A 57671-nucleotide genomic window follows, 5' to 3' on the forward strand; every position below is an offset into this window, starting at 1 on the left:
ATTTGTCTCTCCCCATGTAATGACTTGTGAACCAATCTTAACTGGAGAAGTATTCATGCCTCCACCAAATCCTCCTCCAATTTCCTCACCATTTATCTCAGTCATATAAGCATGGTAAGAAGTAAAATATTGAAAGGATGTTGTACCCATATTATAAGTCGCATTTGGACCAAGGCTAACACAGCCTACAAGACTGAATATCAAACCAAATATTAGTAATAATCTATTCGACCATTGTGTTTTATTCATCATAAAATTTATTAACTCGCATTTGCTACAAGTTGGACCATCACTTCATCCATAGATATTTTTTTATCTTTTAAGCGTTCTAGTTTTTGATTTAACCCTTTATCTGTTAAAAAGTTTTCTTTATAAATCAATTTTAAACAAATAAAATTTAAAATATCTCGTGTACCAAATAAGTTATACGCTCTAGCCTCAGGAATGGATTTAATAACAAATTGATATAATTCATTATCTGTCATATGACTAATAAGGAATTCATTATTGAGTTTTAAATAATAAATAAGATTATCAGGAAAAGTTGCCTCAACCATCATTTCTTCTTGTTCAACAGTAAAAGTTAAAGGAACTTGCACATAAGGTAATTGTTCAACCCGTTCATTTATCCCCCAAATTACTTGAAGCTTGCCTAACCTATCCCAATACCACCAACTTTGAATAGGAGTAAGTAAGTCTTTAATCTGCTGAGTATTGAATACAGGCCCATCGACATACAAAGTTTTATTTTCTTTATGGCCAACCAAGGTAGCTAAGATTACAGGGTCCCAAAATGCCAAAAACATTTCGAGTCCACCTTCAAATTTCACTTCTAAAAATTTTCTTAAATGCTCAAACAAATAATTGAAGGACAAAGGGCTTACTATAATTGTCATGCGAGCCGTGCCTGCAATATTTTGTTGTATCCATTGCCATTCTTGTGATGAAAAATCTTGAGGGAGTTGAAGTAAATGGGGAGATACCGCTTTTGCCTCCTCACCACTAGCTTCTAACAAAAGGCATTTTTGACGTAGATGCTCAAATTTCTTCAAGAAACTATCATCTTGTGCAGCATCTGCAAGTGCAAAAACGTTTAATCCAACTTCTGCAAAAGAGTGTGGCTCAAATGTTTTAAAAAATGTCTGAAGCGGTAGTTTAGCAGTCATTTATCGACCATCCCCTTTGTTTATAAATGCACCCCTCTGCGCTGCTCGTCTCGCCAAACATTCCCAGCATACATTATTTGGAAAAATCGGTAAGGTTGGGGTTTCACTTGCTCCTGTTGTAAAGAGATGTTGACCAGCTTTAGCCGTAAATTTTTGCGGGGTAATTATTGTTACCCCTGATGCATCAATTCTTAATGCACTCTCTTTAGCCCTTAATACAATTTCATTAGGACTATTGATTTCAACTTTGCCTTCTGATGAAGTAATTTTGACATCTAATCTTGCAGAAGCGTCGAGTACATTGTCTTGGGCCTGAATATCAAACTTGCCTTTAGCAGCATAAATTTTTAAGTCTTCTTGACCTGCAAATAAACTTACTTTTTTCTTCGCATTTAAAATTAGATTTTCATCTGTACTTGTATTAATAGATTTTCCGCTACCAAGCGTAATGCTTTCGGATGCCTGAATATGGATATCTTTGCCTGAAGTTAGGCCAATACTTTCAGGAGCAGCTAAAAGCATGAGTGCATCTTTCATGGCTTTTAAATCTTTCCATTGAGATTCTATTTTTTTGATATAGAACTCAACATTTTGAAGCATATCTGCTGCCTCTGCTTGCTGTTTACCTGCATATTCAGATAAAGCTTTCATACGCTCCAAGCCCTCGGAAAGATTTTCAATCGCTTCCTTTGCTTCGAGTTGTGTTTTTTGAGCACCCGGTTGAATGAAAGTTGAAACATATAGTCCTTTACTACGAATCGCGCCAGATAAATCAGACCTTAATTCAAATCCCTGACCTCTTCCATCACTTTCAGCCTGCTCTTTAGGGTGACTTAAGTTACCTAAATTTAATTGACTTGCCCCATGACTACTATGAAGCTGAGTACTAATTTGCCCAGTCGTATCATCAAACCGAAGTTGGTTAAAACCAGACCCACTTACTTCTTTAGTACGAATACCACTTAACTTTTTAGTATCCGGTAGCTGGCCTTTAATATCAAATTTGGTAGGTGACCGTTGCCCTTCATGGACTCGCCCTGTAACAAATGGACGATCAATATTTCCATCAAAAAAGTCAATTACAACGATTTCACCCACTCGTGGCAAAAAGCGTGCACCGTATCCTTCCCCTGCCCATGGCGTTAATACATCTACCCAAGCCGAGTCAGTATCATTGTCATTGCTTCCTGCACCTCCATCATGTTGATGGTCATCGGTACGGGTGAATAAAAAACGAACCTTGATACGCCCCCATTCATCTACATGAATTTCTTCTCCATCTAAACCCACTACTTTGGCCCGTTGCACATGGGCCGAGGGACGATGTATTAATGGGTCAAACTCTGGAACAATATCGATATAGCGGCGTACAACCATGAGTTCATTGGCTTGACGTTCTTGCGCTCGATCATGGCTGACTTGCCAATGGCTCAAACTTAATAGTTGTTCAACTTGATCACGTATATCTTTTGGTAAATTGTTCTGGTTATAAAACCGCTTACTTAAAATCAAAAATTCTTTATCAGAACTTTCATGATTTCTTTCAAGTTCAGGATGTTCATTTAACTTGAACCAATAACCAACTTGAGCATCTCGTACGCTGCTTCGAGCAATAAAATACTTTGCCTGCAAAGCTTGATATTGATTTAATTGTTTATTTAGTTTTTCAATCTGACTATTGCTTGAAGTGGTTGCCTGATCTTCTCCGTTTAAGTCCGTAATCCAAGCAGGTGCAATTGTCCATGCCTGTTCAAGACTTAAACTTTCATTATCACGTTGTGAACTATGCTGATGTGCGCTTAAAACACTACCACTTGCATCTTCTTGACTTAAGTTATCTGCTTGCCAACGTTGAAGATGGATTGCCGTGGGCTGCAGCTGTCTTTGTGCAATAAAACTGGTAATACTGTCATTTTGTTCAGTTGCATCGCTTCTATGATAGCGAATAGCTCGACGCTCTAAGACTTTATATTCATTATTATGATCAATAAGGCGTAGTTTTTGAGGCTCAATCGTCTGGCTATTACTCAAGACCATAGACTCTGATTCATCAATTAACCAGTTGATACCCTCTTCCCGCATGAGACGGGTTAAATACGCATAATCACTTTCATTCGACTGCATAGAAAAAGGTCGAATATCATAATTCTTAGTTAAGCCACTGCTATCTAGTTGTAAACTTGTGGCAAATAAAGAACTTTTGTTTTGCCATTCTTTAAAAATAATCTCAATAATTTCTACTGCACTTTTATTCATAAACACCCGACTATTACGTCGTTTGTGCCATAAACTTGTCGCATCTTGCATAGTCAGTTTATATAAACAAAGTGCGCCATCACTTTGCCCTTGACTCGCCCCTGTGATAATTCCTGTAGTTCTAAATAATTTACCTGAATCTGTTACTTGTTCTACGGCAACTTGGGATCCAATAAATTGTTTTAAAGAAATATAAGGGTTTATTGATAAGCAAATAAGCTCAGCAGAAAGCCCTTCATTTATAGAATGAAAGCCATCAATACGTTGTAAAAAAACCTGATTATTTATTTCAGAATTAGTAAAATAAATATGTAGAGCCCGTTTTTGTGAAGCAAAACCAATCTTGTCTAAGAAATCAAAAATATTATTCAACATTGTTATTTTAACCACGAATTGACTTAATTATGTTAACAAACAGATACAATAAGCTCAAACAAAGAAACATGTTAAATTTCAATAAATTTAATTAAAATCAAACAATTAAATATAATAATATTTTTGTATTAAAAAGTTATCTTAAAATAAGCTTTTGCTTAATTGAATAAATGTAATTTCATAATATTTATCGATTTTAATTAAAAATAAAATAATCTTAAATTTTTATTTAAAAATATTTATTAAATTCTGAAACTTATCTCCAAAAATTATTTAGTCATTTTATCACCAAATCAATTTGACCTCTAAAACTGTTCTAACTATGATGAAGCCGCAAGTTTCGCCAATATTTTGCACAAACGGCTGTTGTGCTGAGTGATTGATAAAGAAAACAACAATGACGAGAAGGAATATGTCTCTTTATAATTTTTCAGTTTTTTTGGGTGGATTATTATTTGTATCAATTGCCTCTGCTGGCTATAAAAGTAATGCACACCGAGACTTTTATTTAAAATGCGTAGCCGCTGGACATAGTCGCGCGACCTGTCTGTGTATTTATCACCGTTTAGAACGCCAATATTCCCCAAAACTCATGCATAAGCTTGGAAAGTTAAGTCTACAAAGCCCAGAAGTGCCGCGTGATTTTGTAAAAACGATGCTTCGAACGATGCAACAGTGCCAGTCATAAAGTTACAAGTTTTTTTAAAGCAAATCAGCAAGATTTCTAATTTCCTCCATCACCGCCTTACACGCAGGCGTTAAATAGCCATGCTTAGAAATAGACAAAGAAATATAACGCTTTAGCGCGGGATTAATAATTTTTGCGGCTTGAATTGAGGTGTATTGGCTGGCCTTCTTTAACGCTTGCGGCCCCAGCATGGTATACATGCGAGACTCGGAAACCAAATGGGTTTGCAAACTAATCGAGTCGGCTTCAAACACAATATTCAACTCTACCCCATTTTCATAAGCCATATGGTCTAAAAAATTACGCCAGTTACTTGGTCTGCAAAAGGTGACCAGCGGTAACTGACTTACCTCTTTAAACTCGACTTCACTAGCCTGAGTGAGCACATCGCCTTCGCAGCCGACCAAATAGGTATCGGCTTCGGTAAGGTACACATCGCCCTGTTTAGGTGTCGGGTTAAACCGATAGAGAATGGCTAAATCGACGCTACCATCTTCAAGCCATTTTTCTAAATGTACACCTTGCCCTTCACGGACTGACAGTTTAATTAGGGGATATTTCTCTTGAAGCACTTTATACAGAGTCGATAACAAGGGATGTGCAGTAGACGGCAAACTGGCAATACGAACCGTCCCGATCGGGGTATCGGTCGAGTGCAAAATTTCATTATTGAGTTGATCGGTTACGTTTAGCCATGAACGAATTTTAGGAAGTAAATGCTGGCCTAAATCGGTCAGCTCGACACCACGTCCAGTTCGGTTAAATAAACGACCACCACATTGCGCCTCAAGCTCGTTCATTTGCCGACTGATTTGCGGTTGGTTGGTGTTATGAAGCATGGCGACTTTGCTTAAGCTACCCAGCTCCACCGCGTCTAAAAATATTTTCCATAATTCATAATTCATCGATTCTTCCTAAATCGTAAATAGGCAGCATTTTGAGCCATACATTTTCAGTATAACTGAAATTCAAGAATTGGTAATTCCTACATAGCTCACCTATTTCTATACTCCAATCATGTTCTCTACAACACGATTTAAGTCAGATTAAGAACCAGAGAATATTTAATTACACTGTATAGGAAGTACGATTATGAGTTTAGATTTACGTGGATTAACCCCAGCACCTGTGACTCCTTTTACCCGTGACGGACAAGTAGACCATAATGCAATTCAACGTTTAGGTTCCTGGTTAGGCAGTATTGATGGTGTGAAAGGCTTGGTTGTTCTTGGGCATGCAGGTGAAGGAACATTCTTGTCGCAAAAAGAACAAATGCAGGTCATCGAAAGCTTTGTTAAATCGGTAGATGACAAAATTCCGGTAATCGCAGGGATTACACTCGAAGGTACTTCGGTTGCAGCAGAAGAAGCAAAACGTGCAGTCAGCGCGGGTGCTTCGGCAGGTTTGATTTACCCTTCACACGGCTGGTTGCGTTTTGGCTATCAAAAAGGCGCACCACAAGACCGCTATAAAGCAATTTATGAAGAAAGTGGTTTGCCATCTATTTTATTCCAATATCCAGATGCAACGAAGGCCACTTACGACCTAGAGACTCTACTCGATATTTCTGCACAGCCAGGCGTATTTGCCATGAAAAATGGTGTGCGTAATATGCGCCGCTGGGATGTCGAAATTCCGATTATTCGCCGTGAACGTCCAGACTTACAGGTGTTGACGTGCCACGATGAATATTTGCTTCACACCATGTTTGATGTAGACGGTGCTTTGGTTGGCTACGGCAACATTGCCCCTGAACTTTTAATTGAAATGATTAAAGCAGGTAAAGCTAAAGATTATGCTAAAGCACGTGCGATTCACGATCAATTATTACCAGTGACTCGCAATGTTTATCACCGCGGTTCACACATGGAAGGTACGGTCGCGCTTAAACATGCATTGGTTGCTCGCGGAATTTTGGACCATGCCACTGTGCGTTCGCCACTGCTTCCACTGGCAGATGGTGTTGAGCAAGAAATTCATGATGCAATGCGTCAAGCCGGAATTGGCAAGGTCGATTTAACCCAAGCCGTTGCTTAAATTCTATTCGGGCTAGCATGTACGCTAGCCTTTTTTTCCTGTACGCTGCCTGAGGCCAAACATCGGGCATGTCTCTTAAAAACAATAATAAAAAGCATGCAAACTGTGGTGAACAGGTAGTGCGAAATAGAACAACAAAACTACGAGGAATGTAGTAATAAGGAGATAGAAGATGACAAATCTAGCGGATGTAGAACAAATTAGTCATCATCAAAAAAATGCGGAAATTATTGCAAGACTCGAACGGCTACCCGTCACTGGTCGGTTGCAATTTATGCGAATTACCATTGGTATCGCGACCTTTTTTGACGCTTATACTGTTCTAGCAATTGCCTTTGCTTTACCCCAACTCATTACCGAATGGCACCTGACGCCTGCCTACGTCGGCGCGATCATTGCTGCGGGCTATGTCGGGCAACTGGTCGGTGCAATCTTCTTTGGTTCTCTTGCCGAAAAAGTCGGTCGTTTAAAAGTGCTGTCTTTTACCATTTTACTGTTTGTGGCAATGGACATTTCTTGTCTGTTTGCTTGGAGCGGAATGTCGCTGTTAATTTTCCGTTTCTTACAAGGTGTTGGCACAGGTGGTGAAGTGCCTGTTGCAAGTGCCTATATTAATGAGTTTATTGGTGCAGAAAAGCGCGGTAAGTTTTTCTTGCTCTATGAAGTTTTGTTCCCGCTCGGTCTTATGTTTGCAGGCATGGCGGCATTTTTCCTCATGCCAATTTACGGCTGGAAAGTCATGTTTATTGTGGGCCTAATTCCATCTTTACTGGTCATTCCTTTACGGTTTTTCTTGCCTGAGTCACCGCGTTGGCTTGCTTCAAAAGGTCGTTTTAAAGAAGCCGATCAAGTCGTCAAAAGCTTTGAAGACGGTGCTATTAAAAGCGGTAAAACTTTGTCTGAACCAGTGGTTAAAGAAATTAACCCACAAGGCATGGCAAAAACCGACTGGCGTGAGCTGTTCCGTGGTATTTACCGCAAACGAACCTTTACCCTATGGGGCATGTGGTTTTGCGTGTACATGGTGAACAATGCCATGGTGACTTGGCTGCCATCTCTTTACAAACAACACTTTGGCCTATCGCTTCAAACCAGTTTGGGTTACGGCTGGATTACTTCGGGCGTAGGTGTGATTGCTTCAATTATCTGTGCCTTAATGATTGATAAAGTCGGCCGCCGTCCTTGGTACAGTGCAGCGTTTTTCTTGGCAATCATTCCACTCATGAGCCTCTCGGTTTTAGGTGCAAAATCGGCGATGGAGGTTGTAATTTTCGCAACGATTAGCTATGCCATTTTGCAGACTATTTCATTCTCTTTATACCTTTACGCTGCTGAACTTTACCCAACTCGCCTACGTGCGATGGGCATCGGGTTTAGTACCGCTTGGCTCCGCGCCGGCTCTGCAATTGGACCGGTTATGGTCGGCCTCGTGGTTGGTGGTTACGGCATTCAATATGTGTTTAGTGTGCTGGCCGTTGTGGCGCTGATTGGTGGCTTAGTGACCTTCTTGTTTGCCATTGAAACCAAAGGCCAAGTGCTCGAAAAACTCTCTCCTTAATTCATCCATTTCATAAAAAAGCTTGCCTAACCCAGCGTTAGGCAAAGGGCTTATTCATGCTTAAAAAAGGAATTTAAAATGAATAAATATTTGCTATGGGGCTGTATTGGTTTAGGCAGTGTGAGCAACGCTTATGCAGAGCTTCCTCAAGAATTTGGCAAGTTAGAATTAAAACTTAACACCCGCTACTGGAACGATGAAGGCACTGCCCACCCCACGCTTGCTAACCCTTCGCCTTCGTCGAGTGAATATGAACAAAGTGCTTTAGGGCTTGAGTTAAATTATCAGTCACCTTACTTGTGGGACTGGCTTGGGGTGGATAGCTCACTCTATGCAGTCACCAAGTTATTTGACTCTGGCAAGCCTAGCGCTCAGCTTTTAGAGGTCGAAAATAACGGCAAGCTCGACCAAAACTTTGCAACTTTAGGGCAGCTCTATATCAAGGCAAAACTCGGCGATAAAGGGGAAATTAAATTAGGCCGTCAGTTGCAAGACTCGCTGCTACTTAAAAGCACCAATAACCGCGCGGTGCCCGACACTTTTTCGGGTGCGAGTGGGCAGTTTCAACTGAATGATCAGCTACAGACTTACATAGCTTACTATGACCGCTGGAAACCGCGCAGCATGGACTCTTTTGAAAAACTGGTGACTGAAAATGACGAGCGCATTGATTATGTCGGTTTGCTTGGCACCAAATATCAGTACAAAAACTGGAGCCTGAATGCCGAATATTTAAATAGCAAAGATTATTTAAAAAAGTATGGGGCGATTGCTCAATATAAATTGCCGATGCATGGCCTTATGTGGACATTCAACACAGGTGCTTTTTTCTCGCATGACGATGGCAAGCTATTTAAATGTGGTGCCGAGTCCGAGCTGGACTGTATCAAAGGCCAAGACATTAACAACCGTGGAAATGGTTATTTTGTCGATGTAAATGTCGCCAAAAATAACATCGAAGGTGGCATTGCCGTTTCAAAGTTTGATGGTTTTTGGATTGAAGATAACTTTGCCGTGCACTCGGCCCGCAACTCGGTTTTAACGCAAGACCACGGCACCAACCCATTTCCGACCTCTGCGACCATTGGCCCTGATTTTACCAATAACGATGAAACTGTGGTTGCCCTGCGCTTGAAATATAATTGGAAAGACTACGTGAAAGGTTTAAAAACCGAAGCGAAGTATATTTATGGCTTTGGCGCTCACCAAAGTAACATCAGCAGTGATATTGAGGGTAAAGAGCGTTACTTTGACTTTACTGTGAGTTATGCCTTGCCGTGGGTGAAAAACTTAGATGTGCGTTATTCATTTTTACATTATGAGTCGAAGTTTGAAAATGCAAACCTAGGTGAAAAAATAAATGGCATGTCTCGGAAAGATTGGGACCAACACCGTGTATTTATTAATTACCGTTATACATTTTAAGCGCAGGCTAAACGTTTAGGTTGCAAAATCATGATTATTACTATGTAAAAACACTGGTCATAATCATGATTTTTAAATAAAAATATTACGCTACCGCACTTTGATTAAATGCTTCAACAACGCCAAATATCTTGTCAGCATCCCTATCAGCAAAAACACCATCAATACCTTCATAGTGAATCTGATTGAATGGAGGTTCATAAAGTTGAGATGCTTCTAAAGTTCCACGCATAGTTAAATGGTCAATAATCATCCCTACAAAACGGATTTGTTTTTCGTTATATGTAGTGCCATGTAAATAATTTGAAAATGCCTCTTGTACTGCCTGCCGATCTAAACCCACTAGAGAACGGATAAAGAGAGTTAAAGACTTTTCTGTACCAAAACACTTTTCAAATTTTTCTTTACTCTCGACTTCTTGCGCTTCAAAGACAAAACGCTCTAACTCAATTAAGTCAGTCGGAGTTAATGCTAGGCCACGTTTTAATTTTGCGATAGTAATATGGTTTTCATTTGCCTTAATAAAATTTTCAACGCGCTTACGATATTGTGCAAGATTGACACCGCTAGAAACGACAGGAATATCAATTTCTACTGCATTACCAATTTCATCATCTAGCATGGAATAAACAATGGTAGAGGTGGATTTTTCTATCAGTTTTACCAAGCCACGAATACGTTTACGCATCGATTCAAGCATTGGAAGTGTAATATCTTTCCAATATTCAGCAGTTTGAATTTCTTGAATTAAAGTGATTTGTGCAGCAACAACAGGAATATTTTCTTTAGTCTCTAGCTTAGATGCGACTTCGATCACTTTATTAGCATACGTTTGAATTGCTTTATTGTTCTTTGCTAATACTGCAAGTTCAAGGTTATAACACAACATATCAAATAACTTTGCTTCTAAGGTTTCAGCCTCAAGCTCATTTGGTAATTTTGAAATATGCTCGCGTAATATGCCCATAGATAGATCATCTAAATTATTCCAAGCATCATCATTTTTGAAATGTTCAACATATTCGAGTTCAGACCGCACAATGAAATTCTCATTGTTCATCGATCTCACTTCTGTCTGTAAGCTTTGACGAATATCTTGCTGTACGCTTTTTAGTTCTTCAGTATCAAAATCTTTGGTATTCAATAAACTTAGAATATTTAATCGTGCTTTAAATAATCGCTGTCCCAATGGTTCAGTCGTAGAAACTGGAGCACCTTCAGGGTTTTCATTAAAATATTCAAAGTTTGAGCAATAATCGAAAATATAAAATTCTTTTTTATCTTGTTCTGGTGCAAATAGCTCTTTACACAGTCGTGTACCTCGCCCAATCATTTGCATAAATTTGACTTTAGAACGTACCGCTTTAAAGAACACCAGATTAACCACTTCAGGTACATCAATACCTGTATCAAGCATATCCACAGATATAGCTATTTGCGGGTCTGGTAGGTCTTTTTTACTAAAACCATCAATTAAACTTTGCGCGTACTTAGTTGCGTGAGTAATTACACGTGCAAATTTACCATCATATTGCGGATAGTTTTTGTCGAAGCGCTCGGCAATGAAATTAGCATGATTTTGATTTACGGCGAAAATAATTGTTTTTCCTAACCGATCACCACCTTCTACCTTAATGCCATTTTCCATTAAGTGTCGAAGCATCTTATCGACTGTACCCGTATTAAATAGTTCTTTATTAAGTTTGGATGCTGAAACCTCTTCCGGTACATCTCCTCCTTCCCAGTCCAATTCAATCCAATGCTGTTTTTCTTCTTCTGAAAGTTCATCATATTTCACGCCTTCACGCATGAATTTAAGAGGAACTGAATAGGCCTTTGGTGGTACTAGATAACCATCAGCAATAGCTTGATCGAGATCGTAGTAATCGGTTGGGACACCACTTTCTAAACCAAACAGTGCATAAGTATCACGATCCACTTCATCTCGCGGTGTTGCAGTTAAACCAACTAATAAACTGTCAAAGTAGTTAAAAATCTCACCAAATTTTTGATAAACACTACGGTGTGCTTCATCAACAATAATCAGGTCAAACATACCTGTACTGTATTTACGGGTTCCATCTGCATTCATTTCATCAATCAGGCCCATCATTGTGTGATAGGTAGAAAGATAAACTCGTCCGTTTTGGTTCTTACTATCGACTAAGTTTACTGGTGCAGCATCGGGTAAATTGGCTTTAAAAGCATTAGTTGCTTGATTAACTAATGATGTTCTGTCAGCAAGGAAAAGTACTTTTTGCACCACATTAGCTTTCATCAATACATCAACTAAGGCAATCGATGTACGAGTTTTTCCTGTACCTGTTGCCATAATGAGCAAACCAGCACGTTCTTTACGTTGGAATGCTGCCAGCATGGCTTTAATTGCACGAGTCTGATAATAGCGTTCTACAATTTCTGTATTGATGGGAAAGCTGCTTAAATCAGGATTATTCTTACGTCGCTCAATAAGCCGTTTAAGTTCTGCCTGAGTATAAAATCCATGGACTAATCGTGGCGGGCCGCCCTGCACATCGTTCCAAATTCGAGTTTTGTAGCCATTGGTATAGAAAATTACAGGCCGTTGCCCTGTTTGTTGTTCTAAACAATCCGCATAAAGCTTTGCTTGTTGTTGTCCAATATCAGGATTGACAGATGTACGTTTTGCTTCAACAAGCGCTAAGGGTAAGCCGTCAGCATCATAAAGCACATAATCAACTGAGCCTTTACCTGATGAGTTTGGCATACCTGTAACGGGTACTTCTTCGCGTACGGTATTGCCAATTTCCCAACCTGCCTCTTCAAGAAGTAAGTCAATTTTAAGTTTACGGGTTTCGTCTTCTTTATAATCGGTGTTGTCTATAATCTGACTATTAGCAATTTTGGCTTGTTCAACTTCAGCTCGTTTCTGAGCAAGGTCAGCATCAATATTAGCAAGTAATTTTTCGCGTTCTTCTAAACTTGCAGATTGTTCAAAAAGTTTTTGTTCACGTTCACGTAGCGCCTTGTGTCTTTCAGCAAACTCCTTTTCTTTCGCTTCAGCTTCTTTTTGTAATTGCTCTTTATTAGCTGCAATTTGCTGAGTGCTGTCAGTATTTGGGATTAATTTTGGGTTAAATAAAATTTGCTGTGAACGATCTTTTGAAGGTGAACCATAATTACGTTCAAACCAGACATAAATTAAAAATAAATGGCTGATGTGTTTTACAGTTTCTTCGGTAGTTAGTTGTTTAAACTTTTTCCCATGCACAGCACTGTTGCCGACCATGCGAATATTGTCCATTTTATCCCAAATATAGGGCGGGACAAGGTCTTTAAACTTAACGTCATTCAGTAAGTTATAAATAGAAGCATCGTAAGGCTGATTTAATTTTTTATCATATTGATATAACCAAAATACCAAGTTTTCTAAAGAGTTTCGGGCAAACATCAAGGAAGCTTGAGGTGAAATATACACGAGCTTTTCAGCTTCTTTGGCGGTAGCTGCCAAACTGCTAAAGTCAGGTTCTAGAAACGAGAAATTACTCATGTATATACCCTCAAGTTTTAAATTAATTATTTATAAAGTTCCACTAAATGCTTGGTTTTGTAATGATTCGAATAGATTAAAAAATTGAATATTTGAATTTTCCAATATTTTCTTTTGCTTTACAATGGATTCCACTATAGCTATAAACTTAAGTTGTAAATCCATTGGTGGAATAATTAATTCAAAATTTTTCATGATGGCTGTATTCAAGTTGGGTTGTGTCCCATCTGGAGCTGTGTCACGAAAATATTGAGTAATGGAATTAAGAGCCTTTAGCAAAAATAATTTATGGATTTTATCCTCACTAATATCTTGGAATGCTAACCAACCATCGTGAATACACCCCTGAATTTTTAAGATACGTGCAAACCCAAGACTTACTCCACAATTCGCAAAAATTACACTTCCTTCAGGTAATAATCTTGTTTTATGTAAGCCTTCTTCAGTAATTGCTTCTTTGGTTTTGGTAATAAATAAATCGTCACCTTTAGTAGCATCACCAATTTTGATCCATGGATAAGTACCGCCTAAAAAATTCTCAATTGGTCTTGGTGACCCTCCACGAACAATAGTCATAAGAGCATCCATTTTTTCTTTATCCCATCCTTTAGGATTACTTACAGGATCCCCAAACATATCAATAAAAGTGGCTTGTAAAAGCTGATCTAGCTTTTCAATCGCTTGCTGACGTTTTTGGCGCAGTTCATCCGCTTGATCTAAAATTACTGCAATTCGGCGTTGTTCTGTAAGTGTTGGGAGTGGTACTAAAAACTTTTTAAAATCATTTGCAGACAAATTTGGTTGAGCAGCACCATTTTGATAATTATCTAGCTCTCTGGAACATAAAGAACTTGCTAGATAATGTTTTAAGTATTCAACATCAACTTTTTCATTACTTCTCAAAATTATTAATGAAGAGGCTAAAGCCCCTTTATTATCATCACGAATAACAGCAAATTTTCCTACAGAACCTCTTAAACAAAATAAAATGTCATACTTTTGAATTTTGCCACTACTCAAACGATCATAAGATTCTGCAGAAATATAATTAAACTTAGAAGAATCTAATAACCATCGGTCAGATAGGCAACCAGCATTGATAAATGGAATCCCTGCATCCACAAAAGAATCTTTAGACGGATAGTTTTTTCCTCTATCTCCATTAATAAATTTTGCTAATTGACCTAAAGGAATTAAGGGATAGCTCACTTCAACATCTCCTTAAGCTCATCCATTCCTTTTAGAATTTCCTGCTCAAGCAAGTCTAAGTCTGCCAGAATCTTACTTGGTGCTTCATATTGCACTTGCTCATACACCACTTCTTTATAACGGTTAATTGATAAATCATAACCATTGGCAGCGATATCGTCTTTATCTACCAAGAAACTTTGTTCAGTCGCTTTACGGTCTATTTCAGCATCTAAATTTTTAAAACGGGCAATGATGTCAGGAATATTGTTATTTTCATGCTTAGACGCATCTAGTTCATTACGCTTATCATCTAGTGAATAACCGTCTGCCTGCATGTCATAGAACCAAACTTTATCTGTACCGCCAGATTCAGTTTTAGTGAAAATCATAATTGCAGTGGAAACACCTGCATACGGTTTAAACACACCAGACGGCATCGAAATAATCGCTTCGAGCTTTTGCTCTTCTACAATCTTTTGGCGCAAATCTTTATGCGCTTTAGATGAACCAAATAACACACCATCAGGCACAATCACCGCAGCGCGCCCACCTGTTTTAAGTAAGCGTAAGAACAAAGCTAAAAACAGCAATTCAGTCTTTTTGGTTTTAACAATCGCCTGAATATTTTTGGCACAGCTTTCATAGTCCAAACTACCCGCAAATGGAGGGTTAGCAAGAATTAGGCTGTACTTACTTTCAATATGTGAATGTGCTTCGCTTAATGAATCACGATTTTCGATACTTGGGTTTTCGACGCCGTGTAGCATCATGTTCATTGAACCAATTCGAAGCATGGTACTGTCAAAGTCATAACCAAAGAAAGTTTCTTCACTAAAGCGTTTTACTGCTTCAGAGTTAGCAAAAATCTCAGTACTATAATGTTGACTAAGATATTCACTTGCTGCCACAAGAAAACCGGCCGTACCACAAGCTGGGTCACAAATAGTATCGGTTGGCTTAGGCTGCATTAATTCCACAATCATCTTAATAATATGACGAGGTGTCCGGAACTGCCCATTTTGACCTGCTGAAGCAATCTTACCGAGCATATACTCGTAAACATCACCTTTAGTGTCTTTATCATCCATTGGCACATCTGCCAAAAGGTCAATCACTTTAGTTAATAATGCAGGATTAGGAATAGTAAAACGGGCATCTTTCATGTGATGACTATAAGTAGTATCGTCATCACGGCCTAAGTTTTTAATAAAAGGAAAGACTTCTTCTGCAACCGTTTTATATAACTTAGCTGGATCACCTAAATGGATGAGTTTAGACCAACGTAAGTGATCTTGTTCTGGTTTGAAAATTGGTTGTTCAACAACAGTCTTAAGACGATTCGCCTTTCTTTCTTTTGTAGTTTGAATTTCATCAAGACGGCGAATAAACAGTAAATATGTCATTTGCTCCATGACTTCTAGAGGATTAGAAATTCCACCACTCCAGAAAGCATTCCAAATTTGGTCAATTTTACTTTTAATCTCGCCCGTAATCACAATGTTGAACCTCAAATTTCTTCGATGCGTATTGTGTTAGAAATACTTTTGAAATGCTATAGCCATACATGTTCAGCGGCAATACATGTCGTCCCTCTCAATCTTTTGCTTATTTTTAAAGCTATATTTAGATAGATTGAATTAGAGAAGGGATTAAGCAAACGACTAGCGATGCCTTCAAAACTTCGATCAAGATTTTTTAAACTTTTATTTCTGATTTGTTTTTTTGAAAATGCAAACTTAGGTGAAAAAATAAATGGAATGACCCGTAAAGATTGGGACCAGCACCGAGTATTAATTAATTACCGTTATACATTTTAAGAGCAGGCTAAACGTTTAGTTTAGCTTTATTATTTTCATTAATTTACCGATTTAAATCGATAAACTTTTGAGTCTAATTAAAATATAAATTTATATTTTAATTTTTTATAATATTTTATTTAAATTGAATTGACCTGTTAAAAACTTATGATTATTATGGTCTCGCTGGCCTACATTGCCAGTCGGTTTTGACAGACCGTTTTTACATACAGCACATCAGATTTATCCTTCTGAGGGAGAAATTTGTGTGAAAACCACCGTCCCCCTCATGTTGCGGTAGGGCGGAAGGGGGACACCTTTGGGTGTGCTGGTTCTGTATGTCCGGTCTGTCAACCCCCTTTCGTTCTACCACCAGAATCAATTGACGGTGATTTTTGGTGGTAGAGCTCCATAAATTTTAAGGAGTTGACCATGACCTTTTTTAGATTAATCCCCTCTCCCTTATAAACTTTTTATTTATTTAAAATTTAGGTTTTCTATTATCTAAATTTTCAAATTTATAAATTATTTTTATTTTAAAATTTAAGTCATTTTATTTTATTGCTTTTATAGGCGGGTTAACTATTGCCTCTAAAAATGATTTTAAAACTTAAAATATAGCGGTTTATTTTTTCTCATTGATATATCCCCAATCATTACGAGAATAATATGAAATTTTATAAAACTATTTTGGTGTTAGGCCTTATGATCGGCGATTACAGCGTTTCAGGTTGTGACCTTCACACACAGCAGGATTTTGAAAAAATTTGCCTGTCGGGTGGGCACACCCAAGCCAGTTGCGACTGTATTTACCAACGGCTTGAACAAGTGTATTCACCTAAGCTCATGCAACATCTAGAACATGTCAGTTTGCAAAGTCCTGCTCTCCCACAGGACTTTGCTCCTACATTTTTTAGTGTAATGCGGCGGTGCGATAAAGAAGACATGGGCTAAGCGTTTGGCTTAGCTCCCTTATCTCTGTGTCGCAATGGTGGATAACTTTAAATCAGCGCAAAAAATTAAAGTTCTGTTGTGGCACGGGGGCCTTGAGAAATAAGTTAACTCTACTAAACAATAAAACTATACAGTATTGTCTACCCCCTCTTTGGTATGATTTTGGCACTTCATAAAGATAAGAAGGAATAAGTTTGGCAACACCATATATAACAATAGGCTGCCCCACTAGTGGCGGTGGTCAAGTAATTTCAGGGAACAGTATGTTCCTAGTCGACGGGATTCCCGTTGCTTGTGTCGGTGACAAAGCTACCTGCCCCACTCATAAAGTTGTTGCAACCATTGTGTCTGGCGACCCATATATGCAAATCTTTGGTAAAGCTGCTGCCCGTGTTAACGACTCTCTTTCCTGTGGCTGTAAATTACTACCTCAACAAAACTTAGTAGTTCAAGACAATGGCGGTGGTTCTGTTCAAAGTTCGCCAGCGAGTAAAGCTCAAACTCAAGATAGCTTTGTGGAAGACAAATCTAAAGAATATGGTATTCAGTTCCAATTAAAGGATGAAAAGACCCAAAAAGTTTTTAGTGAAATTCCCTATTCAATTATTTACAAGAAGGATGGAAAAGTAGAAACCGGTTGGACGGATAAAGAAGGTAAAACCCATGTCATCAATGCTGACTCACCAGATGAAGTAGAGTTTCAGACCATTGATGCTTCTAAACCGTTACCTCCACTGTAAGGATTTAAAATGGCACAAGATAGAGTTTTCTCACCAACATTAATTCCATCTTTAGATAATGAAGTTAAAGTCTGTCATGCAGATGAATTATTAGATCCATTATTATGCAATAGCATTGTTAAAATTCTTAATTATCACACTACAGTGCCTTACACCTTTATGATGGATCAAGGTCAATGGGATGGTGTTAAAAACAGAATACCTTTTGAACACGATTTAGCAATTCGTTTTGGGCTTGAGTATGATTTACGTCAGTTTAGTGAATCAGTTTTAGAAAGATATTCTTTTCATACAATGATGTATCTTAAGTTTACGATGTATGCTCAAAAGCATTCCTTAAATGAAGGCTCAACTTTTATTAGAGAACTTACTAAAGATTCTTTTACAGCACGTATGGCAATTGCTAAGAAAAACTTTGGTGAAGTTATTGATCTTGCCCTTTCCAATGCAAACAAGCCTGTTTTAGCGGGGAATGCTATTGCCATCCATGAGAATAATGGACCATATCTAATTAATGAGAATATGTATAAGAAAGTATTTGGTCGTCCTTATGATAGTGCTACCGTATCGCAGTTTATACGACAATATCAATATACACCGCCACTTAGTAGTTTCTAGTCACGAGTAATAATATGAAGAAAACGATATTAATATTTTTAGCACCGCTTCTTTTGGTTGGCTTCAATGGATGTAAAGCATCTGAAAAAGAGGATGTAGATACATTTATTCAAAAGGACTTCAAGAATTACGTTACTGATAATAGAAAGTTGATTTTGGAAGCCAATAAAGACGTAAAACAAGAGCCAGCTCTAAAAGAGATTATTTTCAAAAATACTTTTGTAAAGGTAAGAACTGCACAAAGTCTACTGAATGATGAATATGGTAATTGGTTAACTGGCTTAGATAAGAACAAGTTTGATTATACCGACCTCAACGATGTCTGTTGGCTGACCGTCTACATGCAAAACTATATAAATAATATGGATGAGCGATATAAAGCTAATATTACCGAAGATACCAAGAAAAGTGTTAAACAACTATACGAAGCAAGAAATGAAATTATCAAGTTAAGAGATAGCAAAGACAAATCTCTAGCAACTTTTCAGAAAGTTTGTAAATAGTTGAAAATTAATTAAATATTACTATATAAAGCTCCAATTAAAAGGAGCTTTTAATAGCTAATTTTATAAATTAGTTATAGCTAAATCTAGTTATTCCCTGCCTGAATAAGAAATGGTTAATTAATTGTGAAATCTAAACTTTGTATTATTTTATTGTCTCTTTTAACGGTAGCATGTAGCCAAGTCCGCCCTCAAAAACATGGAATTACTGAAGCTGACATAACCCAAGCATATGAAGCATCACTCTATGCCCAATTTAACCAGCTTTACTACACAAAGTTTTTATATAAAGCAGCATACAATGAAGCTAACAAGGTAAATGAAACTAATGATCAGTTGCTAAGTTATGCCACTTTTTTAATGTATGCAATCAATACAACTTACGATTCTTTAGACATACAGCTTAATGATGATCTAGATTTAATGGCTTCGGGTCAAAAAAGTAAGATGTCAATTGATGCTTTAGATTCATTATGTGTAAGTAATAAATACATTGAAAAATATATAAAACTTAAAGAAAAAAGCGGAAGTGGGATATCAGCTAAAGCGAAAGAACTTTCAAAAGAGGCTTTGATACTTCAACCCAAAATTGAAAAAATCATCATGAAAACTGATTCACCGTTAAATGATATTGAATGTAAAAAATTAATCTAAGCGAGGAAAGGCCCTGAATGTTGAAGGCTTTTTCTAAAGTGAGTTAACGTAAATTACCCCAACTGATTCAAATAATAAAAACAACTCAGAGAATTCCTCGGAGATCCACACAATGTTAGTAAGCAGAACTTATGTTAAATTTATCTGTGCTCTTCTGTTTATGCTTTTTATGAATGGTTGTGCAAATTCCCAGATAAATAGCGATAGAGAAGCTTTAATTAATGCAGGGCGTGCCGCAGTCAGTATAATAACTACAAATTACCGAGTTTCTAAATACGCTCTTCAAGAAAGAAATAGGGATGTTACTTTTGTTAAATAGTTATGTCTTTTTTGCCTATCAAATCTGCTATTCGTTTTACAAATATATCTTCACTTTCAATTAGATCATCCATTGTTTGGGTCTCATGAACATAAATTCCATCTATTATAAATAACACATCATTATTATTGTTACCGTATAAAGTCTCAGAGTAAGACTTCTCAACGTCTAATTGTTTTGATAATGGATAGATCAAACCACTTGCTATTAAGTTATTTTGGTAATAACCCGAGTAAGAATGTATTTGGTGTAAATCTGACCTATCAATGTCATTATTTTGCATTTCCATTTTCTTAAATTTTGCGTCAAAAACAATAATTTTGCCTGTTTCCTTATGTTTCATTATTAAGTCTGGAAATATTGATCTACGATAAAATTGCTGTTTGTAAATTGGAATATCAACTTGTCCACTTACCGACCATTCAGGAAAGTTTCTACTCAAAAGTTTTTCAAGATAAATTTCATATAATTCTGCAATATCAAACAAATAACCTATTGTCTCTAAACTTTTCTTATCATTATCGGGTATTAGGTCTTTGTTCAATAAAATTATTTCTGCATACTCCAAAACTTTTTTGAAACCACGATACATTGGATTGTTTATAGTTTGGTATGTTTTGGCTCTTTGTATTGTTTCGTAACTCGCAAAACGACCAGAATATTGTTGTTTTAAAAATTGACTTAAACCAAGCAAACGGCTGTGAATTTCTTTGCCGAAAACACTTTCTAATTTCTTTAATGCCAAATATAAAACATCAATGATTTCTTGAATATACATTCGTTCCCTGAAAGTTGTTGTTAGTTTTCCTTGAAATGGAATATCTCTTTTTAAGTAATCATTAAAATTTATACTTCCTCTTACTTTTTGACTTCGCTCTTGCTGTTTTTGGTATTGTTGTGGCAAACCTAAAACCACCGCTTTTTCTAATGACTGAATAAATAAATGAGCAATAATAAACAAGAACTGATTTTCGGTTTCATCTGTCTTTGCTTGTATTGGCTCATTGTCAACGTAAATATCATTTACGAAGTTAAGCATACGTTTTAGAAAAGTGTCGCCATATTTTGTTGTAATATTAATTTTACAACCTTTGTAAAAAAGCACTCCAGCATATACACCAGTTTGAATAAAGTATTTTTTTTCTTTTTCTTTTTCTTTTGAATATAATTTTAAAATTAGACGTTCTTCATCTTGCTCAAAAATACGTTTGCTTTTGAAATGAAATACTTTGATCTGTTTTAGTTGTTCTGCACCAAGTTTTAATTCATAAACAGACGAAAATATTTCTTGCAAGTTTTTTACGCTTGACTGTTTTACTCCGAAAGCTTTACCTAAGTTTGAAATTGGGGCTTCTTCGTAAAAATTATGATTGACTGGAATACTAATTTTCATTTTATTGTTTCTTTGAACTTATTCAACGCTTCATCTAACCTACTTTCCAATTCGCTTTCCACAAATACGGCTCTTAGATATTCTTTCAATGTTGGTCGCAAATACAAGTTAAATAAAATTTCAATATTGTTATTTGTAATATCTTTACGCTTAGCAATATCGCTAATCTTCATAAAAAATGAATGACCAAATTCATATGATTTTCCCAAACCTAAGTCTTTAGAAATATAGTCATTCAATTTTTCGCAGGCTTTGACATACAGTCCAATATTATTGAACTGATCTTTTCCTTTGAAACGTGTCTCCTCTTCAATTACTTCGTAATCACAATCTTTTCTTATCCATTTAAAACGTCTACGGAGTGCTAAATCAAAAGCATCAATACTTTTATCCACATCATTCATCATTCCAATAAAAAATACATTCTTAGGAACTCCGAACTTCACTTCATTGTTGTGAATTTCATAAGCTAAATCTTTAAATTTATTGTCCTCTTTGATCAAATCTTCAATTAGCGCAGAATATTGTGTTCGAATCAGGTTTTTATTTTCAGTATCTTGTCGGTAATCTTTTTCCAATAGCGATAAAGTTTCGCCAAAAACCATTGAAAGATTTGCTCGGTTTATTTCGTCCACGACGAAATAAAAATCCTTTTCAGGGTGTTTTTTCGCTTTGATACAAAAGTTTTTAAAAATACCATTTACTAACTCAAAGCGAATATTTCCATCTTTTGAAACGCCTTTTGGTTTAATACCTTCAATAAAATCTTCGTAAGTAAATGATGGATGGAATTGTAAAACCTCATATCTTGAAGTATCACCTTGACAAACAAAATCTAAACTACTTTTTACAGAAAATGTTTTACCTGTTCCTGGCGGCCCATAAAGAATAACATTAGGATTGTTTGTGTCTGCAATCGATTTGGAATTTACAAAACGCCATAAGAAACGTGAAAGCAAAACAAGTTCGTTTTTGTCTTGTTCATTTACGTCTAAAAGTTTCTTTGCTACAAGACAAACTTGATGGTTTTTTCTAAAGATTTCTTCAGCATCACTATCAATAAACTCGTTATATAGTTCTTCTAACCATTGTGTAGAGTAGATATAGAGAAAGTCCGATAAATTATCCAATACAGCTAGTTTCATTAAAACTTGCTTGGCACTGTAATTTGAATTTTCAATCAAATATATTTTTTCTAACGGATCAGTTTTTGAGACAATACTTTTCAGTAAACCTTTTATTTTTTCATTAAAATAAAGTTCCGCGTCTTGTCGAGTAGCATTTGACTTGTTTACACTTTTGATATGATAAGTAGAATTGTCATCATTCAATTTCACTTCAAAATTGAATGCTGTACCAGGCTTTGAAGAACCTAAAACAATTCTCGTGGTTCGTTCTAAAAAGTTACATAAATATCCGCCGGGCATTATTGCTGTGGAACTTCCTAAAATGTTTGTGTAGTCATCCAAACTCAATGTGTCATTTAAAATTTTATGCTTATATAATTTCCATTCAGAAATTAATTTCTCAACTTCGTCCTTATTAAATTTTTTTTCTTCCTCTTTTGTTTCATTTTTAAATTTGTTCCAAAGTACTTTGATGTGAGTTTGTCGCTCTTCTGACAGTTTTATATTTTCCATTAGTCTCTTATAAGTCCTTAACTTATACCACTTTACAATAAAATTATTTGTAGCATTAGACCCGTTACAACAGGTTAAAGTGCCTGGCGCTTGTATATGACTTTTACCATAAGCTGTTAAAATCTGATAAAGAAGATTTTTCTCATCTTCTTCGTAAAAACCAAGAATTTCAATTTGTCTTCTAAGTTTGAACCAATCAAATTCATCGTCTGTATTGTGTTCTATATAAGCATCACCCTTTACTTTTACTAATGCTACTGGCGTACTTCCATCACGAACCATCACAACATCGTCAATTTTCATATCATTTTTGAAAAGCTTAGGATCAATTACTGAATTTCCTTTTTTGTCTTCCCAATATTCACCCATACCTATAACTTGTTTTTTCATAAGTATAGCTTTTATCGTATCAACGTCTAATCTTGAGTCTGGGTGTAGTTGTATGTGCCAATAGTTCATTTAATATCAATATGTGTTGTCGTATTTTAGAAAAGGAAAAAGGCCGATTTTAACAATAGCTCTATCATCTGTATTTCTTACAGCTTGTGGCATGGTAATGGCAATTGAACTCATCCAAAATCTCTAAAGGAATTTACTCATTAAAAAATTAAAGCTCTAGATTTCCCCCCCCAATTTAACTCATCATCTTTTCAGACAACAACTACTTTATTTATAAGAATATTCAAAACAGAAAATTATTTTCATACCATATATTTAGACGAGGTTAGAATAACAAAAGTATGAAACCAGAAGATAAAACTCGAATCATTATTGATCAATAAAACCCCATAATAATTTTTTTAATAAATGAAAGATCAGACTAGAAAGTAAAAATTAAAGCAAACTAGAAGTTGTCAAAAACCTGTCAATAAAAAAGCCACTTACATTAAGTGGCTGATTTATTTAAAGTATTTTGGTGGAGATGGCGGGAGTTGAACCCGCGTCCGCCAGCACTACGCTCGAGAATACTACATGCTTAGATATCGTCTATTGTTTTAACACCAAGTGACCCGACGAACAGGGTACAAGTTGCGATCCTCTAAGTTTGGTATAAAGCCCCGAGGCTTGACTCTATACGGACTTGTGTGCGTGCGCTACGGTCGGGTTCCTAAACCACAAGTATTCTAGGAAGCGGACAAACTGCCCTTAGGCAGCTAGAGCGTAAGTTTCGTCGTTTGCGACTATTAAAATGCAAATTTTATTTACGAGAGAAAATGCGCTCTCGGCATGCATCTATGAGTTTCATCACCGGCGTCGAAGCCAATAACATCCCCATGAATGTCTGAACATCATAGCATAACTAAAATAAAATGCTGTGCAATTTATCAACAGTCTGCTACTGATGAACATATTTACATAATGGAGAGCCTTTTGTTTTTTTCAAGGGCCTCATAAAAAAGCTGCCAAAAATGACAGCTTTTTCTAAAGTGTGGTCTATAAGGCACCATTACCTAACACAATACCTTCACGGCGAGGGTCTACCCCACCTGCGTATTTACTTTGATTATTTATATTTACTTTCATAATCGTTGAAATACCACTGGTTTGCGCAGTGTTAGAGATGCCATGCCCTTTTGCTTTTAAGCCTTCAATGAGGTCAACTAAAGAAAGCTGTACATTCGAGCTATCAATATTGGTGTTTTTGCTATTGGTCGCGCCAAAGTTAACAAGCGAAGTCGCCTGCTGTGCATTTAGGTTCCAGTCCAATGCACCCACCAAAGTTTTAACCACATATTGAATGATCGTACCGCCACCTGGTGAACCTGTTGCCATATAAAACTCATCTGGCGTGGTGCCTTTAAACACTAAAGTTGGTGCCATAGTACTGCGTGGGCGTTTGCCCCCTTCTACACGGTTGGCAACCAGTGCCCCAGTGCTGTCATAAGGGTTCGCGCTAAAGTCAGTTAACTGGTTTGACAGCAAGAAACCATCCACCATGTGGAATGAACCCATGCTCGATTCAACAGTCGATGTCATTGAAACCACATTGCCATAGGCATCTACAATGGTGAACTGCGTTGTACCGTGTTCAACAGTAGTATCCACACCTGCTGCTGTATTGAAATTACCTGCTGGCGCAACGCCCATACTTTGGTTCGGGTTAATCAGTGCGGCACGTTGTTTGAGGTAATTTTTATCAATAAAACTTGGAATACCCTGTGCCGGCAAACGAACAAAGTCAGTGTCTGCCACATATTTATCGCGGTCGGCGTAGGCCAAACGCTCTGCCTCAGACACTAAATGTACGCCCATGACATCAGGTACACCACCTTCATTTTCAGGATTTTTAGGTGGATAAAGTGACATATCAAAGTTTTCTAAAATACCCAGCGTCTGTGCAACTGCTATTCCTCCCGAAGATGGAGGTGGCATGGTACATACATAATAACGGTCACGGTACGTCGTACAAATCGGGTCGCGTTTTTTCACCTGATAGTTCGATAAATCCTGCAAGGTCATTAAGCTTGGGGTAATTGGAGTTTTTGCTGGGTCATCACCCACGGTTTGCCCTGCTTTTGCCACAATGGCTTGCGCAATTGGACCTGTGTGTAGTGCGTTTGCCCCTTGTGAAGCGAGTGCTTCAAGTGTTCTGGCATAGGCTTTATTGGTCATGGTCTCGCCGACTTTACGTGGTGATCCATTTGGGTAGAAATAGGTTGCCATTGCATTTGCATCGAGCGCTAAATTGTTTGCATTGCTTGCAATTGCATCTGCCAAACGGCCCGGAATACGGAAACCGTTGTCAGCCAAACCAATCGCTTCACCAAAAAGTTGGTTCCACTTGAGTTTGCCATGCTCTTTTTGTGCTTGTTCAAGCAAACGCATCACACCCGGTACACCAATCGAGCGACCACTACGGCGGGCACTTGGTACTGGTGCAGGTGAATTTGGGTCATATATATCTTGGCGAATTAAATAATATTCGTTGGCTGCCGCTGGTGCGGTTTCACGGCCATCATAGGCAGTGACTTGCTTGGTTTTGGCATCGTAATACATCATAAAACCACTACCGGCAATGGTACTCGACTGTGGCTCGACCAAACCAAGCACGGCTTGTACTGCTACGGCTGCATCAACTGCACTACCGCCTGCTTTTAAAACATCACAACCTGCTTTTACCGCAAGTGGCGTGTTTGCCACCACCATATATTTATCTGCGTACTTAACCGTGTTACCGAGTCTATAACCCGATGCACCCTCAGGCGCTGCTGGGTCACCATTTTGGTTTGAACCGACCACCACGCTTGAACCATCTTGGGCCAGTTTGCTACAACTGGTGGGGTCGTTATCTACAATTAAATTGGGCGGGGTTGTATTTGAATCATCCTTGGGCTGATCTGACGAGGAGTCATCTCCACATCCTTGTAATAAACCGACTGCTAATAAACTACTGAACAAAAATGAATATCTTTTATTCACGTGATAACTCCAATATATACGCCTGCCTATCCATGCAATTGCCATACAAGCTTCTTTGTTTTCAGGTCTTCAGTTTTTTAATCTTTGATAAAAATAAAGTTTTAATAATATTAAATGATTGGCGGTGTTTATTTTGTGCTCTGTGTGATGTCTCCTTGTTTGTTATCACACTCTTTTATAACTGATTTGCCCAATTCTGGCATGCTTTATTTCTTTAAATACAGGCAAAATCTGCTATTTATAAACTCACTCATTTTGTAGTTGGCCTAAAAAAAGCACCTCCGAAGAGATGCTTTTTGATATTTAATGAGAAGGCATACCACTGACCTGTTTGGGTTTTGGACACAGCCAAATGACCAGCCCTGCAAAGACAAACACAATCGCAAACAGCAAAAACACATGGTTTGCCGACATGGTAATCGCTTCTTTATCGACAAGGTTTGAAATAATTCCGAGCGTCGAGTCAGCCGTAAAACCATTTTGCAAAAGTGTGTTTTGCACTTCAGTCGTATGAAGGTTTGACACCATTTCACTACGGGCAACTTTGGCATGGTCATCCCACACGGTGACTGCAATTGAAGCACCAATCGCCCCTGCCATGGTTCTTAAGAAGTTCATGAGGCCCGCAGCAGATGCAATTTCTTGCTGAAGTACTGAACCGAGCGCAATATTCGACAGTGGAATAAAGAAGAATGGTACAGCAAAACCTTGCAAGATTTGCGGCCAAGCCAGTGCCATAAAGTCGGCGTCTGTGGTCCAGAATGCCCGCATTAAGGTCACACCACCCAGCAAAATCAAACCGAAACTCGCCAGGGCACGTGGGTCATATTTAGTCGAAAGCTTTGCCACAATCGGTGACATGGTCAAACTACCAAAGCCCATGGTTGCGGTTAAATAGCCGGCCCACGTGGCGGTGTAAGAAAGGTTCATTTGCAGCCACTGCGGAATCAGTACAATACTGCCAAAGAACGCTCCAAAGCCAAGCGACAAAGCCAGTACCGAGATTGCAAAGCCCCTATGCCTAAAGACTTTGACATCTACGACGGGGTGCTTGTCGGTCAGCTCCCATATGAGGAACACCACAAAACCAATGGCGGCAGTTAAAGCTAAAACGATAATGCTGGTGCTGTTAAACCAGTCTCGTTCGTGCCCCAAGTCGAGCATGAGCTGGAGCGCACCAATCCAGAGAATTAACAAACCTAAACCGACTGTGTCGATTCTTAAAGAAATCGTTTCTGTTTCAGCCACTCTTAACAAACGCATTGCCGCTAAAACACAAATAATCCCAACCGGTAAGTTAATAAAGAAGATCCAGTGCCAAGACAGGTTATCACTAATCAGACCACCCAAAATTGGTCCTAAGATTGGTCCAACGACGGTAGTCATTGCCCATAGGCCCATCGCCTGTGCATGCTTTTCTTGAGGGAAAATACGCATCAGCAAGGTTTGACTGAGTGGCATAAGCGGGCCACCGCATAGACCTTGTCCAATACGGAAAAACACCAGCATCCCTAACGAGTTTGCTAGGCCGCACAAGAAAGAAAAAATGGTAAAACCAATCAGACCAAAAATAAAAACCCGAACGGTACCAAAGCGACCTGCAAGCCAACCTGTTAAAGGTACACAAATCGCTTCTGCAACGGCATACGACGTAACAACCCATGTCCCTTGTGTACTTGAAACAGCAAGGTTACCGGTAATGTGCGGTACAGATACGTTGGCAATGGTCGTATCGAGCACGACCATAAAGTTCGACAAGGCAATAACAAACGCTGCCAGTATTAAACGGCCACCGCTTAGTTCGGCAAAAGGTGTTTGCGTTTTCATAAGCGTTTACTTCGCAGATAAGTCGACTTTTGCTTCCATCGACAAGCCAACACGCAGTGGGTGTTCAGCAAGTTCTTTTGGGTCAAGTGCAATACGAACCGGTAAGCGTTGAACCACTTTAATCCAGTTTCCTGTTGCGTTTTGAGCCGGAATTAAGGCAAAGGCAGAGCCTGTACCACCAGAGAAGCCCATCACTTTGCCGTGATATTCAACGTCATCACCATATAAATCTGAAGTCAGCGTGACTTCCTGACCCGGACGGACTTTTTTCAACTGACTTTCTTTGAAGTTCGCATCTACATATAAATCATTGAGCGGCACAATCATCATCATGCTGGTGCCCGGTGCAACACGTTGACCGACTTGAATATTACGACGCGTAACCACACCATCGACTGGCGCACGAATCACGGTACGTTCCAAATCAAGCTGAGCTTGTTCAACATGTGCTTGTGCAACTTGTACATCAGGTGTCGAAGTTTCGCTTACACCCTGAATTAACGCTTCATTTGCAGCTAAAGTACTTTCGGCAGCTTTACGGCTCGAAGAGGCTTGCGCTAAACCAGCTTTAGCAAGCTCTAGCCCTGCTTTGGCTGTTTCAACTGCACTTTGTGCTTTAGTCAGTTCTTCTTTAGACACTGCACCAGAGGCAGCAAGCTGTGCACGGCGGTTTAACTCTAAAGCAGCTTTGTCATAGTCTGCTTGTGCTTGAGCAACCTGTGCTTTGGCACTGTTAATTTCGTCAGCACGCACCACAACTTGAGAGTTTAAAGAACTACTGTTTGCCGCAGTTTGTTTGTATTGGCGTTTTGCTTTGGCAAGTTCTGCCTCAGCTTGAGCCAATGCAATTTTGGCATCACGGTCATCAATACGAACCAGCACGTCACCACGATGTACCGTTTGGGTATCTTTTACGACAACCTGAGCGACCTGTCCGCTCACCATTGAAGTAATTTGCGCGGTTTCTGCACCGACATAGGCATTATCCGTACTCACGGAATTATTTAAAAATAATGCCCAGATTGCATACAAAATAGCGGCGATCAATAAAATCAGCGCAAAAAAACCAAGAAATTTTTTGCGCTTGTTTTGATTGGTTTCATCCGAGGCAGATGTTGTTGGCACTGTTTCTTGTACATTGCTTTGTGCATCAGTCATGGTATGTTCCTAAAGATGAGTTGGCTTTGCCATCAATCTCGCACTACACCTTGTTATAGAGTTTTTATTTTTCTATAAACAAGACATACCGCATTGTCAAAGGAGCTAATTTTAACGCTAAAACCTCATAATATGAGAATAAAAATTTATAACTAATGCGTTCGTTCTAATTAAATTAATGTTTATCTCAAAGTTTTTGTAAAAATTTCTGCTTTTTATACACTAAAAAAAGCGCACTTGGCGCTTTCAAAGGGTTCAATTCATTGCTTAATAGGCATATGAAGCAATGCCGGCAGCAATCGCTTTATCTTCATCATTGACCATGGTCATGCGCATGGTGCAGCCCTTACGACCTAAACGTAATACTTCGGCACGTGCAATAAAATATTTACCACGCCCCGGTGCTAAATAATCTACACGCATGTCGACTGTTGCCAAACGCGACACTTGCTTAATGGTTTCAGTTAAAGTTTCGGGAGTTGAACGGCGATAGAGGTGTTCCATTGCCACAATTCCACCAATACTATCGAGCAAAGTTGCAGCAACACCGCCATGCAAAATCTGAAATGCCAAATTGCCAATCAGGTTGGGTTGCATCTCAATATAGCCTTCAATGTGCCCGTCCACCACACGCATAATCATTCCACTATGCTTAAAAAAAGGAGAGCTATTAAACGCCTTACATAATTGGTTGAGAACCACAGTTAGGTCAGTTTTTGCACCTAAATGGATGTTCCCAGTCCAATTTTTCTTTTCTTCACTCATATGTTGCCTAAATTTAAAAGCATGATAAACACCCATAATTTTGTACAAATCCAGCATTATGGGGCTACAATACAGCAGTCGGTTGACAGTAATGGAATATCCGCCAACCTATCCTAGTGTAATACCGAACATCGAGATTGTTATGACTTATACGTTCAATCGTCCTGCATTTCCAGCCACTCGCATGCGCCGTATCCGTAAAAATGACCAGTTGCGTGCGATGGTCAGCGAAACACAGCTCACTACCAATCACTTGATTTATCCAGTATTTGTATTACCGGGACAAAATCAGACCCAAGATATTCCAAGTATGCCAAACATTCAGCGTTTGTCGGCAGATTTGTTACTGAAAAAAGCTGAAAGACTTCTGGAATTGGGCGTATCAAAACTGGCTCTTTTCCCTGTAACACCTCAAGAAGATAAAAGCCTTACCGCAGAAGCTGCATGGCATGAAGATGGTTTAGTCCAAACCACATGTCGTCTGCTTAAGAAAGAATTACCAGAAATGGTGTTAATTACTGATGGTGCCCTCGACCCATACACGACTCATGGTCAAGACGGCATTATTGATGAAACAGGCTATGTGCTAAACGATGAGACTGTAGAATGCTTAATTAAACAAGCGTTAAGTCACGCAGAAGCAGGTGCCGAAGTGATTGCACCAAGTGACATGATGGATGGCCGTATTGGCGCGATTCGTCAGGCTTTAGAAGCCAATGGTCACATCTACACCAACATCATGGCCTACTCTGCGAAATATGCGTCTAGCTTCTATGGTCCGTTCCGTGATGCTGTTGGCTCTGCATCCAACCTCAAAGGTGGTAATAAATATAACTACCAGATGGACTTTGCCAACCGTGCCGAAGCGTTACATGAAATCGCGCTTGATATTCAAGAAGGCGCCGACATGGTGATTGTAAAACCGGGCATGCCATATCTGGATGTGGTACGTGAAGTGAAAGATACCTTTGGTGTTCCTACATTCATTTACCAAGTGAGTGGCGAATATGCAATGTTAGCCGGCGCAATTCAAAATGGCTGGTTATCAGACTCTGTGATTTTAGAATCACTGATGTGCTGTCGCCGCGCTGGTGCAGACGGGATCTGGACTTACTTTGCAGAAACCGCTGCCGAAAAACTCAAGGAAATGAACTAAGTTCGCAGAGAAAGGATAACACTGCATGCATATTGCAATCATTGGCGCGGGCATAAGTGGATTAATGTCTGCGCTGGAGTTGGTTGAACAAGGCTGTACGATCAGCATTTTTGATCAACAACAAGCGGGACAAGCAGCCTCTTGGGCTGGTGGAGGCATTCTCTCTCCGATGTACCCGTGGCGCTATGTGCATGCAGTGAACCAACTTGCCCAATTTGGCAAAGCCTCTTATCAAGCATGGAACCAAAAGCTCTACCCTATTACAGGGATTGATTTTGAAATTCATGACACAGGCATGCTAATTTTTGATGAAGAAGATTTTGACGTCGGGCTTTCCTATGCAAATCAACATCAAGAACCGATGCAGCGCTGTGAATATCTACAAAGAGATGCTTTAGAGCAAGTCAACCCGCATATTTCCGAACAGTTTCAAGAAGCGATTTATTTCCCTGAACTGTCTAATATTCGTAATCCACGCGTTTTACAGTCTCTGATTAGCTATTTAAAACAACATCCGAATGTTGAATTTTTTGAAAACACTCCTGTTAAAAAACTGATTCAACAAGGTGATACCATACAAGCTCTCCAAACCGAAGATGGACGCAAACATACGGCAGATCATTTTGTAATAACTTCGGGCGCTTGGAGCCATTACTGGAACTCACAATTACAACTCGAAATTCCAGTCGAACCTGTTCAAGGTCAAATGCTGTTATTTAAAACCCCTGCTCACTGGCTACCAACCATGTGTATGAATCGAGTGATGTATCTAATTCCACGTATGGACGGTCATATTGTATGCGGGTCTAGCATGGCACATCGTGGTTTTGACACGTCTACCGATGAAACTACGCAGCACAATATTTTAGAAGCATGTTTAGAAATGGTGCCTGAACTGGCCGATTTCCCGATTGTACAGCGCTGGGCAGGCCTCAGACCAAGTTCACCAAATGGCGTTCCGTACATTGGCAAAATGCCTGAAATGGATAACCTGTGGGCAAACTTTGGTCATTTTAGAAATGGTTTATGCATGGGTGCAGGTTCTGCACAATTGCTCCGTCAGCTTATGCTCGGTCAACCAACATTAGTTGATGCCAAAGCATATTCGCCAGAGCGTTTGCAAAATAAAATCTTAGTCTGAGGCCAATATATTCTCTAAAGCCATTTTTAATTGAGGATAAGTAAACTCAAATCCTTCTGCTTGCAAGGCAGCGGGTTTAACGTATTGACCATTCAAAATCAATTGCGACTGCTCTCCTAACAAACAACGAAAAACAGTGCTTGGTGCTGACAACAATGGTTTCTTATTCAAAACCTCTGCTGCTTGTTCAACAAAAGCTTTTTGAGTCACATTTTCTGGCGCTACGACATTGTGAATTTGAGCAGATTGAGGATGTTTAAATATAAACTCGATTGCACTTAACAGGTCTTCAATGTGTACCCAAACCACAGGCTGACGACCGTGACCAATTTGACCGACTAAATTGAGTCGAATAGGCAGCAACATTTTAGGCAAAATCCCACCGCCCTGCCCAAACACTACACCTAAGCGAATAATTTTAGTATTTTGCTGAGCGTCTGCTAAAGCTGCTCGTTCCCACTCTTGGCAAAGCTCGGACATAAAAATAGGTTGTGGCGGGCTTTGTTCTGTGCACACTTCTGTCCACTTTTCTTGATCATCTATTCCGTAATAACCAATCGCAGAACCAGACACAATCACTTCCGGAAAAATTTCAGACTGCTTGAGCCACGCATATAACTTTCGGGTCGTATTTACACGGCTTTCAATGAGTTGTTTTTTACGTGACCCGGTCCAACGTTTCTCACCAATATTTGCACCTGCCAAATTCACCACATAATCAATTTGCCGTGTCGAAATATCTTCAAACTTTTGCACCCACTGCAAGGCAGGATGGTCAGATGCCTTTCCAGCCTGCCGTGTCACAGCAATCACGTTATAATTTTTTTCTAAAAGGAACTTAATTAAATGCGTTCCGATAAAACCACTCGCACCTGTAATTAATACATTCTTATTCATATTTCCTCCTAAGCTGAGGATTCAAGTTTTATTTAATTGTATAAGACTCATTTATATTTAATCGTATGAGTTTTCGTAGTGATCTATTGCACATTAAACATTTTGTCAGCCATTCGCTGTGCTTGTTTGCCATAAAACCAATAGGTAATTAAATAAAGCGGAATAGCTAACATTAAAAGCATAATCAACATAATGCTTAAAAACTGAGGTTGTTTGAGATAAAGCATAAAGTTTTGCAAAATCTCAGGGTCTTTTCTGGCAAATAAAAATAGGCCAAATAAAACACCACACAAGTTATAGCCCCAAAAAATTAGGGTAAAACCCAAAGTAAATTTCTTTTTTTCTGGTACAGTCGGGGCACGGCGTTCTTTCTTTAAAAATTTAAATAAGACAAAAATCATTGCGCCTAAATATGGAACGGCTGTTAAAATACCACCTACACTCGCTGGTAATAGTGCTGCAACAACACCTACAATTAAGGTGAGCACAATGCATAAACCAAAAAACCAGAGAAAGTAAGAACGTAATTTGGTCATATTTTTGCCTAATTTATGGGTTCAAAAAATAATTATAAATTTTTTTCGATTTTTTTTCATTTTTCTGTCAACCAATCCTGATCTCTTGACGTTATATAGGGTAACAAGGTCGCAGCAACCGAATACTTCCTTTGCACGGCATCCGCAAAATTGTTTCGGTGACCTTTCATTACGACTCTTTCCTTCCTTCGGATTAGGTTTTGTTAGCAGCCGAAACCCTTGATGAAGTTTTTGACCGACGATTCTCTCATCACTCGAATCGTCGGTTTTTATTTTCTAGCACTTTCATTTATTTTACGCTCACCATACACAATAGTGCTTTCGTGGCTATAAAGGCTATGCGTATACTTTTTGCACCATAAAAATATGATTTAAATAATATGAACACTATTGCCTATTTTGAAATCCAGTCTTCAAACCCTGCCCGCGATGCGCAGTTTTACCAAGCTGTGTTTGGTTGGCAATTTAAACTCGATGAAAGCTTACCGATTGAATATTACCGCATAGAGACACCTTCAATTATGGGTGGACTATTAAAACGCCCAGCCCAAACGCCGCCAATGGAATATGGCACCAATGCATTTACCTGTTCGGTTCAAGTCGAAAACTTCGATGAGGTAGCTGCAAAAATTTTAGCGCAAGGTGGTATTGTCGCGATGGATAAATTTGCTATTCCGGGCCGCGCTTGGCATGGTTACTTTGTCGATTTAGACCACAACGTTTTTGGTATTTTCCAAGTCGATGAAAATGCAGCTTAAAGATCTTATTTAACGACTCTATTTATTTTTAATGTATAGCCACCGCCTTTTTATCGGTGGCTATTTCATATTGATTATTCGGCAAAGCTAAAGCTGGCTTCACATGTAATTGGGAAATTCACCGAATTGGCAATCATACATTCGTGATGTGCTTCTTCGTGCAGTTTTGCTGCAAGCGCTTGGTCTGCACCTTTTTCTAAAATAACTTCTGGTCTTAAAATAATTTGAGTAAAGTGACCACGTTTAACTGGATCTGCATCTTCCATAAAGCCAAGTGCTTTATCGATATAACTCACAACGTGAATATGATTGACTGCACACAGGTGTAAATACCAAAGCTTATGGCAAGCTGAAGCTGATGCAACCAATAAATCTTCTGGGTTCCATCTAGTCACATCGCCTAAATAGGCAGGGTCTGATGAACCTTGAATAGTAGTCTTTTGAGGATGTTGAATACTAAAGTCTCGTTTATAAGAACGATAAGATGAAGTGCCTGTACCCGTATTGCCTTCCCACTGTATTTTTACTTCGTATTCGTGAATGGTCATTTTTTTCTCAAAGTTCATGGTTTGAGTCGATAGTAACAAAGCAGCGTTTAAAGTGAAAAATTTAATTCAAGTTTTACTATGGGCTTAAATAACGAGCACTTTAAAATGTCTTGATAAAATCTCCCGCCAATTTATGCTAACGTATCTGTGTTTATTTTGGCTTGATGTCTGTTTCTATGTCCGTACATTTTTTACATACTTCTGACTGGCATTTGGGGCAGTTTTTTTATAATCATTCACGCCACTACGAACACCAACAATTTTTAAGCTGGTTACTCACTCAAATTCAAGAAAAACAACCGCATGCCCTACTCATTGCTGGCGATATTTTTGATGTAATTAACCCAGGTTCTCAAGCACAAAAGCAACTCTACCAATTTTTAGCAGATGCCCATCGTATTGCACCGCACATGCAAACGCTCATGATTGCGGGTAACCATGACTCAGGCTACCGTATTGAACAGGTCGAACCACTTTTAGAAAAATACAATGCAAAAACTGTGGGTGTGGTTCGCTGGAATGAAGATAAAACTCTAGATCTCGATCGACTACTTTTACCTATTTATAATCAAAATCAAGATATTGTGGCGTGGTGCCTTGCCCTGCCTTTTTTACGTTCGGCCGAAATTACGGGCTTTAACGAACATACCACCAATAGCAAAAATGCGATTGCCTATTTGCACCAGCAACTCATTGCCGAAGCCAAACGTCGTAAAACACCGGACCAAGCGCTTATCTTGATGTCGCATGCGCATATGCAAGGTGGGGAAACATCCGACTCTGAACGCCCCATTATTATTGGTAATGAAGAAGCACTTTCAACGACATTGTTTGAAGATGCTGTCGACTATGTCGCTTTAGGGCACTTACATAAACCACAAAAAGTAGGCCAGCCGCACATTCGTTATAGCGGCTCACCCATTCCACTTTCTTTTAGTGAAATTAACTATAAACACCAAGTGGTTGAGGTCAAAATTGACCCTTCTCAAGACATTGACAGCCGTTTGCAATTTGAAGCTGTCGAAATTCCGCGTTGCATACAATTGCACCGCATTCGTGGTGAATTAAATGAAGTCTTGCAACAACTCAAAGCCTTACCAAGGGGCGTGATTGAAAATATTGACCACCGTGAATATGTGGATATTGAATATTATAGTTTAACGCCGCCACAGCCGAATTTACGTCAGCAGTTTGAAGCGGCCCTACCACCTGACCGCTATCGTTTAGTGCGTATTTCACGTCAATATGTAAATAAAGACGCGATCAACTCAAATACTACTCAGCAAATCGCACTTGAACCGCCAACACCAGAAAGACTCTTTCAAAATATTTGGGAAAAACAAGGTTACAGCGCCGATGATGCGGTCTTAAAAGATTTTCTAAGCCTAGTAAAAGAAGCACAAAAACATCTTGAAAATGATGCAACACCTTAAGGATATGTCATGAAAATTTTATCCATTCGAATAAAAAATCTGGCATCTCTTTCTGATGAACACTTTATTGATTTTGAAAGTGCACCTCTCGCCCATGCAGGTCTCATTGCGATTGTGGGAAAAACTGGTGCAGGTAAGTCGACCATTTTAGATGCCATGTGCCTAGCTTTGTTTAATCGGGTTCCACGTCTAAAAGACAGTGATGGTAAATTAAAAGATGTTGATGGTTCTGAGTTACTCACTAACTCACCTTTAACTGTCTTACGCCGTGGTACAGGACATGGTTTCGCTGAGCTTTGCTTTATCGCACAAGATCAAAAGCGCTATTTGGCGCGTTGGGAAATTAAACGCGCACGTGAAAACCCAAATGGTAAATTGCAAAGTGTGCAGCGCCACTTAAAATGTTTAACCGATGGTGTGGTACTTGCCGACAAAGCCAAAGCGGTTGATGAAAAAGTTAAGCAAATTACCCAGCTTTCTTTTGAACAGTTTACTCGTGCGGTGCTACTTGCCCAGTCCGAAGTGACCGCATTTTTAAAAGCTCGAGACAGCGAACGCGGTGAATTACTCGAGTACCTGACCAACTCCAGCATTTTCGCCAAAATTGGTGAGCTGGCTTTTCGTAAAACCGCAGATATAGCAAAGCAGCGTAAACAGCTTGAAGAGTTTTTAGGACATATCGAAATTTTGTCTGATGAAGATATTGCTGCATTTACCGGGCAATATCAGCAAGCCGAGCAAAACCATCAACAGTTAGAACAACAAAAAAATGTTTTAGACAAACAACAACAATGGTTTGAGCGTAAGGCAAAACTTGAGCAAGAGGTTCAAGCGAAACAACAACAGTTTCAAACTCAACAAAATCACCATCAGCAATTGGCTGGTGATCGTGAGCAATTAAAACGCCTTGAAGTTTTCTCTGAAATACGCCCACAAGTTTTTCAGCAATCTCAAAATTTACAAACGCTACAACAACTTGAGCCGCAAATTCAGCAAGCGCAAACCAAGTTTAATGATTTAGTACAAATTTTTGAAACGGGACAAAAACAGTATCAACTCGCAGAACAAGAGCTCAAACAGACACTCGATTTTGAGCAGCAACATCAACAAGCTTTAAATCAAGTTCGGCAGTCCATTCAAGAACGTGCTTTTATTGCCGATGAATATAAAAAGTGCAAAGAAAAGAAAAATGTATTTGAACAAAAACTCGGTCCATTGCAACAACAGCAAAATACGGTGCAGCAGCATATTGCACAGCTTCAACAAGACCAAGTTCATCTACAACAGCAGCTTACTCAGACTCAGCAATATGCTGTATTGGACAAAGGCCTTTCAGCGCATCTGCATCAGCTTGGGCAATTTATTCAAAATTACGAAGCAATTGAACAACAGCTTGGCAATCCTACCCTTGCCCGCCAAAAATTATCGGAAGCTAAAAGTGAACTCGAACAACTCACAGCTTCACTCGGCACAGTTGAACAAATTGAGTTAAAACTTGAGCAACAGCGTAAAGATAAAGATCAGAAACTTGCTCAAATCACTCAGTTAGATCTGATTCAGCAAAAAATAAAAATTTATCATGAGCTATATGCTGAGCTTCAACAATTCAACGAAAAACATACTCAAACCTCCGCGCAAGAAGAACAGCTTAAAACCGTTTGCCAGTTAGCTGAACAAGACTACCAAACAGCAAAAACTGAACGTGAAAAGTTACAGCACATTTTGCAACAGCAGCGTTTACTACACACTGAAAATATTGAGCAGTTACGGGCCAATCTTAAAGAAGGCGAAGCTTGTCTAGTATGCGGAAGTACACATCATCCCTATCGTGTTGATGACAGTGCAGTCTCCAAGGCCTTGTTCGATTTGCAGCAACAACAAGAGCAGCAAGCTGTTGCACTCGAGCAAACTAAATTTAATGCATGGCAAATCCAGCAACATGCACTTACCCAGTGTCGTGCCGAGCTTGAGCAAGTTCAGAAATATCTAGCTCAACTTCAAACAAAACAATCAAGCTTGCAACAAGAGCTTGAGCAAACGTTTAAGCTCAATCAATTACATATTGAGCTTAATCAAGCTCCTGAGCAGATCTTGCTAACGCTGAACGAACTCAGACAAGCTGCGCAAACTGCCATAAATTCATTTGACTCAGAAAACTTGCGTTTAACCCAAGCGATTAAACATCACAATCAACTGCTGCAATCTATTCAGCGCAATGAAAGCTTGCTCAATACGGCACAGCAATGGCAACAACAAGTTCAACATATTGTTGAGTGTTTATCTGAAGCCGAACAGCACGCATGGCAGCAGTCGAGTAGCCAAACGGCTAAGCAGACTTGGACTATTCTTGATGCACGCGCTAAGCAGCTTGAGCAACAAGAACAGCTTTCACATCGTTTTGAACAGCAGCAACAAGAACTTAAAATGTTGACTGCTAACTTTGAACAAATGGCCAAGCAAATTGATGAGATCGATCAAAATCTCAAAGAGATTACGCTTAAAGGCCAACAAAATAATGAAAAAGCGGTGTCGCTCATTCAGCAAATGACGGGCCTCTCTGATATTAAACCGCACGAATGGCTAATTGAGCATGACGTTAAACGTCAGCAACAACAAACGGCGTATCACGAGGCTAAACAACGTTTTGAACAAACCAGACAGCACTTTGAGCAGCAAAAACAGGCGCTCGATCAACTTAAACATCAGTATCAACACACTGCGGAGTACCAGCAGCAAATTGATGGGCAAATTCAAAACTGGTTAAAAGCCCACGTTGATTTTCAGGCAACTGATCTTACGGCGCTCATGCAAATCAATTCCGCCCAAGAGCAAGACATTCGTAATCGTCTTAATCATGCTGAGCGTTTATTAAGTGAAGCCTCTTCTGCCCTTAAAACCATGCAAGAGCAATTAAGCGAGCACTTACAAACTCAGCCAGATATTGAATATGAAAAGCTTGTTAGCCTTATTCAAGACAATATTGCAGAGCTTAAAGCACAACTTGAAGTACGTGATCGACTTAAGCTTAAGCTCGAAGTGCATCAGCAAAATCTGGCTAAACAGCAACAATACGCCGAGCAAATTCAAAATATTCAGCAAGAAGAACATCGTTGGAGCAAAATTTCAGGCTTGATTGGTGATGCAAAAGGTAAAGAGTTCCGCGACTATGCCCAGCAATATCACCTAGATATTTTAGTGGAACATGCCAACCAGCAACTGGCAATGCTGTCTCAACGTTATACGTTAAAACGCCTAGATCAGTCTCTAAGTCTTGCCATTATTGACCACGACATGGATGGAGAAACCCGCTCAGTTGCATCTTTGTCTGGCGGTGAATCGTTCTTAACTGCCCTTGCCTTGTCTTTAGCGATTGCCAATATGGCCTCGGGTTCAATGAAAATTGAATCGCTGTTTATTGATGAAGGCTTTGGTACTTTAGACGCCTCATCTTTGCACATGGTGATGAATGCTTTAGATCAATTGCAAAATCAGGGACGCCAAGTCATTCTCATCTCACACATTCAAGAAATGCATGAGCGTATTCCAGTACAAATTCAGGTAAAACCACTCGGCGCGGGTGCAAGTACTATTGAAGTAGTAGGTTAAAACTAAAAAGCCCCGACATCCTGTCGGGGCTTTTTTAGATTCTGCGTTGGTATAACTCCTGTCGTACCTGTATGCATCCATTCATCACTGTTTATTGTTATTCTTAGAAACATCCTGTTTCCTGATGAGTTCATAATACGAAAAAAGCATTGTCTGCCATAGCCGCAAAAGGCCGCAATTTCTGTAAGATAAAGCTTACATCACCCTTTTTGCGAATAGTCTCTAGCACCAAACAACGCCGTTCCTACACGTACCATAGTTGAACCAGCCGCAATTGCAGCTTCTAAATCACTCGACATTCCCATACTTAAAGTGTCCCAATCTTCTGGGTGCGTATGTTGGCCTTTCACAGCATCAAACAAGGCTTTAGCATCTGCGAAAGCGGCAGTATTGTCAGGTGCTGGAATGACCATTAAACCGCGTAATTTGATTTTAGGTAACTGACTCATTTGAGCAACCAGCTCGGCAACTTCATCTGGTGCGCAACCATCCTTACTGTCTTGCCCATCAATATTCACTTGCAAACAAATATTCAGAGCAGATTGATCATCACCACGTTGGTTAGATAATCGCTCGGCAATAATTAAACGATCTACACCATGTACCCAATCAAATTTCTCGGCCAAATGCTTCGTCTTGTTGCGTTGAACATGACCAATAAAATGCCATTCAATGTCTAAATCCTGTAAAGCTTCGACTTTATCTAAAGCTTCTTGCAAATAGTTTTCGCCAAATGCTCTTTGCCCTGCTGCATACATTTCACGCAAACTTTCACTTGGATGTGTTTTCGATACGGCTAAAAGTTGTACGGTTTCAGGCGCACGTTGAGCATGTTCACAAGCACTTTGGATTTGCTGTAATACGTGCTGCCGCGCATCTTGCAGGTAATTCATTGACAAGGTTCTCATTTTCAAAAAACTTTTTTGCTTTTCACCTAAAGCGAGGTGTTGGTAAGCCTCGGTGAAAGCCGTATATTATTCTACAAAATAATGACATATTTTGATTTACTTGGGGAAATTATGGATATTACAGAGCTACTCGCCTTCTCTGTGAAAAATGGCGCGTCCGATTTACACTTGTCTGCTGGCATGCCGCCAATGATTCGCGTTGATGGTGAAGTCCGTCGCATTAACTTACCTGCTCTAGATCATAAAGATGTTCATCGTTTGGTCTACGACATCATGAATGATAAACAGCGTCGTGACTACGAAGAAAAACTCGAAACCGACTTTTCTTTTGAAGTACCCAACGTTGCTCGTTTCCGTGTTAACGCATTTAATCAAAACCGTGGTGCGGGTGCAGTGTTTCGTACGATTCCGTCCAAAGTACTCACCATGGAAGATTTAGGCTTAGGTCAAATCTTTAAAGATATTTGTGATTATCCACGCGGCATTGTACTGGTGACAGGTCCAACAGGTTCTGGTAAATCGACGACACTTGCAGCGATGATGGACTACATCAACGAAAACCGTTATGACCACATTCTAACGGTTGAAGACCCTATCGAATTTGTACACCAATCTAAGAAATGTCTCATCAACCAACGTGAAGTGCATCGTGATACACACGGCTTTAATGAGGCACTACGTTCAGCACTGCGTGAAGACCCAGATATTATTTTGGTCGGTGAGATGCGTGACCTTGAGACTATTCGTTTAGCACTTACTGCTGCCGAAACAGGTCATTTAGTATTTGGTACTCTTCATACCACTTCTGCTGCGAAAACCATTGACCGTGTAATTGACGTATTCCCAGCCGAAGAAAAAGACATGGTTCGTGCCATGCTCTCTGAATCTTTACAGGCGGTTATTTCACAAACCCTGCTTAAAAAGAATGGCGGCGGCCGTGTGGCAGCTCATGAAATCATGATTGGTATTCCTGCCATTCGTAACTTAATTCGTGAAAATAAAGTCGCGCAAATGTACTCAGCTATTCAGACTGGCGCAAATCATGGCATGACCACCCTCGACCAAAGCTTAAAGAATTTGGTGTCTCGCGGTGTGATCAGCCCGCAAACGGCTCGTACTGCTGCTAAACAGCCTGAATCATTTCTATAAAAATAATTAGAGAATAAATATGGATTTTAATGACCTGCTCAACCTGATGGTTGAAAAAAAATCATCCGACCTCTTTATTACAGATGGCGTTGCACCATCGATGAAGATTAACGGGCAAATTGTTCCCATTTCAAAAAATAGTCTTTCAGGCGAAATTATTGGGCAACTCTTACATTCCATCATGAGTGAAAAACAACGCAAAGAATTTGCTGAGACTCGTGAATGTAACTTTGCCATTATGAACCGTGATAAAACTGCCCGCTTTCGTGTGAGTGCTTTTCAGCAACGCGACATGCCAGGCATGGTATTAAGGCGAATTGAAACTAAAATTCCTTCAATTGATGACTTGCAATTACCGCCTGTGCTTAAAGATTTCTCAATGACCAAACGCGGTATCATTATTTTTGTAGGTGCAACAGGTACAGGTAAATCGACATCATTGGCTTCAATGATTAGCTATCGTAACCATAACTCTAAAGGTCATATCATTACCATTGAAGACCCTATCGAGTTTATTCATGAACACGCTGGCTGCATCATTACCCAACGTGAAGTTGGGATCGATACAGACTCATTTGAAATTGCTTTAAAGAATACGTTGCGACAAGCACCCGATGTAATCTTGATTGGTGAGATTCGCTCTCGTGAAGTTATGGACTACGCGATTGGCTTCGCCGAAACAGGTCACCTTGTATTAGCCACAATGCATGCGAACAATGCCAACCAAGCACTTGACCGTATTATTCACTTCTTTGAAAGTGACCGCCACAGTCAGCTCTACATGGACTTATCTCTTAACTTAAAGGCCATGATTGCACAGCAACTTATTCCGACTCCAGATGGTAATTCGCGCCGTGCCGCAATCGAGATTCTCATTAACTCACCATTAATTTCAGACTATATTCGTAAAGGCGAAATTCATGAAATTAAAGATTTAATGAAACGCTCACGTGAACTCGGTATGCAAACTTTTGACCAAGCACTGTTTGATCTTTATAAGTCGGGCCAAATTACCTACAAAGATGCATTAAAACATGCCGACTCACCAAACGATTTGCGTTTAACAATTAAGCTTGCCGAAGAAGGTCCTGAGCAAATTGCAGGCACAAATCAGCATTTAACCTTCGACAGACAGTAATTTCTTCATAAAAAAAGGAAGGTTAAACGTAACCTTCCTTTTTTATTTGTTTTCTTTGTGTGAAAACGATTATTTCTTGCGCAGTACTTCCTGACATTCAGGTTCGTTACAGTAACCGTAGAGGTTTAATGAGTGACCCGTTAAGGTAAACCCATGTTGCTCAGCTACAGCATGCTGTTCTTTCTCGATAACATCATTAGTAAATTCAATAACTTTGTTGCAATTATGGCAAACCAAATGATCGTGATGATCTTCTTGCATAATTTCGAAAACAGAATGATTATTTTCAAAATGGTGGCGCTGAATGATACCTGCAGCTTCAAATTGTGTTAACACACGGTAAACTGTCGCAAGGCCGACATCTTCCCCTTGTTCTAACAAAGTCTTGTAAATATCTTCAGCGCTAAGATGATGTTGTTTTGAATTTTCTAATAATTCCAAAATCTTAATTCGAGGAAGGGTAACTTTAAGTCCAGCTTTGCGCAAATCTTGATTGGAAATAGGCATGAAAAAAGGTCTCTCAACAAATCTCAAGTTGGAATAGGCAATAGAATTTAGATGAAGTATGATCTATCCTTTGATCAAATGCATCATAATTTATTGGGATAGTGTAGCAAAATGCAAAAACTCGTGCTGACGTTATTAGTCACTTCACTCCTTGCTGGTTGTTCAATCTTTGGTGTATATAAGGTTGATATTCCTCAAGGGACTCCATTGACCAAAGCTCAAGCCTCTCAAGTACAAGTCGGCATGAATTTCCAGCAAGTGCGTTTTTTGCTTGGTAGTCCAACTGTGACTGATCCCCTCAATCCTCTACGTTGGGACTACATTTACAACTATATCCCGGGAACTTATGCTAAAAAAGCAAAAATCCCCGCAGCACATGGTCAGCATTTAAAAATTTACTTTGATGGCACTGGCACAGTAACTAAAATTGAAGGTTTAGAAACTATTCCAGAATCGCAACCAGGTTTACCTGCTTCTAAAGAAGCGATTTTAACTGCACCACCACTATAATCGTTTTTTCTAATAAAAATAAACCCCTCAAGTGAAATACTTTGAGGGGTTTTGTTTATGGGGCTTATTGCTTAAAGCGATTATTTTTAATATATCGCCCCACAGGGTTTTTCTCGGCGCGTTTACGACGTATATCTTTAGGGTTAATCGTTAAAGGTCGATAAACCTCAACTCGATCACCAGCTTGCAAAATCGCATGTGCTTCAACTTTTGCACCAAAGATGCCAAATTGTAATGGCTCAGGCAAACTGACCTGTGTCTGCAAGCCACTCGCCTCAACTGCTTGTAATGCAGTCATACCAGCTTCAAATGGAATAGCAACTAAAAACTGTTGCTCTGGGGCTGCATAAGCAACCCACACTTGCTGAGCTTTTTCCATCAGATAATTTGTCCAATCACCGCAATCATGGCAATAACAATTGAAAGCGGCAATACAATACGTACCGCAATGCGCCATAAGTTATAAAACAACTCATTGCTAAAATTCATAGATTTACGTAAATGGCTAATTTTCATAACCCAGCCAGCAAAAATGGCATAGATCAAGCAAATGAGTAATCCCCAAAGCATCAAAATCAGCGTAAAGATGTTATGAAGCTCAGGCACAGCCCAAACAGCAATCGTTACAACAATAATCACCCACTGTAAAATAGGCATAAGCTGACGCTGAGCAAGCTGCTCTCTAGCCAATTGTACAAATAACGCTGTGGTCATTACTGCGGTAAAGATCCAAGTAAAAACAGGAAGCTGTGCTTGTAAAGAAAAGAAACCAAAGGCAATCACAGCAATTAACTGAGCTAACCAAATTGGAAGAACAGTTTTCGTTGCACCTTCTTGCGACTGAACAGTACCTACACTATTTTGCCAGTAAAGCCCTAAGCCCAATCCACTCGCAACAAGTGCAAGTACAGTCGCATTACCCCATTCTTTAAACTCAACATGGGTCCAGTGCCAAGGCTGTAAAGTTGTTCCCATTGTGTTAGCTAAAACAAGAGAAGCAATTACACCAACCGTCATCAGTAAAATTAAAATTTGACGTGGAATAAAAGATAAAATGAGAGCCACAACAGCAAGGCCAGCAAAAACAAGTTGTCCTGAAACACTATTATTAAGTTGTGTAGTCAGTAAATTGCCAGCGGTACTTAATACATTACCAGCTAAAAATGGAATAAAAATAACTGCAAGCCAGCCAACCAAACGCCATTTTGGGGAACTATCTGCTTCACGAGTTAAACTTGATAAAGCATTTAAGGCTGTAGTCTTCGACCGTTTTGCTAAAGCAATTTCCAAATAACAAACTGGTAGTGCCAATAGCAACATTGTGCCTAACCACAACAACCAGAAATCGAGTTGACGATCAATCTGGATGCCCATCGTGGGTGCCAATGTCGCCATAATGATGAAAGATAAGCAAAACGCCATCAGGGGCGATAACCATCGTGACATAGGTATGTCCTGCATTATGCATTCCTTGAAAAAGACTAGAGATATTTTGCCCGTGTCATGCTTGAAAATCAAAGTTTGCTCAATAAAAAAAGCAAACTACCGAAATGATAGTTTGCCGCGCTAACTGAAATTATGAGTTATTTTTATTTCAGTTTATGAGAAAAACCGAGCAAACCAGTTTTTCCCTTTTTTCTTTTCTTTTTCTCTAATAATTCCCATCATATTTTCTTTTACTGCTCCTACATAATCGGCATCATCATGTTGAATATGGTTAATTAACCATTTAGCCAAAATTTCTTGTAATTCTGCTTCAATCGTGTGCCCCATTTCAAAACGTTCACGATATAACTCTATTTTTTTAATAAATAAATCATGTACACGTTTATGAGGTACACGATATTTATAATCAGCTTCCTCTTGCAAACTTTCTTCGAAAGTAAAATGTGATTGCGTGTAATCGATAATATTGTCTAGAACATCTTTAATACGACGTCTATCCTCTTCATCTTTTACATCATCAATTTCATTAATATAATCAAGTATTCGTTTATGTTGCTCATCAATAACATCAATACCCGTATTATATTCTGAAGCCCATTTCATTTTCATACATCTCCCCAATGATGATTAATGATCGTTGCATAAACTGCATGATATATTTAAAGAATATAAATAAAAACAAACCTAATTTGTCGGCTTTAGCATATAAAAATTATATTTAACTCAAGTTATTGTTTTTTAAATATTAAATTAAAATTAACCAACTAAAATAATAAAGTATTTTTTGAACAAACTATTTTATTATTAAATGATAAAAATATATAAACATCCTTATTCATTTATTTTAAATGTATTTTATATTAATACTGATCTGCACGCGTAATACGTTTAAGTTCAGGATTTTCCTGTTCGCGCTTTAATCTTTCTACAAAAGTAATCGCTTTTTTAATTGGTTGACCATGTTGAAATAAAATCATTTCACCAGGTTGGTATGCTGTCCAATTTTCATTATGTGTTAAAGGTTCAGTGGTTATTACTGCCACACGGTCTTCTGGAGTGGTTACCTGGCTAAAATCGACTTCGACATCTAAGTCAATTAAATGCGCATGATTAAATGGATATTCACGAACGAGCCAATGTAATTTAGTAATGGCATAACTAAATAATGCTTTGCCATTAGATAGACAATAATTAAATGTGCCGTATTCCGCAATTTGCGGAGAAATCTTTTCTAACACTTCAAATATCTGTTCAAGACTTGGTTCTTCATAACCAAAAGCTTCAACGAGTTGATCGAGCAAATAACAAAATGCACGCTCACTATCGGTATTACCTACTGGTGTGAAACGTCCACTTAATGGCGGATTAAAGTCATGTAAATCACCATTATGGGCAAAGATCCAGTGTCGCCCCCACAACTCTCGAATAAACGGATGAGAGTTTTCTAAAGTGATTTTACCTTGAGTAGCTTTGCGGATATGTGCAATCACGTTACGTGATTTAATAGGATAATTACGAACGAGATCGGCAATTGGAGACTCAACTGCCGATTGGTTATCAACGAATAAACGGCACGCTTTATCTTCGAAAAATGCAATGCCAAACCCATCACTATGATCTGAGGTAATTCCTGCACGCTGTGAAAAACCACGGAAGGAAAAAGTGATATCCGTTGGTGTTGCACAATTCATTCCTAATAGCTGGCACATATCGCTTTTTAAACTACTTCTAATTACCCCATCTGCTCTATTGTGCATGAGAGTAAAAGTGCTTGCAAATCTCAATATGTGCTGGCTATTACAAAATAGGAAATATGATTAACGCTGCACCATCTTATTCATCACAAATGAGGTCGCGACTTTATTCACCTCAAGAAATACAAAATAATCCAAACAGTTAAACTCTTCATCAAAAAAAGCCTGTTTCGATAGTTTTGACTGCATGCTCAGATACATTTGGAATAGCTTTGGCATACGTTCATCTTGTGGGAAGCTAAACTCAGGATATTCAGGTTCATAGATTTTTTTCGAACGGATATCAATCGATTTGCTTTCAGGTAACTGCTGAATCTGACGATGCGTGTAGTACGCTCTAGCCAAATTATCTTGCAAATGAATACTGACACAGCCCATTAAATATTTAGCACGCATTGACCATAGCACTTTGGGTGCAAGGTTTAACCACAACATAGATAACGCTTTACCATTACGAAAGCGAGGATGTACACAAGTACGGCCTATTTCTAACACATTTGGAAGATGGGAAAGCTGAGGAACAATATCAAACTCATGTGCGCTATAACTCTGTGCTATTTCGTGGCCTTGAAATAGTTTTAAACGAGTATACGCTACAATTTCTCCAGTCCACTTTTCACGCAAGACCGCATGTTCACAACCAAAATCGTAAATATCTTGGTCTAAGTTATCTTCAAACTTGATTCCGAATTGTTGACTAAATTGTTGTGCACGAAACCGTTGTACATCTTGTAATTCTTTTAAATTATCAACCCACTCAAAACGAAATTGCGTCTGATTTATTGCTTTATGACGATTTAAAGGTAAAGTCCAGGTTTGGCGATATTGATTAAATTTTTCCAGCATAATGAACGCTCCTAGTGACACTCCCTACACTAGTCAAAGCTCATGACAAAAAAATGACCAAATCAAGATGGTATAAAAAAAGACCACCTAGGGTGATCTTTTTATTGAGAATAATGGATTTCTTAAGCTGTTTTAGTTCGGTTAGAAATCAGCGTTCCAACACCATGATCAGTAAAGATTTCAAGTAATGTTGCATGTGGCACGCGACCGTCAACAATATGCGCACTCACAACGCCGCCTTTAACGGCATCAAGCGCACAGCCTACCTTAGGAATCATACCGCCATAGATCACACCTGTTTCAATGAGGCGATCAACTTCTTGTGTCGTAAGGCCAGTTAACAGATTTTTATTTTCATCAAGCACACCGCTAATATTGGTGAGCAAAATTAATTTCTCAGCGCCTAATGCTTCTGCAACCTTACCTGCAACTAAATCAGCGTTAATATTATAAGTATTGCCTTCTTCATCTACACCTAGCGGCGCAATAACTGGAATAAAGTCACTTTGGGTGAACATTTCCAATACATCTGTTTTAACGCCTGTCACTTCACCAACCATACCCAAGTCGATATGTTTGATAGAACCATCTTCTTCTTGCTTTTCCATAAGCAATTTGCGGGCACGAAGTAAATTACCATCTTTACCCGTTAAACCAATCGCACGTCCACCGTGTTTATTAATCAGGTTAACGATTGATTTATTTACACTGCCGCCCAACACCATTTCAACCACTTCCATGGTTGCAGCATCAGTTACGCGCATACCGTCAATGCGGTCAGATTCACGGCCTAACTGCTTTAAGAATGAGTCTACTTGTGGTCCACCACCGTGAACAACAATCGGATTTAATCCTACAGTTTTAAGTAAAACGATGTCTCGGGCAAATGAACTTTCAAGCTCTGGATCAGTCATTGCGTTGCCACCGTATTTCACCACCAGCGTTTTACCAGTAAAGCGTTGAATATACGGCAAAGCTTCAATCAAGATTTTTGCTTTGTCGACACCGATATGCTGATGTTGTGGCATTACGCCTCTCCTTACTTAGGCCTCTGAAAGTTCTTGTGCAATTTGCGGATAGTGTTCTTGCAACATATCTACAAATTTTTGCTGGATTTCCTTTAATCGTAAAGGATTATCCGCATCAAATCGTACTGTAAAGTATTCACCAGTATTTGATGCTCGAATAATGCCAAAACCATCATCAAAATCAAGACGTACGCCATCAATTTTACTAATACGTGCCCCTAAGCGATGACTTAAAATCTCAATATCTTGTAATACATACTTTGGATCAGACTGATAAGTACCAATATAGGTATCTTCTGTACAACATCTTTCTGGATATGGAGCAAATAATTCAGAAATTGTAGCGGCATCAGATTGGGTAAAATACTCCATTACTCGTAATGCAGCATATAAACCATCGTCGTAGCCAAAACCACGGCCATCATTAAACACATAATGACCTGCATATTCTCCACCAAAAATGGCACGGCCATTCGATTGAGATAAATAAGCTCTTAGGAAACTACTTCCCGTGCGGATCATTTTTGCTTTTCCGCCAAGTTTCTCGACGGTCTCTTGAACCATACGTGAACATTTCACATCAAAAACAATTTCTTGCTCTGGGTGCTGCTCAAGGCACATTTGCGCAAAAAGCGACAATAAGCGGTCTGCTGTCAATATCTGTGCTTTTTCATCAACTAAAACAACACGGTCTCCATCACCATCCAAAGCAATACCAATATCCGCCTGCTGCTCGACCACGGCTTTTCGCAAGCTAATTAAATGAGCTGCATGTGATGGATCTGGTGCGTGATCTGGAAACTCTCCATTTGGATTAGTGCGTAAAGCTATGACTTCACAACCCATTTTTTCTAAGATTAGTTTTGAACAATGCCCGGCTGAACCATGCAAACCATCTAAAACAACTTTTAAAGGACGTTTTAACTGAATATCTTTAAAAATGGCTTGTTGGTATTGCTGGCAAAATTCAACTTTAAATTGAGGTAATGTCAACTCAAGTACAGAAATTGAATGGTTTGGTACATAAGTTTGGGCTTCTTCACCCACCTGCTGAATCATTTCTGGAGACGGCGGTTCACCCTTTAAAATCCACTTAATACCATTATCAGATTTTGGGTTATGGCTTGCTGTCACCATAATGCCATTGCCACCAAAATCTCGTGCAATGTAGTACATCATTGGTGATGAACAGCAACCAATATTGGTTACTCTTAAACCTTGTTCTATTAAAATTTCTTCAATTAAGTGTGCATAGGCTGGGCTTGTGAGACGGGCATCATAGCCAATCACTAATTGAGTTTGTTTTGCTTGTTTGTATTGTTGTGCCAATCCGTAGGCAATTGAACGGACAACGTCCGTGGTTAAGTAAGAAAGTTTGCCTCTAATATCGTAAGCACGAAAAATACTTTTTGGAAATGAGTGTCTTACATTCATAGCGTATCTTCTATTTAAAGATCAATTCGATCTATCGCAAAAACATAGATTATTCAAAATTTTTGAAAGGTTTGTTTGCTAAAAAAGTTAAAAGAATATGAGTAAAGCGTGTTGTAATATAATCCATTGTAACATTCAAGATATAAAAAGAAACGCCTGTTCAACAGGCGTTTGATTTTCGTTAATATTTTAGAAAAACTTACTGTTTACCTGTATGACCAAAGCCACCAGCACCACGTAAAGTTTCTTCAAATTCTTCTACTTGCTCAAATTCAGCTTGTACGACTGGCACTAAAACGTACTGTGCCAAGCGCTCACCTGGTTCTAAACGGAATGTGGTTTGACCACGGTTCCAAACTGAAACCATCAATTCACCTTGGTAATCCGAATCAATCAAACCAACTAAGTTGCCAAGCACGATCCCGTGTTTATGGCCTAAACCTGAACGTGGTAAAATTAAACCAGCAAAATTTACATCATGAATATAAATTGCCATACCTGTTTTAACTAAAACAGTTTGTCCTGGTTCAATATCAATTGCTTCATCTAAACAGGCACGTAAATCTAAACCCGCTGAACCTGCTGTAGCATATGAAGGTAAAGGCCATTCTTTACCTAAACGCGGATCGAGCAATTTCACTTGAACTTTCATGGGATTTCCTAAAAATTAAAAAAATTAACGCTTTAATAAAGCTTTTAAATTTGCCAGATATTGTTGAGCCTGTTCTTTAGGGTCAACATTAGCCGCAATTTTCTTTTTACGCCCTAACCACTCAAGCTCATCTTGCGGAAGCTCATCAAGGAAACGGCTAGGCGTCATTTGTTTCATCTGTCCACCATTTTTACGCTGTTCCGCTAGAGTTAACGTTAAACCTTGGCGTGCACGTGTAATGCCCACGTACATGAGACGGCGCTCTTCCTCAATGGTTTCTGCTGCAATCGAGTTCTTGTGAGGCAATAGTTCTTCTTCAAGTCCCATAATGTACACATATGGGAATTCCAGACCTTTTGCTGCATGCAAAGTAAGAAGGTTAACTTTGTCTGTATCTTCTTCTTCCTGCTGCTGTTCTAACAGATCGAGCAAAACTAGTTTTCGGATGACACTTTCAATATTCTTTTCATCAACATCTTCAGCACGATTAATCAGATTTTGAATACTGGTAAATAAGTTCTCGATGTTATCGAGTTTACTTTTCTCTTGTGCAGGAGTTGCTGACTGTTCCCGAACGTAATCCATATAACCCGCTTCATTCATCATTTGACGAACTTTAGGCACAGGCTCATCATCTTCCAACAATTCACGTGTAAATGTCGCGATAAAGTCAGCAAATTCATGAAGCTGTGTTTCTGCCTTTTTAGGAAGCACCATGCTTAAACGCTGGTCAGCAGAAGCACCAAGTAAAGACAAATTATTTTCTTGTGAAAATAAACCGAGCTTCTCTAGAGTAACAGGGCCAATCGCACGTTTAGGCGTATTAATAATTCGTAAGAAAGCACTGTCATCTTCTGGGTTAATAATAAGACGCAAATAACTCATTACATCTTTAATTTCTGCACGCGCGAAGAACGATGTACCGCCAGAGAGTTTATACGGAATTTGCATTTGGCGAAGCTGGGTTTCTAATACACGTGCCTGAAAGTTTCCGCGATACAAAACGGCATAATCTTTCCAGTTCTTACCGTTCATTAGCTTATGAGTCAGTAAGTCTTTGACTACGCGTTCTGCTTCATCGTCATCATTACGACATGTAATGATTCGGATGACTTCCCCATGCCCTTTATCACTCCACAATTTCTTGTCAAAAATATGTGGGTTGTTTTGAATCACACAGTTGGCAGCTTTTAAAATACGGCTGGTCGAACGATAATTTTGTTCAAGTTTAATAATATGTAGATTTGGGAAATCTTGTTTAAGCAATGCCATATTTTCAGGCTTAGCACCACGCCATGCGTAAATCGACTGGTCATCATCACCTACCGCGGTGAACTGCCCCATTACCCCAACTAACAGTTTGACCAAAATATACTGAGCGGTGTTGGTATCTTGATATTCATCGACCAATAAGTAACGGACACGGTTTTGCCATTTGTCACGTACTTCTGCATTTTCTTGCAATAAGCGTGTTGGCATAACAATCAAGTCATCAAAATCGACAGCATTGTAGGCACGTAAATTACGTTCATACAGTTGATAGAGATGTGCAAACTGGACATCTTCTGGTGTTTCACAAGTCGAATGTGCTTGTTCTGGCAAAATCAGATCGTTTTTCCAATCTGAAATTTTCTTCATTGCCTTGGCAATTAATTCTTTACTCTCTGCACCCGATAAATTGTCGCGATGCATGAGATCCATCAAAATACGTTTACAGTCATCTGCATCTAAAATCGAAAAATTAGCTTTTAAAGGTAAATTTTTAAGTTCTAAACGTAAAAGGTTTAAACCAAAAGTATGGAAGGTAGAAACGGATAAGCCTTTTGCTTCTTCACGTGATAAAAGCTTGGTCACACGCTCTTTCATTTCACGCGCAGCTTTGTTTGTGAAGGTCATCGCAGTTATACGGTGCGCTGGAATACGGCAATGTTGCACCAAATAGGCAATTTTACGCGTAATTACCGATGTTTTACCTGAACCAGCGCCAGCAAGCACCAATAAAGGGCCCTGAGTATATTTCATGGCTTCTTCTTGCTTGTTGTTCAATTGACTGGCAGATGACATCGTGTATTACCTCTTAATTTTTCGAGCATGATTATAGTCATCTCTTTTTTAGAATCCCAATAGTAAATCTACGGATATGTATAAATGATGTCTAATAATGCAATTTATGCGCCGCAGAATGTCGTGATTATTTCTTGTACTGCCCCCCCATAAAAAAACCACCCGAAGGTGGTTTTTGAAACAATAAACTAGATCTTATTGTTTAGCATAAATGCTGATTTCTACACGGCGGTTTTGTTCACGGCCAGATGCAGTTGAGTTATCTGCGATTGGGTTAGATGAACCATAACCTTGCGCGTCGATACGGCTAGCAGATACGCCTTGGCTAGCTAAATAACTACGTACTGATTGAGCGCGTGCTTGTGATAATGGAATGTTGATAGAGTCATTACCAGTGTTATCAGTATAACCAGTTACAAGAATTGCACTCTTGTTATCTTCAGCCAAAGTTTGAGCCACTTTGTTCAAAGTTGCGTAGAAGTTTGGCTTGATGTTTGATTTGTTTGTATCAAAAGTAATGCTACCAGGCATGATCAATTGAACAGAACCATCTGGGTTACGGCCAACGTCTACACCAGTACCCGCCATTTGTTGACGTAATTTTTTCTCTTTCTGGTCAAGGTATACACCACCAGCAGCACCAAGAACTGCACCAATTGCCGCAGCACGGTTGTTTTGACGGCTAGAGTTTGCATTTGATTTAGAAATACCATAACCAGCTGCTGCACCAATTAAAGTACCTAATGCGGCTTTATCGTATTCAACGCCACCAAGATTATTACCAGTTGTTTGACAACCAGAAAGAACTACTGCTGCCCCTACCACTGTTGAAATAACTAATGCACGCATTGCATGCCTCCTCACTTTGTGTGTTTTGTTGTCTGAATGAATAATGAAACAAAAAGGAAGTATAAAACATTGATATTTTGTTAATAATAAACAGTTTAGTTATGTTTTTGTAATATTTTGATGCACTTTAAGATGCTAGCTCATCACAATTTCTTCATTGTTGTCTAAGATAACGTTGTATTTCATATTATGGCAGTTATAGTTGAACAACTTTTCTATGGATTTGAGACATTCGGGGTCTTTTATATGTCAACTGCACCCAATAAACAATCTGCGCTAAAAAAAATTACACGTGGACTCACTGTAGGTACAGTCATTACAGGAAGTACTTTTTTTCATGGTCCTCCTGTTCTTGCATTAGGTCTGACCAAGCTTTTAAAAAAATCATCAAAAATAGATGAAACTAATATTCAAATTACAAATAGCTGGTTAGGGGTAAATAACTGGTTAATTGACCATGTTCTACCCAATCTAAAATGGGACATTACCATTGATGAAGGGCTTGATCTGAATATGCAAGGTCGTTATTTAATGACCTGTAATCATCAAAGTTGGGTTGACACGACTGTAAATCAATATTTTGGTTTAACCCGTATGCCCCTTACCCGTTTCTTTACTAAATGGGAACTCATCTTTATTCCTTTTGTTGGGCAAGCATTTAAAATTTTAGGCTTCCCAATGATGAAGCGTCACACTAAAGAACAGATCGCTAAGAATCCTGAACTTAAAGACCGTGACATGATGGAAGCACGTAAAGCTTGTGAGCAGCTTTTAAGTCAACCCTTCACACTATTAAATTATTTGGAAGGGACTCGTTTTACTCAAGAAAAACATGACCAGCAAAAATCCCCTTATAAGCATTTGCTAAAACCCAAAGCAGGTGGCTTGGCGCTTGCATTAAACATCTTGGGTGACAAAATCGATGCCCTAGTTGATATGACCATCGTCTATCCTGATGGCGTACCAGGATATAGCGATTTCTGGCTTGGGGATGTTTCTAAAATTGCGGTTAACTTACGTAAAATTGAAATTCCAGACTGGGTACTTGGCGGCAACTATGAAGATGATGCGGCTTATCGTGAACGTTTTCAGCAATGGGTTCATGACATTTGGACCGAAAAAGATCAACTTATTGAGCAAATGAAGTCTCAATATACCACTGCAAATATTTAAGAAAGCACCCGTTATTATGCAAAACAGTTCTGGGAAAAAAACGAAATACCATCATGTAGACCCAAACAGCCTTTCATTTAAGCTGTTTTTGGTCTATGACATCTTTATGGTGTTTATTATCATTTTTAACTTGTTCTGTCTTGCGACTAATTTCTTTTTAATGAGCAGTATTGGGGCATGGTTCTTTGAACATATTCACTTGCCCCAAGTACTCAGCTTTTATCGTACTTCACTACATCCGTGGGTGATTACATCAGAAGCTTGGTTTATTGGTTTTTTAATTGTTGAGCTACTTGTCCGCTGGGCCATTGCGATCATCAATAAGCACCATAAGCGTTGGTTCTTTTTCCCGTTTATTCACTGGTATGAAATTTTAGCTATTATTCCTCAGCTCCGTTTTTTACGTTTATTCCGCGCTGGGATTATTGCTTATCGCTTACATGAGTTGGGCTATCCAGTTGTTCCGGAAAGCTGGCGAAAAACTGGGCTATTTTATTATCGCGTCGTAATGGAAGAATTATCTGACCGCGTTGTAATTACCGTGATTGATGGCATTAGATATGAACTTGAAACCAGTTCTAGCCATAAACAGATTATTCATGACTTGGTTAATCATCATCGTGAGCAATTTACTGTCGCTCTAACCGCATTATTACAAGAATCTTTAGCCACCGCTTTAAAAGAACAAAAGCCTGCCATTACAAAAGGTGTGGGCAAAATTGTAGATCAAGCGATTATTGATACGCCTGAGCTAACTCAATTATTACGCTTAATTCCTTTAGTCGGTGGCCGCATTGAACAGCAAATTCAAAGCATTGGTCAAAGATTAGGTGAAAATATTAGTGCAGGTTTAATTGAACCTTTAATTGAGGGATCTCAAGATGCTCCAAATCCTACTTATCAATTAATTTCTCAAAGAGTAAGTGAAATCAATATTAATAATCGTCAGCTTGAGCAATTGGTTGAATCTGTCGTGTTCGAGACACTAGAGTCTGTACGTAAACAAGTCAAGGTCAAACAATGGCAACAAACCCTTGCGGAGTATGATCGAATCAAAGAATAAGCATTTATTTAATTTTTTATGAATCACGCTAGAGAATTGGCACGAATTGTTCTAGCATTTGCCCTATTTACAATAAACTTAACGATATTACAGCTCGTTTAACGCCTTGAAGGAAGACTTATGGCTGATATACGGATTACCGGCAGAATGGTTAACTTTAGCAGGATAACCTTCGATACCAATGATCATGATGTGATCCGCCAGCAATTATCAAATATTTTAAATGAAGGTTCCTATCAAGGAACTTTAGTGATTATTGACAGTACAGTTGAGCAAGAGTTAATTGCATTGATTCAACTTCTGGTGAGCTTGGGTTTACAACCAATGGCGGTAATCGACGGTATTTTAGGAGATGAGGCTCGCGCTATTCAATTCCCTGTTTTACCGGCAGATCAACCATTACAACGCATTAAAGCGACAGCTGAACAAGTGGCTATTGTGGAAAAACCTGCTACAGCTCCTGCCTCGTCTTCAGCAGAAACAAAAAAACCACTAAACAAGATAGCGGTCGCTCATATTACCTCTTATCATGATGAAATTTTGCGTACAGGCCAATCCCTTGTACAAGATAACGGCGATATTATTTTAAAGGCTGGCATGAATAGTGGTTCCGAGGTGATCGCTTCAGGAAATATACATATTTATGGCACAGTTCGTGGTAGAGTCATTGCTGGTGCGGGCGGGCACGCAGCTGCACGCATTTTTTGCCAATCTTTAGAGGCTGAGCTCGTTTCCATTGCCGGAACGTATTGTGTCGCAGATGATATCCCTAAACATGTGGTAAAAAAACCAGTACATATTTATTTAAATGAAAAGCAAGAGCTTGAATTTGAAGCTCTAGAACTTTAATTTATTAAGCAAATCACCAAAAAACAGCCCTTTTAAGGGTGTATGACCATAATAGGAGTGGATTCGGTGGCCAAAATTGTTGTCGTAACATCAGGCAAAGGTGGTGTAGGTAAAACTACAACGAGCGCATCTTTTGCAACAGGTTTAGCCCTTCGTGGTCATAAAACTGTTGTGATTGATTTTGATGTAGGCTTACGTAACCTTGATTTGATTA

General features: G+C 39.0%; 48 protein-coding genes, 1 other RNA gene and 2 pseudogenes (1 of these 51 running past the window's edge). 22 read left to right on the forward strand and 29 right to left on the reverse strand.

What is annotated here, in order from left to right:
• The 3 genes and pseudogenes from J536_RS26210 to J536_RS16370 all read right to left on the reverse strand — a co-directional run.
• A pseudogene (locus J536_RS26210) lies at positions 1-252 on the reverse strand (hypothetical protein); the annotation flags it as partial.
• A gap of 8 nt (positions 253-260) precedes the next feature.
• Entirely contained in the window at positions 261-1166 is a 906-nt protein-coding gene (locus J536_RS16365) for a DUF4123 domain-containing protein (RefSeq protein WP_032057735.1), read from the reverse strand.
• Positions 1167-3797 (reverse strand): type VI secretion system Vgr family protein, encoded by a 2631-nt coding sequence (locus tag J536_RS16370; protein ID WP_032057736.1) that lies wholly within the window; start codon positions 3795-3797, stop codon positions 1167-1169.
• A gap of 412 nt (positions 3798-4209) precedes the next feature.
• Here J536_RS16370 and J536_RS16375 point away from each other — a divergent pair, with 412 nt between their 5' ends.
• Positions 4210-4485 carry a hypothetical protein gene (locus J536_RS16375; protein ID WP_000061136.1) on the forward strand — a complete coding sequence of 92 codons (276 nt, stop codon included), beginning with the start codon at positions 4210-4212 and terminating at the stop codon, positions 4483-4485.
• 14 nt (positions 4486-4499) lie between these two features.
• Here J536_RS16375 and J536_RS16380 read toward each other — a convergent pair whose 3' ends face one another.
• Positions 4500-5390: a LysR family transcriptional regulator gene (locus J536_RS16380; protein WP_032063386.1), complete on the reverse strand. Its 891-nt coding sequence runs from the start codon at positions 5388-5390 to the stop codon at positions 4500-4502.
• A gap of 187 nt (positions 5391-5577) precedes the next feature.
• Between J536_RS16380 and J536_RS16385 the strand changes: the two genes are divergently transcribed.
• From J536_RS16385 to J536_RS16395, 3 genes are all read left to right on the forward strand, one after another.
• Entirely contained in the window at positions 5578-6522 is a 945-nt protein-coding gene (locus tag J536_RS16385; RefSeq protein WP_032063387.1) for a dihydrodipicolinate synthase family protein, read from the forward strand.
• Between the two features lie 172 nt (positions 6523-6694).
• On the forward strand, positions 6695-8080 hold the full coding sequence (locus J536_RS16390) for an MFS transporter (protein ID WP_032063389.1): 1386 nt from the start codon (positions 6695-6697) through the stop codon (positions 8078-8080).
• Positions 8081-8158: 78 nt separating this feature from the next.
• Positions 8159-9505, forward strand: coding sequence for an OprD family outer membrane porin (locus J536_RS16395; protein WP_032063390.1), 1347 nt, complete (start codon positions 8159-8161; stop codon positions 9503-9505).
• An 85-nt stretch (positions 9506-9590) separates the two neighbouring features.
• Here J536_RS16395 and J536_RS16400 read toward each other — a convergent pair whose 3' ends face one another.
• The 3 genes from J536_RS16400 to J536_RS16410 are packed head-to-tail and all read right to left on the reverse strand — an operon-like array spanning position 9591 to position 15721.
• Positions 9591-13034, reverse strand: a complete 3444-nt coding sequence (locus tag J536_RS16400; RefSeq protein WP_032063391.1) for a DEAD/DEAH box helicase family protein — start codon at positions 13032-13034, stop codon at positions 9591-9593.
• A gap of 30 nt (positions 13035-13064) precedes the next feature.
• Positions 13065-14243, reverse strand: coding sequence for a restriction endonuclease subunit S (locus J536_RS16405; protein WP_032063392.1), 1179 nt, complete (start codon positions 14241-14243; stop codon positions 13065-13067).
• A complete protein-coding gene (locus J536_RS16410; RefSeq protein ID WP_032063393.1) occupies positions 14240-15721 on the reverse strand; it encodes a type I restriction-modification system subunit M in 1482 nt (493 codons plus the stop codon). The genes J536_RS16405 and J536_RS16410 overlap by 4 nt, the downstream gene beginning before the upstream one ends.
• Before the next feature lie 225 nt (positions 15722-15946).
• Between J536_RS16410 and J536_RS26485 the strand changes: the two are divergent.
• The 6 genes and pseudogenes from J536_RS26485 to J536_RS16435 form a co-directional block, all read left to right on the forward strand.
• Positions 15947-16042 (forward strand): annotated as a pseudogene (locus tag J536_RS26485) (hypothetical protein); the annotation flags it as partial.
• 648 nt (positions 16043-16690) lie between these two features.
• Positions 16691-16975 (forward strand): hypothetical protein, encoded by a 285-nt coding sequence (locus J536_RS16415; RefSeq protein WP_032063394.1) that lies wholly within the window; start codon positions 16691-16693, stop codon positions 16973-16975.
• 194 nt (positions 16976-17169) lie between these two features.
• Positions 17170-17715: a PAAR domain-containing protein gene (locus J536_RS16420; protein WP_005075354.1), complete on the forward strand. Its 546-nt coding sequence runs from the start codon at positions 17170-17172 to the stop codon at positions 17713-17715.
• Positions 17716-17724: 9 nt separating this feature from the next.
• Positions 17725-18333, forward strand: coding sequence for a hypothetical protein (locus J536_RS16425; protein WP_005075352.1), 609 nt, complete (start codon positions 17725-17727; stop codon positions 18331-18333).
• A 14-nt stretch (positions 18334-18347) separates the two neighbouring features.
• The gene (locus J536_RS16430; RefSeq protein WP_005075349.1) at positions 18348-18836 is read left to right on the forward strand and encodes a hypothetical protein; all 489 of its coding nucleotides are present in this window, start codon (positions 18348-18350) and stop codon (positions 18834-18836) included.
• Between the two features lie 126 nt (positions 18837-18962).
• Complete coding sequence (locus J536_RS16435) at positions 18963-19490, forward strand: hypothetical protein (RefSeq protein ID WP_005075347.1); 528 nt, start codon at positions 18963-18965, stop codon at positions 19488-19490.
• Positions 19491-19801: 311 nt separating this feature from the next.
• Here the strand turns inward: J536_RS16435 and J536_RS16440 are convergent, their stop codons facing one another.
• The 7 genes from J536_RS16440 to J536_RS16465 form a co-directional block, all read right to left on the reverse strand.
• Positions 19802-21202 carry an McrC family protein gene (locus J536_RS16440; RefSeq protein ID WP_005075344.1) on the reverse strand — a complete coding sequence of 467 codons (1401 nt, stop codon included), beginning with the start codon at positions 21200-21202 and terminating at the stop codon, positions 19802-19804.
• Positions 21199-23301 carry an McrB family protein gene (locus J536_RS16445; RefSeq protein ID WP_032063395.1) on the reverse strand — a complete coding sequence of 701 codons (2103 nt, stop codon included), beginning with the start codon at positions 23299-23301 and terminating at the stop codon, positions 21199-21201. Before J536_RS16445 ends, J536_RS16440 begins: the two co-directional genes overlap by 4 nt.
• 455 nt (positions 23302-23756) lie before the next feature.
• Positions 23757-24116, reverse strand: a transfer-messenger RNA (tmRNA) gene (gene ssrA, locus J536_RS24865).
• Between the two features lie 160 nt (positions 24117-24276).
• A complete protein-coding gene (gene ggt, locus J536_RS16450; protein WP_032063396.1) occupies positions 24277-26262 on the reverse strand; it encodes a gamma-glutamyltransferase in 1986 nt (661 codons plus the stop codon).
• Between the two features lie 303 nt (positions 26263-26565).
• Positions 26566-28089, reverse strand: coding sequence for a DHA2 family efflux MFS transporter permease subunit (locus tag J536_RS16455; protein ID WP_032063397.1), 1524 nt, complete (start codon positions 28087-28089; stop codon positions 26566-26568).
• 6 nt (positions 28090-28095) lie between these two features.
• Positions 28096-29247, reverse strand: coding sequence for an EmrA/EmrK family multidrug efflux transporter periplasmic adaptor subunit (locus tag J536_RS16460; RefSeq protein WP_032063398.1), 1152 nt, complete (start codon positions 29245-29247; stop codon positions 28096-28098).
• A 267-nt stretch (positions 29248-29514) separates the two neighbouring features.
• Entirely contained in the window at positions 29515-30012 is a 498-nt protein-coding gene (locus J536_RS16465; protein ID WP_002121786.1) for a thioesterase family protein, read from the reverse strand.
• A 142-nt stretch (positions 30013-30154) separates the two neighbouring features.
• Here J536_RS16465 and hemB point away from each other — a divergent pair, with 142 nt between their 5' ends.
• Both hemB and J536_RS16475 read left to right on the forward strand, forming a co-directional pair.
• Positions 30155-31168, forward strand: a complete 1014-nt coding sequence (hemB, locus tag J536_RS16470) for a porphobilinogen synthase (protein ID WP_004794101.1) — start codon at positions 30155-30157, stop codon at positions 31166-31168.
• Between the two features lie 25 nt (positions 31169-31193).
• Complete coding sequence (locus J536_RS16475; RefSeq protein WP_032063399.1) at positions 31194-32309, forward strand: NAD(P)/FAD-dependent oxidoreductase; 1116 nt, start codon at positions 31194-31196, stop codon at positions 32307-32309.
• On the opposite strand, the gene J536_RS16480 is transcribed toward J536_RS16475, so the two are convergent.
• Entirely contained in the window at positions 32301-33206 is a 906-nt protein-coding gene (locus J536_RS16480) for a TIGR01777 family oxidoreductase (RefSeq protein ID WP_032063400.1), read from the reverse strand. The genes J536_RS16475 and J536_RS16480 overlap by 9 nt on opposite strands.
• 83 nt (positions 33207-33289) lie before the next feature.
• The gene (locus J536_RS16485; protein ID WP_032063401.1) at positions 33290-33742 is read right to left on the reverse strand and encodes an ABZJ_00895 family protein; all 453 of its coding nucleotides are present in this window, start codon (positions 33740-33742) and stop codon (positions 33290-33292) included.
• 380 nt (positions 33743-34122) lie between these two features.
• Between J536_RS16485 and J536_RS16490 the strand changes: the two genes are divergently transcribed.
• Positions 34123-34500 (forward strand): VOC family protein, encoded by a 378-nt coding sequence (locus J536_RS16490; RefSeq protein ID WP_001091952.1) that lies wholly within the window; start codon positions 34123-34125, stop codon positions 34498-34500.
• A gap of 74 nt (positions 34501-34574) precedes the next feature.
• Here the strand turns inward: J536_RS16490 and J536_RS16495 are convergent, their stop codons facing one another.
• Positions 34575-35048: an OsmC family protein gene (locus J536_RS16495; protein ID WP_032063402.1), complete on the reverse strand. Its 474-nt coding sequence runs from the start codon at positions 35046-35048 to the stop codon at positions 34575-34577.
• Positions 35049-35212: 164 nt separating this feature from the next.
• Between J536_RS16495 and J536_RS16500 the strand changes: the two genes are divergently transcribed.
• Positions 35213-36481 carry an exonuclease SbcCD subunit D gene (locus tag J536_RS16500; RefSeq protein WP_032063403.1) on the forward strand — a complete coding sequence of 423 codons (1269 nt, stop codon included), beginning with the start codon at positions 35213-35215 and terminating at the stop codon, positions 36479-36481.
• 9 nt (positions 36482-36490) lie between these two features.
• Positions 36491-40087, forward strand: a complete 3597-nt coding sequence (locus tag J536_RS16505) for an AAA family ATPase (RefSeq protein WP_032063404.1) — start codon at positions 36491-36493, stop codon at positions 40085-40087.
• Positions 40088-40287: 200 nt separating this feature from the next.
• Here J536_RS16505 and J536_RS16510 read toward each other — a convergent pair whose 3' ends face one another.
• Positions 40288-40980 carry a YggS family pyridoxal phosphate-dependent enzyme gene (locus J536_RS16510; RefSeq protein ID WP_005070852.1) on the reverse strand — a complete coding sequence of 231 codons (693 nt, stop codon included), beginning with the start codon at positions 40978-40980 and terminating at the stop codon, positions 40288-40290.
• 126 nt (positions 40981-41106) lie between these two features.
• Between J536_RS16510 and J536_RS16515 the strand changes: the two genes are divergently transcribed.
• Both J536_RS16515 and J536_RS16520 read left to right on the forward strand, forming a co-directional pair.
• Entirely contained in the window at positions 41107-42144 is a 1038-nt protein-coding gene (locus J536_RS16515; RefSeq protein ID WP_002121749.1) for a type IV pilus twitching motility protein PilT, read from the forward strand.
• A gap of 19 nt (positions 42145-42163) precedes the next feature.
• Positions 42164-43282: a PilT/PilU family type 4a pilus ATPase gene (locus J536_RS16520; RefSeq protein ID WP_032063405.1), complete on the forward strand. Its 1119-nt coding sequence runs from the start codon at positions 42164-42166 to the stop codon at positions 43280-43282.
• Positions 43283-43351: 69 nt separating this feature from the next.
• Here J536_RS16520 and fur read toward each other — a convergent pair whose 3' ends face one another.
• The gene (gene fur / locus J536_RS16525) at positions 43352-43789 is read right to left on the reverse strand and encodes a ferric iron uptake transcriptional regulator (protein WP_002121758.1); all 438 of its coding nucleotides are present in this window, start codon (positions 43787-43789) and stop codon (positions 43352-43354) included.
• Between the two features lie 111 nt (positions 43790-43900).
• Here fur and J536_RS16530 point away from each other — a divergent pair, with 111 nt between their 5' ends.
• Positions 43901-44299 carry an outer membrane protein assembly factor BamE gene (locus tag J536_RS16530; protein ID WP_002121740.1) on the forward strand — a complete coding sequence of 133 codons (399 nt, stop codon included), beginning with the start codon at positions 43901-43903 and terminating at the stop codon, positions 44297-44299.
• A gap of 64 nt (positions 44300-44363) precedes the next feature.
• On the opposite strand, the gene J536_RS16535 is transcribed toward J536_RS16530, so the two are convergent.
• From J536_RS16535 to J536_RS16580, 10 genes are all read right to left on the reverse strand, one after another.
• Positions 44364-44678 (reverse strand): RnfH family protein, encoded by a 315-nt coding sequence (locus J536_RS16535; protein ID WP_002121714.1) that lies wholly within the window; start codon positions 44676-44678, stop codon positions 44364-44366.
• Complete coding sequence (locus tag J536_RS16540) at positions 44678-45745, reverse strand: hypothetical protein (protein ID WP_005075306.1); 1068 nt, start codon at positions 45743-45745, stop codon at positions 44678-44680. The genes J536_RS16535 and J536_RS16540 overlap by 1 nt, the downstream gene beginning before the upstream one ends.
• Positions 45746-45898: 153 nt before the next feature.
• The gene (locus tag J536_RS16545) at positions 45899-46354 is read right to left on the reverse strand and encodes a bacteriohemerythrin (RefSeq protein WP_002121698.1); all 456 of its coding nucleotides are present in this window, start codon (positions 46352-46354) and stop codon (positions 45899-45901) included.
• 251 nt (positions 46355-46605) lie between these two features.
• Positions 46606-47454 (reverse strand): class II glutamine amidotransferase, encoded by an 849-nt coding sequence (locus J536_RS16550; RefSeq protein WP_014205980.1) that lies wholly within the window; start codon positions 47452-47454, stop codon positions 46606-46608.
• 108 nt (positions 47455-47562) lie between these two features.
• On the reverse strand, positions 47563-48345 hold the full coding sequence (locus J536_RS16555) for a GNAT family N-acetyltransferase (protein WP_032057672.1): 783 nt from the start codon (positions 48343-48345) through the stop codon (positions 47563-47565).
• 122 nt (positions 48346-48467) lie between these two features.
• Positions 48468-49373: an acetylglutamate kinase gene (argB, locus tag J536_RS16560; RefSeq protein WP_002121716.1), complete on the reverse strand. Its 906-nt coding sequence runs from the start codon at positions 49371-49373 to the stop codon at positions 48468-48470.
• Between the two features lie 15 nt (positions 49374-49388).
• Entirely contained in the window at positions 49389-50807 is a 1419-nt protein-coding gene (locus tag J536_RS16565) for a phosphomannomutase/phosphoglucomutase (RefSeq protein ID WP_032063406.1), read from the reverse strand.
• 199 nt (positions 50808-51006) lie between these two features.
• The gene (dut, locus tag J536_RS16570; protein WP_002121799.1) at positions 51007-51459 is read right to left on the reverse strand and encodes a dUTP diphosphatase; all 453 of its coding nucleotides are present in this window, start codon (positions 51457-51459) and stop codon (positions 51007-51009) included.
• 24 nt (positions 51460-51483) lie between these two features.
• On the reverse strand, positions 51484-53523 hold the full coding sequence (locus J536_RS16575) for a UvrD-helicase domain-containing protein (protein ID WP_005070868.1): 2040 nt from the start codon (positions 53521-53523) through the stop codon (positions 51484-51486).
• Between the two features lie 195 nt (positions 53524-53718).
• A complete protein-coding gene (locus tag J536_RS16580; RefSeq protein WP_005070886.1) occupies positions 53719-54372 on the reverse strand; it encodes an OmpA family lipoprotein in 654 nt (217 codons plus the stop codon).
• A 246-nt stretch (positions 54373-54618) separates the two neighbouring features.
• On the opposite strand from J536_RS16580, the gene J536_RS16585 reads away from it, so the two are divergent.
• The 4 genes from J536_RS16585 to minD form a co-directional block, all read left to right on the forward strand.
• Entirely contained in the window at positions 54619-55545 is a 927-nt protein-coding gene (locus J536_RS16585; protein WP_005803140.1) for an acyltransferase, read from the forward strand.
• Positions 55546-55561: 16 nt separating this feature from the next.
• Complete coding sequence (locus tag J536_RS16590; protein ID WP_032063407.1) at positions 55562-56608, forward strand: hypothetical protein; 1047 nt, start codon at positions 55562-55564, stop codon at positions 56606-56608.
• 120 nt (positions 56609-56728) lie between these two features.
• Positions 56729-57457 carry a septum site-determining protein MinC gene (gene minC, locus J536_RS16595; protein ID WP_005075304.1) on the forward strand — a complete coding sequence of 243 codons (729 nt, stop codon included), beginning with the start codon at positions 56729-56731 and terminating at the stop codon, positions 57455-57457.
• 66 nt (positions 57458-57523) lie between these two features.
• Positions 57524-57671: the 5' end (the start) of a septum site-determining protein MinD gene (gene minD / locus J536_RS16600; RefSeq protein ID WP_002121719.1), read on the forward strand. Its footprint extends 665 nt past the window's final position; only the first 148 of its 813 coding nucleotides appear in the window; the start codon lies at positions 57524-57526; the stop codon falls past the right edge of the window.

Source organism: Acinetobacter sp. 809848 (assembly GCF_000581275.1).
GTDB lineage: Bacteria > Pseudomonadota > Gammaproteobacteria > Pseudomonadales > Moraxellaceae > Acinetobacter > Acinetobacter pittii.

Coding starts and splice junctions, on each gene's coding strand:
- J536_RS16365 (WP_032057735.1), bottom strand. CDS start 1,166: ATGACTGCTAAACTACCGCTTCAGACATTTTTTAAAACATTTGAGCCA.
- J536_RS16370 (WP_032057736.1), bottom strand. CDS start 3,797: ATGTTGAATAATATTTTTGATTTCTTAGACAAGATTGGTTTTGCTTCA.
- J536_RS16375 (WP_000061136.1), top strand. CDS start 4,210: ATGTCTCTTTATAATTTTTCAGTTTTTTTGGGTGGATTATTATTTGTA.
- J536_RS16380 (WP_032063386.1), bottom strand. CDS start 5,390: ATGAATTATGAATTATGGAAAATATTTTTAGACGCGGTGGAGCTGGGT.
- J536_RS16385 (WP_032063387.1), top strand. CDS start 5,578: ATGAGTTTAGATTTACGTGGATTAACCCCAGCACCTGTGACTCCTTTT.
- J536_RS16390 (WP_032063389.1), top strand. CDS start 6,695: ATGACAAATCTAGCGGATGTAGAACAAATTAGTCATCATCAAAAAAAT.
- J536_RS16395 (WP_032063390.1), top strand. CDS start 8,159: ATGAATAAATATTTGCTATGGGGCTGTATTGGTTTAGGCAGTGTGAGC.
- J536_RS16400 (WP_032063391.1), bottom strand. CDS start 13,034: ATGAGTAATTTCTCGTTTCTAGAACCTGACTTTAGCAGTTTGGCAGCT.
- J536_RS16415 (WP_032063394.1), top strand. CDS start 16,691: ATGAAATTTTATAAAACTATTTTGGTGTTAGGCCTTATGATCGGCGAT.
- J536_RS16425 (WP_005075352.1), top strand. CDS start 17,725: ATGGCACAAGATAGAGTTTTCTCACCAACATTAATTCCATCTTTAGAT.
- J536_RS16430 (WP_005075349.1), top strand. CDS start 18,348: ATGAAGAAAACGATATTAATATTTTTAGCACCGCTTCTTTTGGTTGGC.
- J536_RS16440 (WP_005075344.1), bottom strand. CDS start 21,202: ATGAAAATTAGTATTCCAGTCAATCATAATTTTTACGAAGAAGCCCCA.
- J536_RS16445 (WP_032063395.1), bottom strand. CDS start 23,301: ATGAACTATTGGCACATACAACTACACCCAGACTCAAGATTAGACGTT.
- J536_RS16455 (WP_032063397.1), bottom strand. CDS start 28,089: ATGAAAACGCAAACACCTTTTGCCGAACTAAGCGGTGGCCGTTTAATA.
- J536_RS16460 (WP_032063398.1), bottom strand. CDS start 29,247: ATGACTGATGCACAAAGCAATGTACAAGAAACAGTGCCAACAACATCT.
- J536_RS16465 (WP_002121786.1), bottom strand. CDS start 30,012: ATGAGTGAAGAAAAGAAAAATTGGACTGGGAACATCCATTTAGGTGCA.
- hemB (WP_004794101.1), top strand. CDS start 30,155: ATGACTTATACGTTCAATCGTCCTGCATTTCCAGCCACTCGCATGCGC.
- J536_RS16475 (WP_032063399.1), top strand. CDS start 31,194: ATGCATATTGCAATCATTGGCGCGGGCATAAGTGGATTAATGTCTGCG.
- J536_RS16480 (WP_032063400.1), bottom strand. CDS start 33,206: ATGAATAAGAATGTATTAATTACAGGTGCGAGTGGTTTTATCGGAACG.
- J536_RS16485 (WP_032063401.1), bottom strand. CDS start 33,742: ATGACCAAATTACGTTCTTACTTTCTCTGGTTTTTTGGTTTATGCATT.
- J536_RS16490 (WP_001091952.1), top strand. CDS start 34,123: ATGAACACTATTGCCTATTTTGAAATCCAGTCTTCAAACCCTGCCCGC.
- J536_RS16495 (WP_032063402.1), bottom strand. CDS start 35,048: ATGACCATTCACGAATACGAAGTAAAAATACAGTGGGAAGGCAATACG.
- J536_RS16500 (WP_032063403.1), top strand. CDS start 35,213: ATGTCTGTTTCTATGTCCGTACATTTTTTACATACTTCTGACTGGCAT.
- J536_RS16505 (WP_032063404.1), top strand. CDS start 36,491: ATGAAAATTTTATCCATTCGAATAAAAAATCTGGCATCTCTTTCTGAT.
- J536_RS16510 (WP_005070852.1), bottom strand. CDS start 40,980: ATGAATTACCTGCAAGATGCGCGGCAGCACGTATTACAGCAAATCCAA.
- J536_RS16515 (WP_002121749.1), top strand. CDS start 41,107: ATGGATATTACAGAGCTACTCGCCTTCTCTGTGAAAAATGGCGCGTCC.
- J536_RS16520 (WP_032063405.1), top strand. CDS start 42,164: ATGGATTTTAATGACCTGCTCAACCTGATGGTTGAAAAAAAATCATCC.
- fur (WP_002121758.1), bottom strand. CDS start 43,789: ATGCCTATTTCCAATCAAGATTTGCGCAAAGCTGGACTTAAAGTTACC.
- J536_RS16530 (WP_002121740.1), top strand. CDS start 43,901: ATGCAAAAACTCGTGCTGACGTTATTAGTCACTTCACTCCTTGCTGGT.
- J536_RS16535 (WP_002121714.1), bottom strand. CDS start 44,678: ATGGAAAAAGCTCAGCAAGTGTGGGTTGCTTATGCAGCCCCAGAGCAA.
- J536_RS16540 (WP_005075306.1), bottom strand. CDS start 45,745: ATGTCACGATGGTTATCGCCCCTGATGGCGTTTTGCTTATCTTTCATC.
- J536_RS16545 (WP_002121698.1), bottom strand. CDS start 46,354: ATGAAAATGAAATGGGCTTCAGAATATAATACGGGTATTGATGTTATT.
- J536_RS16550 (WP_014205980.1), bottom strand. CDS start 47,454: ATGTGCCAGCTATTAGGAATGAATTGTGCAACACCAACGGATATCACT.
- J536_RS16555 (WP_032057672.1), bottom strand. CDS start 48,345: ATGCTGGAAAAATTTAATCAATATCGCCAAACCTGGACTTTACCTTTA.
- argB (WP_002121716.1), bottom strand. CDS start 49,373: ATGCCACAACATCAGCATATCGGTGTCGACAAAGCAAAAATCTTGATT.
- J536_RS16565 (WP_032063406.1), bottom strand. CDS start 50,807: ATGAATGTAAGACACTCATTTCCAAAAAGTATTTTTCGTGCTTACGAT.
- dut (WP_002121799.1), bottom strand. CDS start 51,459: ATGAAAGTTCAAGTGAAATTGCTCGATCCGCGTTTAGGTAAAGAATGG.
- J536_RS16575 (WP_005070868.1), bottom strand. CDS start 53,523: ATGTCATCTGCCAGTCAATTGAACAACAAGCAAGAAGAAGCCATGAAA.
- J536_RS16580 (WP_005070886.1), bottom strand. CDS start 54,372: ATGCGTGCATTAGTTATTTCAACAGTGGTAGGGGCAGCAGTAGTTCTT.
- J536_RS16585 (WP_005803140.1), top strand. CDS start 54,619: ATGTCAACTGCACCCAATAAACAATCTGCGCTAAAAAAAATTACACGT.
- J536_RS16590 (WP_032063407.1), top strand. CDS start 55,562: ATGCAAAACAGTTCTGGGAAAAAAACGAAATACCATCATGTAGACCCA.
- minC (WP_005075304.1), top strand. CDS start 56,729: ATGGCTGATATACGGATTACCGGCAGAATGGTTAACTTTAGCAGGATA.